54 protein-coding genes and 1 tRNA gene (1 of these 55 cut by a window edge) are annotated in these 55985 nt (G+C 63.2%); 20 read left to right on the plus strand and 35 right to left on the minus strand.

Annotated elements, in window-relative coordinates; genetic code table 11:
• The first annotated feature begins 29 nt into the window (after nucleotides 1–29).
• Nucleotides 30–422, plus strand: coding sequence for a Co2+/Mg2+ efflux protein ApaG (apaG, locus tag AC1RTB_RS04705; RefSeq protein WP_492875197.1), 393 nt, complete (start codon nucleotides 30–32; stop codon nucleotides 420–422).
• Between the two features lie 6 nt (nucleotides 423–428).
• Here the strand turns inward: apaG and AC1RTB_RS04710 are convergent, their stop codons facing one another.
• The 3 genes from AC1RTB_RS04710 to AC1RTB_RS04720 all read right to left on the minus strand — a co-directional run bounded on the left by AC1RTB_RS04710 (nucleotide 429) and on the right by AC1RTB_RS04720 (nucleotide 3669).
• Nucleotides 429–1421, minus strand: a complete 993-nt coding sequence (locus AC1RTB_RS04710; protein ID WP_492875199.1) for an Hsp33 family molecular chaperone — start codon at nucleotides 1419–1421, stop codon at nucleotides 429–431.
• Nucleotides 1422–1542: 121 nt separating this feature from the next.
• Nucleotides 1543–2460 carry an ornithine carbamoyltransferase gene (gene argF, locus AC1RTB_RS04715; RefSeq protein WP_492875201.1) on the minus strand — a complete coding sequence of 306 codons (918 nt, stop codon included), beginning with the start codon at nucleotides 2458–2460 and terminating at the stop codon, nucleotides 1543–1545.
• Between the two features lie 15 nt (nucleotides 2461–2475).
• The gene (locus AC1RTB_RS04720; protein ID WP_492875203.1) at nucleotides 2476–3669 is read right to left on the minus strand and encodes an aspartate aminotransferase family protein; all 1194 of its coding nucleotides are present in this window, start codon (nucleotides 3667–3669) and stop codon (nucleotides 2476–2478) included.
• 352 nt (nucleotides 3670–4021) lie between these two features.
• On the opposite strand from AC1RTB_RS04720, the gene AC1RTB_RS04725 reads away from it, so the two are divergent.
• Nucleotides 4022–4540, plus strand: coding sequence for a GcrA family cell cycle regulator (locus tag AC1RTB_RS04725; RefSeq protein WP_492875205.1), 519 nt, complete (start codon nucleotides 4022–4024; stop codon nucleotides 4538–4540).
• A 99-nt stretch (nucleotides 4541–4639) separates the two neighbouring features.
• On the opposite strand, the gene AC1RTB_RS04730 is transcribed toward AC1RTB_RS04725, so the two are convergent.
• From AC1RTB_RS04730 to AC1RTB_RS04740, 3 genes are all read right to left on the minus strand, one after another.
• Nucleotides 4640–5653, minus strand: coding sequence for a magnesium and cobalt transport protein CorA (locus AC1RTB_RS04730; protein WP_492875207.1), 1014 nt, complete (start codon nucleotides 5651–5653; stop codon nucleotides 4640–4642).
• Between the two features lie 89 nt (nucleotides 5654–5742).
• A complete protein-coding gene (phoU, locus tag AC1RTB_RS04735) occupies nucleotides 5743–6468 on the minus strand; it encodes a phosphate signaling complex protein PhoU (protein ID WP_476783001.1) in 726 nt (241 codons plus the stop codon).
• Nucleotides 6469–6613: 145 nt separating this feature from the next.
• Nucleotides 6614–7891: an ATP-binding protein gene (locus AC1RTB_RS04740; RefSeq protein WP_492875209.1), complete on the minus strand. Its 1278-nt coding sequence runs from the start codon at nucleotides 7889–7891 to the stop codon at nucleotides 6614–6616.
• 97 nt (nucleotides 7892–7988) lie between these two features.
• Between AC1RTB_RS04740 and ppk2 the strand changes: the two genes are divergently transcribed.
• Complete coding sequence (ppk2, locus tag AC1RTB_RS04745; protein ID WP_492875211.1) at nucleotides 7989–8927, plus strand: polyphosphate kinase 2; 939 nt, start codon at nucleotides 7989–7991, stop codon at nucleotides 8925–8927.
• A 54-nt stretch (nucleotides 8928–8981) separates the two neighbouring features.
• Here ppk2 and AC1RTB_RS04750 read toward each other — a convergent pair whose 3' ends face one another.
• Entirely contained in the window at nucleotides 8982–10937 is a 1956-nt protein-coding gene (locus AC1RTB_RS04750) for a glycosyltransferase (protein WP_492875213.1), read from the minus strand.
• A 385-nt stretch (nucleotides 10938–11322) separates the two neighbouring features.
• Between AC1RTB_RS04750 and AC1RTB_RS04755 the strand changes: the two genes are divergently transcribed.
• Nucleotides 11323–12165 (plus strand): ABC transporter substrate-binding protein, encoded by an 843-nt coding sequence (locus AC1RTB_RS04755; RefSeq protein ID WP_492875215.1) that lies wholly within the window; start codon nucleotides 11323–11325, stop codon nucleotides 12163–12165.
• On the opposite strand, the gene AC1RTB_RS04760 is transcribed toward AC1RTB_RS04755, so the two are convergent.
• A complete protein-coding gene (locus AC1RTB_RS04760; protein ID WP_492875217.1) occupies nucleotides 12162–12575 on the minus strand; it encodes a tellurite resistance TerB family protein in 414 nt (137 codons plus the stop codon). The genes AC1RTB_RS04755 and AC1RTB_RS04760 overlap by 4 nt on opposite strands.
• Before the next feature lie 154 nt (nucleotides 12576–12729).
• Here AC1RTB_RS04760 and AC1RTB_RS04765 point away from each other — a divergent pair, with 154 nt between their 5' ends.
• Nucleotides 12730–14379: a lysine--tRNA ligase gene (locus tag AC1RTB_RS04765; protein WP_492875219.1), complete on the plus strand. Its 1650-nt coding sequence runs from the start codon at nucleotides 12730–12732 to the stop codon at nucleotides 14377–14379.
• Nucleotides 14380–14382: 3 nt separating this feature from the next.
• Entirely contained in the window at nucleotides 14383–14847 is a 465-nt protein-coding gene (locus tag AC1RTB_RS04770) for a GNAT family N-acetyltransferase (protein WP_492875221.1), read from the plus strand.
• A 4-nt stretch (nucleotides 14848–14851) separates the two neighbouring features.
• On the opposite strand, the gene AC1RTB_RS04775 is transcribed toward AC1RTB_RS04770, so the two are convergent.
• The 9 genes from AC1RTB_RS04775 to AC1RTB_RS04815 form a co-directional block, all read right to left on the minus strand.
• A complete protein-coding gene (locus tag AC1RTB_RS04775) occupies nucleotides 14852–15628 on the minus strand; it encodes a thermonuclease family protein (protein WP_492875223.1) in 777 nt (258 codons plus the stop codon).
• Between the two features lie 3 nt (nucleotides 15629–15631).
• Nucleotides 15632–16282, minus strand: a complete 651-nt coding sequence (locus AC1RTB_RS04780; protein WP_492875225.1) for a S24 family peptidase — start codon at nucleotides 16280–16282, stop codon at nucleotides 15632–15634.
• A 131-nt stretch (nucleotides 16283–16413) separates the two neighbouring features.
• Nucleotides 16414–16713: a hypothetical protein gene (locus tag AC1RTB_RS04785; RefSeq protein ID WP_492875227.1), complete on the minus strand. Its 300-nt coding sequence runs from the start codon at nucleotides 16711–16713 to the stop codon at nucleotides 16414–16416.
• 105 nt (nucleotides 16714–16818) lie between these two features.
• Nucleotides 16819–17364 (minus strand): thioesterase family protein, encoded by a 546-nt coding sequence (locus AC1RTB_RS04790; protein WP_492875229.1) that lies wholly within the window; start codon nucleotides 17362–17364, stop codon nucleotides 16819–16821.
• Between the two features lie 6 nt (nucleotides 17365–17370).
• A complete protein-coding gene (locus AC1RTB_RS04795) occupies nucleotides 17371–19593 on the minus strand; it encodes a 3-hydroxyacyl-CoA dehydrogenase NAD-binding domain-containing protein (protein ID WP_492875231.1) in 2223 nt (740 codons plus the stop codon).
• A gap of 195 nt (nucleotides 19594–19788) precedes the next feature.
• Nucleotides 19789–20997, minus strand: coding sequence for an acetyl-CoA C-acetyltransferase (locus tag AC1RTB_RS04800; protein ID WP_492875233.1), 1209 nt, complete (start codon nucleotides 20995–20997; stop codon nucleotides 19789–19791).
• 225 nt (nucleotides 20998–21222) lie between these two features.
• A complete protein-coding gene (locus AC1RTB_RS04805; protein WP_492875235.1) occupies nucleotides 21223–22392 on the minus strand; it encodes an acyl-CoA dehydrogenase family protein in 1170 nt (389 codons plus the stop codon).
• Between the two features lie 213 nt (nucleotides 22393–22605).
• Entirely contained in the window at nucleotides 22606–24402 is a 1797-nt protein-coding gene (locus AC1RTB_RS04810; RefSeq protein ID WP_492875237.1) for an acyl-CoA dehydrogenase, read from the minus strand.
• A 633-nt stretch (nucleotides 24403–25035) separates the two neighbouring features.
• Nucleotides 25036–25488, minus strand: a complete 453-nt coding sequence (locus AC1RTB_RS04815; protein ID WP_492876316.1) for a MerR family transcriptional regulator — start codon at nucleotides 25486–25488, stop codon at nucleotides 25036–25038.
• Between the two features lie 441 nt (nucleotides 25489–25929).
• Between AC1RTB_RS04815 and AC1RTB_RS04820 the strand changes: the two genes are divergently transcribed.
• The 3 genes from AC1RTB_RS04820 (at nucleotide 25930) to AC1RTB_RS04830 (ending at nucleotide 31531) form a co-directional block, all read left to right on the plus strand.
• Complete coding sequence (locus AC1RTB_RS04820) at nucleotides 25930–29649, plus strand: peptidoglycan-binding protein (protein WP_492875239.1); 3720 nt, start codon at nucleotides 25930–25932, stop codon at nucleotides 29647–29649.
• 176 nt (nucleotides 29650–29825) lie between these two features.
• Nucleotides 29826–30752, plus strand: coding sequence for a sulfite exporter TauE/SafE family protein (locus AC1RTB_RS04825; RefSeq protein ID WP_492875241.1), 927 nt, complete (start codon nucleotides 29826–29828; stop codon nucleotides 30750–30752).
• Nucleotides 30749–31531 carry a TIGR02186 family protein gene (locus tag AC1RTB_RS04830; protein ID WP_492875243.1) on the plus strand — a complete coding sequence of 261 codons (783 nt, stop codon included), beginning with the start codon at nucleotides 30749–30751 and terminating at the stop codon, nucleotides 31529–31531. The genes AC1RTB_RS04825 and AC1RTB_RS04830 overlap by 4 nt, the downstream gene beginning before the upstream one ends.
• Before the next feature lie 437 nt (nucleotides 31532–31968).
• On the opposite strand, the gene pdeM is transcribed toward AC1RTB_RS04830, so the two are convergent.
• Complete coding sequence (gene pdeM, locus AC1RTB_RS04835) at nucleotides 31969–32682, minus strand: ligase-associated DNA damage response endonuclease PdeM (protein ID WP_492875245.1); 714 nt, start codon at nucleotides 32680–32682, stop codon at nucleotides 31969–31971.
• Nucleotides 32679–35180: a ligase-associated DNA damage response DEXH box helicase gene (locus tag AC1RTB_RS04840; RefSeq protein ID WP_492875247.1), complete on the minus strand. Its 2502-nt coding sequence runs from the start codon at nucleotides 35178–35180 to the stop codon at nucleotides 32679–32681. The genes pdeM and AC1RTB_RS04840 overlap by 4 nt, the downstream gene beginning before the upstream one ends.
• Before the next feature lie 430 nt (nucleotides 35181–35610).
• Here AC1RTB_RS04840 and AC1RTB_RS04845 point away from each other — a divergent pair, with 430 nt between their 5' ends.
• Nucleotides 35611–35781 carry a hypothetical protein gene (locus tag AC1RTB_RS04845; protein WP_492875249.1) on the plus strand — a complete coding sequence of 57 codons (171 nt, stop codon included), beginning with the start codon at nucleotides 35611–35613 and terminating at the stop codon, nucleotides 35779–35781.
• Here the strand turns inward: AC1RTB_RS04845 and AC1RTB_RS04850 are convergent.
• A complete protein-coding gene (locus tag AC1RTB_RS04850) occupies nucleotides 35778–36689 on the minus strand; it encodes a class I SAM-dependent methyltransferase (protein WP_492875251.1) in 912 nt (303 codons plus the stop codon). The genes AC1RTB_RS04845 and AC1RTB_RS04850 overlap by 4 nt on opposite strands.
• 84 nt (nucleotides 36690–36773) lie before the next feature.
• Here AC1RTB_RS04850 and AC1RTB_RS04855 point away from each other — a divergent pair, with 84 nt between their 5' ends.
• Both AC1RTB_RS04855 and AC1RTB_RS04860 read left to right on the plus strand, forming a co-directional pair.
• On the plus strand, nucleotides 36774–37784 hold the full coding sequence (locus AC1RTB_RS04855; protein ID WP_492875253.1) for a ligase-associated DNA damage response exonuclease: 1011 nt from the start codon (nucleotides 36774–36776) through the stop codon (nucleotides 37782–37784).
• Nucleotides 37785–38055: 271 nt separating this feature from the next.
• Entirely contained in the window at nucleotides 38056–39774 is a 1719-nt protein-coding gene (locus AC1RTB_RS04860; protein WP_492875255.1) for a cisplatin damage response ATP-dependent DNA ligase, read from the plus strand.
• 9 nt (nucleotides 39775–39783) lie between these two features.
• Here AC1RTB_RS04860 and AC1RTB_RS04865 read toward each other — a convergent pair whose 3' ends face one another.
• Nucleotides 39784–40884: a hypothetical protein gene (locus AC1RTB_RS04865; protein WP_492875257.1), complete on the minus strand. Its 1101-nt coding sequence runs from the start codon at nucleotides 40882–40884 to the stop codon at nucleotides 39784–39786.
• Between the two features lie 227 nt (nucleotides 40885–41111).
• On the opposite strand from AC1RTB_RS04865, the gene AC1RTB_RS04870 reads away from it, so the two are divergent.
• Nucleotides 41112–42068: an NAD(P)H-dependent flavin oxidoreductase gene (locus AC1RTB_RS04870; protein ID WP_492875259.1), complete on the plus strand. Its 957-nt coding sequence runs from the start codon at nucleotides 41112–41114 to the stop codon at nucleotides 42066–42068.
• Between the two features lie 148 nt (nucleotides 42069–42216).
• A tRNA-Thr gene (locus tag AC1RTB_RS04875) sits at nucleotides 42217–42292 on the plus strand.
• A gap of 72 nt (nucleotides 42293–42364) precedes the next feature.
• On the opposite strand, the gene AC1RTB_RS04880 is transcribed toward AC1RTB_RS04875, so the two are convergent.
• On the minus strand, nucleotides 42365–43132 hold the full coding sequence (locus AC1RTB_RS04880; protein WP_492875261.1) for a 2-keto-4-pentenoate hydratase: 768 nt from the start codon (nucleotides 43130–43132) through the stop codon (nucleotides 42365–42367).
• 123 nt (nucleotides 43133–43255) lie between these two features.
• On the opposite strand from AC1RTB_RS04880, the gene AC1RTB_RS04885 reads away from it, so the two are divergent.
• Complete coding sequence (locus AC1RTB_RS04885) at nucleotides 43256–43543, plus strand: DUF2218 domain-containing protein (protein WP_492875263.1); 288 nt, start codon at nucleotides 43256–43258, stop codon at nucleotides 43541–43543.
• A 104-nt stretch (nucleotides 43544–43647) separates the two neighbouring features.
• Here the strand turns inward: AC1RTB_RS04885 and AC1RTB_RS04890 are convergent, their stop codons facing one another.
• The 6 genes from AC1RTB_RS04890 to AC1RTB_RS04915 form a co-directional block, all read right to left on the minus strand.
• Nucleotides 43648–44214, minus strand: coding sequence for an OmpA family protein (locus AC1RTB_RS04890; protein WP_492943795.1), 567 nt, complete (start codon nucleotides 44212–44214; stop codon nucleotides 43648–43650).
• Nucleotides 44215–44233: 19 nt separating this feature from the next.
• Nucleotides 44234–44656 carry a cysteine rich repeat-containing protein gene (locus tag AC1RTB_RS04895; RefSeq protein WP_492875267.1) on the minus strand — a complete coding sequence of 141 codons (423 nt, stop codon included), beginning with the start codon at nucleotides 44654–44656 and terminating at the stop codon, nucleotides 44234–44236.
• A gap of 101 nt (nucleotides 44657–44757) precedes the next feature.
• The gene (locus AC1RTB_RS04900) at nucleotides 44758–45348 is read right to left on the minus strand and encodes a hypothetical protein (protein WP_492875269.1); all 591 of its coding nucleotides are present in this window, start codon (nucleotides 45346–45348) and stop codon (nucleotides 44758–44760) included.
• Nucleotides 45345–46112, minus strand: a complete 768-nt coding sequence (locus AC1RTB_RS04905; RefSeq protein WP_492875271.1) for a DUF2092 domain-containing protein — start codon at nucleotides 46110–46112, stop codon at nucleotides 45345–45347. Before AC1RTB_RS04905 ends, AC1RTB_RS04900 begins: the two co-directional genes overlap by 4 nt.
• Before the next feature lie 78 nt (nucleotides 46113–46190).
• Nucleotides 46191–46988 carry a hypothetical protein gene (locus AC1RTB_RS04910; protein ID WP_492875272.1) on the minus strand — a complete coding sequence of 266 codons (798 nt, stop codon included), beginning with the start codon at nucleotides 46986–46988 and terminating at the stop codon, nucleotides 46191–46193.
• Between the two features lie 276 nt (nucleotides 46989–47264).
• The gene (locus AC1RTB_RS04915) at nucleotides 47265–47519 is read right to left on the minus strand and encodes a DUF1344 domain-containing protein (protein WP_492875274.1); all 255 of its coding nucleotides are present in this window, start codon (nucleotides 47517–47519) and stop codon (nucleotides 47265–47267) included.
• Between the two features lie 246 nt (nucleotides 47520–47765).
• Between AC1RTB_RS04915 and AC1RTB_RS04920 the strand changes: the two genes are divergently transcribed.
• The 5 genes from AC1RTB_RS04920 to AC1RTB_RS04940 all read left to right on the plus strand — a co-directional run bounded on the left by AC1RTB_RS04920 (nucleotide 47766) and on the right by AC1RTB_RS04940 (nucleotide 51591).
• Complete coding sequence (locus AC1RTB_RS04920) at nucleotides 47766–48032, plus strand: hypothetical protein (protein WP_492875275.1); 267 nt, start codon at nucleotides 47766–47768, stop codon at nucleotides 48030–48032.
• Between the two features lie 54 nt (nucleotides 48033–48086).
• Nucleotides 48087–48884 (plus strand): COG4705 family protein, encoded by a 798-nt coding sequence (locus AC1RTB_RS04925; protein WP_492875277.1) that lies wholly within the window; start codon nucleotides 48087–48089, stop codon nucleotides 48882–48884.
• 77 nt (nucleotides 48885–48961) lie between these two features.
• On the plus strand, nucleotides 48962–49486 hold the full coding sequence (locus tag AC1RTB_RS04930) for a cytochrome b (protein WP_492875279.1): 525 nt from the start codon (nucleotides 48962–48964) through the stop codon (nucleotides 49484–49486).
• A 79-nt stretch (nucleotides 49487–49565) separates the two neighbouring features.
• On the plus strand, nucleotides 49566–50243 hold the full coding sequence (locus tag AC1RTB_RS04935) for a winged helix-turn-helix domain-containing protein (RefSeq protein ID WP_492875281.1): 678 nt from the start codon (nucleotides 49566–49568) through the stop codon (nucleotides 50241–50243).
• Nucleotides 50230–51591, plus strand: coding sequence for a sensor histidine kinase (locus AC1RTB_RS04940; protein WP_492875283.1), 1362 nt, complete (start codon nucleotides 50230–50232; stop codon nucleotides 51589–51591). The genes AC1RTB_RS04935 and AC1RTB_RS04940 overlap by 14 nt, the downstream gene beginning before the upstream one ends.
• A gap of 58 nt (nucleotides 51592–51649) precedes the next feature.
• Here AC1RTB_RS04940 and AC1RTB_RS04945 read toward each other — a convergent pair whose 3' ends face one another.
• The 7 genes from AC1RTB_RS04945 to AC1RTB_RS04975 form a co-directional block, all read right to left on the minus strand.
• On the minus strand, nucleotides 51650–51904 hold the full coding sequence (locus tag AC1RTB_RS04945; protein WP_492875285.1) for a GlsB/YeaQ/YmgE family stress response membrane protein: 255 nt from the start codon (nucleotides 51902–51904) through the stop codon (nucleotides 51650–51652).
• Between the two features lie 117 nt (nucleotides 51905–52021).
• The gene (locus AC1RTB_RS04950) at nucleotides 52022–52210 is read right to left on the minus strand and encodes a YegP family protein (RefSeq protein ID WP_492875287.1); all 189 of its coding nucleotides are present in this window, start codon (nucleotides 52208–52210) and stop codon (nucleotides 52022–52024) included.
• A gap of 89 nt (nucleotides 52211–52299) precedes the next feature.
• Nucleotides 52300–52803 (minus strand): L-2-amino-thiazoline-4-carboxylic acid hydrolase, encoded by a 504-nt coding sequence (locus AC1RTB_RS04955; protein ID WP_492875288.1) that lies wholly within the window; start codon nucleotides 52801–52803, stop codon nucleotides 52300–52302.
• Complete coding sequence (locus tag AC1RTB_RS04960; protein WP_492875290.1) at nucleotides 52800–53591, minus strand: ATP-binding cassette domain-containing protein; 792 nt, start codon at nucleotides 53589–53591, stop codon at nucleotides 52800–52802. The genes AC1RTB_RS04955 and AC1RTB_RS04960 overlap by 4 nt, the downstream gene beginning before the upstream one ends.
• Nucleotides 53588–54340 (minus strand): ABC transporter ATP-binding protein, encoded by a 753-nt coding sequence (locus AC1RTB_RS04965; protein ID WP_492875292.1) that lies wholly within the window; start codon nucleotides 54338–54340, stop codon nucleotides 53588–53590. Before AC1RTB_RS04965 ends, AC1RTB_RS04960 begins: the two co-directional genes overlap by 4 nt.
• Nucleotides 54340–55167, minus strand: coding sequence for an ABC transporter permease (locus AC1RTB_RS04970; protein ID WP_492875294.1), 828 nt, complete (start codon nucleotides 55165–55167; stop codon nucleotides 54340–54342). The genes AC1RTB_RS04965 and AC1RTB_RS04970 overlap by 1 nt, the downstream gene beginning before the upstream one ends.
• Nucleotides 55164–55985, minus strand: partial view of an ABC transporter permease gene (locus AC1RTB_RS04975; protein ID WP_492876318.1) — the 3' portion only. 180 nt of this gene lie beyond the right edge of the window; 822 of the gene's 1002 nt are visible here — the last part of the coding sequence; the start codon falls outside the window, past its right edge; the stop codon is at nucleotides 55164–55166. The genes AC1RTB_RS04970 and AC1RTB_RS04975 overlap by 4 nt, the downstream gene beginning before the upstream one ends.

Consider the following 55985-nt stretch of genomic DNA (forward strand, 5'->3'; position numbering starts at 1 on the left):
GTCATCGTGCAGGCCAAGGAGCGCAGCATATGTATCGCGCCGTCACCCGCAACATCGCGGTCGAGGTCGAGCCCTTCTACCTGGAGGATCGGTCCGAGCCTTCGGAAAACCGCTACGTCTGGGGCTATCGCGTGACGATCGCGAACAACTCGGATGAGTTCGTTCAGCTCTTGTGGCGCTACTGGCACATCACCGATGCCGCAGGCCGGGTCGAGGAGATTCGTGGCCCGGGCGTGGTCGGCGACCAGCCCGAGCTCAATCCCGGCGACAGCTACCAATATGCGTCGGGCTGCCCGCTTTCGACACCGTCAGGCATCATGGTCGGGCGCTACACCATGCGCAACGAGGCGGGCGAGATGTTCGACATCGCCATTCCCGCCTTCTCGCTCGACCTGCCCAACGCGCGCCACAGGCTGAATTAGACCGGATTACTGGACCGGCGCGAACTCGGCCGGGTCGAATTCGTAGGACTTCGAACAGAACTCGCAAGCGACCCGAATGACGCCGTCTTCGACGCTCTCGATGATCTCCTCGGCCGTGAAGCCCTGCAGGATGCCCTTGATCCTCTCGCCTGAGCAGGAGCATTCGTCGGCGACGCGCACGCCTTCGTAGACGCGCACCCCATGTTCGTGGAACAGCCGGTAGAGCAACTTTTCGGCGCCAACGGTCGGGTCGATCAATTCGGTCGGCTCGATGGTCGCGACCAGCGCCAGGAGTTCCTGCCACGAATTGTCATCGGGATGCCCAGTGACATCGCGTTCGTCGCCATCGCCGCCATGAATGTCGGGCACGCGCCGGCGCTCGGGTGAGTCCGGCAGGAACTGCGCCAGAAGGCCACCGGCGCGCCAATGCTCGCGCGGGCCGCCTTCGGCCGGCAGGACGAGCTTTGCCACAGACAGGCGCACATCGGTCGGGATCTGCTCCGACTGACGGAAATAGGCGCGCGCCGCCTCTTCGAGCGTGATGCCATCCAGTTCGACAATGCCCTGATAGCGCGTTGTGTGCTCGCCCTGGTCGACGGTCAGCGCCAAAACGCCGGTGCCAAGCAGGTCCTCGGGCGCGGTCATGCCGGCACCGATCGCTGCCTCGACGCGGTCGGCGTCGAAACGTGCATAAGCGCGCAGCGAATGCGGCGTGGTGAAGTCGGCGACCAGCATGTCCACCGGACCGTCGGTGCGGGTCTGCAGGATGAACTTGCCGTCGAACTTCAGCGAGGTGCCGAGCAGGACGGTGACCACACAGGCCTCGGCCAAAAGCCTGGCCACAGGTTCCGGATAATCGTGCCGTTCAAGAATCTGGTCGAGCAGCGGGCCGAGCTGGACTGTGCGGCCGCGCACGTCGAGCGGCTCCACCGCGAATGGAACAACATGGTCGTCGCCGGCGAACCCAAATTCGCCGAGCTTGCGTTCGGTCTCAGCCACTGGAACTTATCCCGTATGATTGGCTCTGCGACCCTCGGGCCAGCCGATGGTCGCAGAACAAGGCGTTAACGCCAATAGGTTGATTTGATCCCGCACCAGATAGGGGCGGCGCATCAAGCATTCAAGCGCCCAGGCACCAGGCAAGCACGGCCTTTTGGGCGTGGAGCCGGTTTTCCGCCTCGTCGAAGACCACCGAATTCGGACCGTCGATGACCTCGTCGGTGACTTCCTCGCCGCGATGGGCCGGCAGGCAGTGCATGAACAAGGCGTCGGGCTTGGCGAGCTTCATCAGATCGGCATTGACCTGGTAGGGCAAAAAGACGTTGTGGCCACGAGCACGGTGCTCCTGCCCCATCGACACCCAGCAATCGGTGACGATGGCATCGACGCCGCGCACCGCATCCTCGGCCGAACGGGTCATCATCACCTTGCCGCCATTGGCGCGGGCCCAGTCGATGTATTTCTGCTCCGGCTCGCTGCCTTCGGGCACTGCGATGTTGACGTTGAAGCTGAACCGGGCGGAAGCCTCGAGCAGCGAATGCAACACGTTGTTGCCGTCGCCGGTCCAGGCAATGGTCTTGCCGCGCACCGGTCCGCGATGTTCCTCGAAGGTCAGGATATCGGCCATCAGCTGGCACGGATGGGTGTCGTCGGTCAGGCCGTTGATGACAGGAATGGTGGCGCTTTCGGTCAGCTCGATCAACCGGTCATGGGCCGTGGTGCGGATCATGATCGCGTCGACATAACGCGACAGCACCTTGGCGGTGTCGGCGATCGACTCCGAGCGGCCGAGCTGCATCTCGGTGCCGGTCAGCATGATGGTCTCGCCGCCGAGCTGGCGCATGCCAACGTCAAACGAGATGCGCGTGCGGGTCGACGGCTTGTCGAAGATCATCGCCAGCACCTTGCCTTCGAGCGGCTTGGATCGTTCGCCGGCTTTCAGGCGCGCCTTGCGCACCGCCGCATCGTCCAGAATCCCGCGAAGGTCGCTCCCGGAAAGTGCCGAGAGGTCGGTGAAATGGCGAATCCCGCTGGTCATGTAACTTCCTTGGGTTCAGCCGCCGTTGGCGGCGGCCTTGGAGAGGCTGGCAGCTCCGGCGCGAATGCGCGCCAGCGCCTCTTGGATGTCGGCGTCGGTCGTCGTCAGCGGCGGCAACAGGCGCAGCACATTTTCGCCCGCAGGCACAGCAAGCAGCTTCTGGTCGCGCAGCGCCATGTTCACCTTGGTGTTGGGCATGGCGCATTTGATGCCGAGCAGCAGGCCGGTGCCGCGGATCTCCTCGATGACATCGGGGAACTCGTCGGCGATGGCGGCCAGGCCCTGCTTCATCAGCAGCGCCTTGCGGCTGACCTCTTCGAGGAAGCCGTCTTCGAGCACGACGTCGAGAACTGCATTGCCGACGGCCATGGCAAGCGGATTGCCGCCAAAGGTGGTGCCGTGGACGCCCGCCGTCATCGCCTTCGCTGCCTCTTCGGTGGCGAGGCAGGCACCGACCGGGAAGCCGCCGCCGATGCCCTTGGCGATTGCCATCAGGTCGGGCGCAACGCCCGCCCATTCATAAGCATACAGCCTGCCGGTCCGGCCGATGCCGCACTGGACTTCGTCGAAAATGAGCAGCAGGCCGTGCTTGTCGCATAGCTGGCGCAGGCGCTTCAGCGACTGCGTCGGGAACGGGCGGATGCCGCCCTCGCCCTGCACGGGTTCGAGCATGATCGCCGCCGTCTCGGGGCCGATAAGCTTTTCGGCAGCATCGATGTCGTCGAAGGCAACCTGGTCGAAACCATCGACCTTGGGGCCAAAACCTTCGAGATATTTCGCCTGGCCGCCGGCGGCGATGGTCGCCAGCGTGCGGCCGTGGAAGGCGCCTTCAAAGGTGATGACGCGGTAGCGCTCGGGATGGCCGTTGACATACTGGTAGCGGCGCGCGGTCTTGATCGCGCACTCGATCGCTTCCGCGCCCGAATTGGTGAAGAAGACGCGGTCGGCGAAGGAGTTTTCCGCCAGGCGTTCGCCCAGCCGGCTCTGGCCGGGGATCTGATAGAGGTTGGAGACGTGCCAGAGCTTGGCGGCCTGCTCGGTCAGCGCTTCGACGAGATGCGGATGGCTGTGGCCCAACGAATTGACGGCGATGCCACCAGCAAAATCGAGATATCGCTCGCCGTTCTCGGTGATCAGCCAAGAGCCCTCACCTCGCTCGAAAGCCAGGGGTGCACGAGCAAAGGTCTCGTAAAGCGCCGATCCGCTCATTATATGTCGCTCCGAACCCGGAAAATCAAAAAGCCGCCTCAAAGCGGCGGCCTGCGGCTATATCAGGTTTTTCTGCCATGAAGTCAACGAAAACGTCACATAGGCTGACGTGATCCACCCCACCCGTTGCCATGTGGCCACGCTACATCGGCAAGTTGGGGAAAACCGTAAAAACCGAATCGCAAAGACCCCCGCGACTCTTGTCACGGACTCCGCGCATCGATAATTGTAATTGAGAAATAACTAGATTTCGTGCGGCGGACATATTCACCTAATAGATGTGGTGTCCACCCGGCTTGCCGGGCCGGAAATGGATTCCGCTTTCCGCACGTTAAATCAGGAGCACGGTCTCATGAACTGGACTGACGAGCGGGTCGAACTTCTCAAGAAACTATGGTCGGAGGGTCTGAGCGCGAGCCAGATCGCAGCCCAACTGGGTGGCGTGAGCCGCAATGCCGTCATTGGCAAGGTTCACCGCCTGAAGCTGTCGAGCCGCGGGCGCGCCACGGCGGCACCGGCACGCCAGAAAAAGACGACGCAAGCTACCACCGTAACCAAGTCGGTGCAGCGCACGATGGCGACGACGCGCACTGTGACCGCAAGCATCGGCGCCACGGCATTGCAGGCGCAGTTCGACGTCGAGCCGGTTGCCCGCCACTACATCCGCCCGGTCGAGAATGTCGTCGTGCCGATCTCGCGCCGCCTGCAGCTGGTCCAGCTCAGCGAGCGCACCTGCAAGTGGCCGAACGGCGATCCGCTGAGCGAAGACTTCAACTTCTGCGGCAACGACGCCGCCGAGAGCGGGCCTTATTGCGGCTATCATTCGAAACTGGCTTTCCAGCCGGCCTCCGAGCGTCGCCGGTCGCGCTGAGCGAATAGCGAATAGCGAATAGCGGAGATTTTTAGGGTTTCGGATCGTCAAGGCGATCCGAAGCCTTTTTTCTATTCGCTACTCCCTACTCGCTTCCCTTCACAGCCAGCCGTTCTTCTTGAAGCGCCAGTAGAGCACCGAGCAGATGGTCACGATGGCCAAAAGCACGGTCGGGTAGCCGTAGGCGAAATGCAGCTCCGGCATGTCGGCGAAGTTCATGCCGTAGATGCCGGCAAGTGCCGTCGGCACCGCCAGTATCGCGGCCCACGAGGCGAGCTTCTTGGCGATAGCGGTCTCCTGGCTCTGGCCGACCAGCAGGCTCGCCTCAAAGGCGAAGGCCAGCACCTCGCGCAGATTGTCGACCTTTTCCAGCACGGTGCGGATGTGGTCGGTGACGTCGCGAAACAGCGGGTGCATGGCCGGGCGCAACTGCGGCAGGTCGGCACTCGTCAGGCGCCGACAGACCTCGACCAGTGGGCCAGCGGCATTGCGCAGCCGCAACAGATCGCGGCGCAGCATGTAAAGCCTCTCGATGTCTCTTGAGGTCATCGGTCGCGCCAGAACGCCATCTTCGATGACGTCGACCTCGTCTTCAATCTGCTCGAGCACCGGCATGTAGTTGTCGACGATGAAGTCGAGGATGGCATAGAGGATGAAGTCCTCGCCCTTGGCGAGCGCGGCGGGACAGGATTCCCAGTGCTGGCGCACGGCGGCATAGGACGTCGAAACGCCGTGACGAACGCTGACGATGTAGCCCTTGCCGACGAAGATATGGGTTTCGCCGAAATCCACCCTGCCCTGCACGAGCTGGGCCGTGCGCGCGACGATGAACAGCGCGTCGCCATATTGCTCGATCTTCGGCCGCTGGTGGGGATGCTCGGCATCCTCGATGGCGAGGTCGTGGAGGTGGAACTGCTGCTGGACCCGCAAGAGCAGTTCGCGGCTGGGTTCAAGCAGGCCGATCCAGACGACGTGGCCGTCCCTGGCCGCCCAATCGCCGGCCTCTTCGATGGCGATATCGGCGATGCGACGCCCGCCAAGATAGACGCTGGAAGCGACGACGCCGCTTTCCAGTTTGGGGTCCTTGTCGAACTTCCTGGCAAGTTCGGTCATGCTGCACCCCTGCGGAGCATGAGCCCCGCCGATCGAGCATCAGTCTAAACCTTTGCTACCCCGCACAGAAGAGCCTGTTTGCTCCGGGCTCAGCCCGGCTTGCCTTCGCCAGACAGGGTCACGCGATGGCTCTTGTCTTCCTTGGGGCGTTCGGGCGGCATCTGCTCGCCGGTGACGATGTAGTAGATCGTCTCGGCAATGTTGGTGGCGTGGTCGCCGATACGCTCGATGTTCTTGGCCACAAACAGCAGATGCGTGCAGGGCGTGATGTTGCGCGGATCTTCCATCATGTAGGTCAGAAGCTCGCGGAACAGCGAGGTGTACATGGCGTCGATCTGTTCGTCGCGGTCGCGCACGAAGCCGATGCGCTCGACCGAACGCGAGGCATAGACGTCGAGCACTTCCTTGAGCTGGGTCAGCGCCAGTTCGGCCAGCGCCTCCAGGCCGCGGAACAGGCTGTTGGGCTGGCGCCCCTCGGCCACCGCCGACACGCGCTTGGCGATGTTCTTGCCGAGGTCGCCGACCCGCTCGAGGTCGGCCGAAATGCGGATCGCACCGATGATTTCGCGCAGGTCGGTCGCCATCGGCTGGCGCCTGGCGATGATCAGGATCGCCTTGTCGTCGATCTCGCGCTGGGCCTCGTCGAGCAGAACGTCGTCCTGGATCACGCGTTGGCCAAGCGCCGGGTCGGCATTGACGAGTGCGGCGATCGCCTGGTCGACCATGCGCTCGGCCTGGCCGCCCATGGCCGCGATCTTGCGGGCGAGATATTTCAACTCTTCGTCATAGGCGCTGACGATATGAACGGACTGCATTTCTGCTCGGGCCTTCCTGCAAAGCGGATGAATCATGCCTTTGAATCCGCAACCCTAAGCTAGCTGCGTGACGGAATAAAGAAACCGCTGAAACAACCGGTTTTTGCGATAGCCGGCTGGTCAAGCCAAGACGGCAAATCGCCGTTCAGACCAAGGGGAAATGCACAGTGAAGGCAGCGCCCTCGCCCAGCTTCGAGCGGATCGACAGCCGCGCGCCGTGCCGCGTCAGGATATGCTTGACGATGGACAGGCCCAGCCCCGTGCCTTTCTGGGCGCGGCTGGTTTCGACATCGGCGCGATAAAAACGCTCGGTGATGCGCGGAATGTGCTCGGCGGGAATACCAGGGCCGAAGTCGCGGACGGTGACCTCGAACTCCGGCTCGCCGCCTTCGCTGGCGCGCTGCATCGTAACAAGCACACGCCCACCCGACTGGCCGTATTTGCAGGCGTTTTCGAGCAGGTTCTGAAACACCTGAAACAGCTCGTCGCGGTCGCCGTGGACCTCGAATGGCCCGTCGGCGAAATCGCGTTCGATGACCACGCCGGTCTCGCCGGCGAGTGGGGCGAGCGACGCAATGACAGCCTCGACGGTCTGGCGCAGATCGACGCGCACGCCGGGCTTGAGATAAGGCTTCATCTCCAGCCGCGACAGCGACAACAGATCGTCGATCAGCCTGGCCATGCGGCCGGTCTGGTTCTGCATGATCTGCAGGAACTGGTCGCGCGCATTGGGATCGTTGCGGGCAGGCCCACGCAGCGTCTCGACAAAACCGGCGATCGAGGCAAGCGGCGTGCGCAGTTCATGGCTGGCGTTGGCGATGAAGTCGGCGCGCATGCGGTCGATGCGGCGCGCCTCGCTCTGGTCCTTGAAGGCAAGCACAAACAGCCCGGTGCCGCGCCCCACCGCGGAGGCAGTAACGCGATAGACCCGTTCGAAGGGCACGCGCTCGACATAGTCCGTCGCCTGCCCATTACCTTCGCCGCGCAATACCGCTTCGATCAGTGCCTGCATTTCCGGCGCACGGAACTTCAGCAACAATGGCAGCTCGGGCCTGATCGCGCCGAAGGCGGTTTCGGCGGCAGCATTGGCGTGTACGACCGTGCCGTCGCGGTCGAAGATGATGAGCGGATCGGCAACCGCCGCCGCCAGCTTTTCGCCCGATAGCCTGTCGAGCGGCGAGCGTTCGACCCGCGCGCTTGCTTCGGCAAGCCGGCGTGCCGCCGGCGTGCGCGGCGCAGCGAGCGCGAACAAGACAAGGGCCGCGATGGTCAGCGCCGTGAAGGTCACTGAGGCCGCACCGAAGAAATGCACAGCAAGAACCGCGATGATCGCTGCCACGAGCATCCAGCGGTTCTGGTAGAGCCGGCCGGCCGTCAGCCTCGCCGTCCGCCTTGCCCTCGTCTGCGTGCTGGTCTCAGCCATACGAACTTTCCGCCGCGACAGCGCCTTCAAGAAGCCTCTGGACCGCTCCCAAGCCACCCAATAGCATGACTTGCCGAGCTGGAAAGGTGCCGAGGTCATGAAAAAAGACAAGGAAAGCAAGAAGGACAATGCCGCCGAAGCGGTGCTGAAGGTCGATGCCGTGCCAAAGGCCGGGCCGATCGAGGTCAAGATCGGCAAGGACGTCAGGTCCTTCGACGTTGACGACCCCATCTTGCCGGACTGGATCGACAAGAGGGCGCTGAAGTCGGGCAACTATCCCTATGACGACAAGCTGCCGCAGAAAGAATACGATCAGACCATCGAGCAGCTGCAGGTCGAACTGGTCAAACTGCAGGCCTGGCTGCAAGCCACCGGCAAGCGTGTTCTATCGGTGTTCGAAGGCCGCGACGCCGCCGGCAAGGGCGGCACGATCTTCGTATTGCGCCAATACATGAACCCTCGCACGGCGCGCAACGTGGCGCTGACCAAGCCGACCGAGACCGAACGCGGCCAATGGTACTTCCAGCGCTATGTCGCCGAATTCCCGACATCAGGCGAATTCGTCACCTTCGACCGCTCCTGGTACAACCGCGCCGGCGTCGAGCCCGTGATGGGCTTTTGCACGCCCGAGCAGCAGCGGCAATTCCTCGACGAGACGCCGCATTTCGAAAAGATGATCGTCAATGAGAACGTCCACTTCTTCAAGTTCTGGCTCGACATCAGCCAGGAGATGCAGCTCAAGCGCTTCCACGACCGGCGTCACAGCCCGCTGAAAAGCTGGAAGTTCTCGCCGATGGACATAGCCGGCATCAGCAAGTGGGACGACTACACCAAGGCGATCGAGCTGATGGTTGAAAAGACCCACACCCAGCACGCACCGTGGATCGTGGTCCAGGCCAACGACAAGCGCCGCAGCCGCGTCGCGGTGATCAGGCACATCCTGCGGGCGCTGCCTTATGAGGGGCGCGACCTCGACAAGGTCGGCCGACCCGACGGCAAGATCATCGCCGAGGGCATGAAGTTCCTGAAGGATTGACTCCAGCGCCGCGCGCCCAATTGGACGTGCAAAGGACGCTGCAGCACTTCCTTGCTAGGCAGTTGACCTTGCCGCGCGCCTGCGATGCGGTGTCTTCGCCCAATGGTGCGGACGCCGCCATAGCTCGTACACGGCGCACCATGCCGCAACCGACAACATCGTCCAGTAGACCGGCGTGAACAGGCAGATCTTCCAGAAACCGCGCTGTTCCCTGGGCTTGAGCGTGAGCCGGCCGAGCATCAGGAACGCGCTGTAGCCAAGCAGGATGGCGATCACATCCAGGGCGACAAGCGACGACTGCCACAGCCCCATCGGCACATCGAACACGATCTGCACCGCAAGTCCGACAAGCAGCGCTACCAGCACCAGATGCAGCAGCGACGACAGCACCATGCCGGCGAACAGGATCTGCGTGACGACGAAGGAGATCGCAGGCAATTCGGTGGCCAGCGCGCGCGGCTCGCGCATATGCACAAGCCATGTCTGCATCCAGCCCTTGAACCAGCGCACACGCTGGCGATGCCATGAGGCAAGATCTTCCGGCCCCTCCTCGCGGGTCGGACAGGTCAGCGTCTCGCAGCGATAGCCATGGCGGGCGAGACGCAAGCCCAGGTCGGCATCCTCGGTAACGTTGTAAGGATCCCAGCCACCGATCTCTTCCAGCACCTCGCGGCGGAAATGGTTGGAGGTGCCGCCAAGCGGAAGCGTGATCTGGTTGTGAGCTAGCCAAGGCAGCAGGCCACGGAAAAGTGCGGCGTATTCGAAGCCGAACATGTTGGCGATCATGTTCGAACCTCGGTTGGAAATCTCAAGCGGCGCCTGCAGGCAGACAAGATCGGGCGTCGAGCTTTGAAAGCGCTGCCATGCCTCGGCGAGTTGCATCGGGTGCGGGCGGTCCTCGGCATCGTAAAGCACGATCACATCGCCACGTGTCAGCGGCAAGGCATAGGCCAGAGCCTTGGGCTTGGTGCGCGGCAGCGACGGCGGCACCAGAACGACCTCGACATAAGAGCGCAGCGGATGGGCGGTAATCGCCGCGATCGTCTCGGTGTCGTCGGCCTCGCAGATCAGCTTGATCTCGAGCTTGCTGCGCGGCCACAGCAGCTTGCTGAGCCCGACCAGCAAGTCGGGCACCACCTCGGCCTCCTTATAGAGCGCCACCAGCACCGAATAGACCGGCAAGTGCGGTGAAAGCGGCAGCGAAACCTGCGGCGGCTTCATAGGCAGCAGCGAAACCGCCGCAACTGCGCGCAAAGCCGCGCATGCGATGAAGAAGGTCACCATGATCAGGTGGGCAACAAACAACGCCAGCATGGGCACCGTAGCGAAGGCTGCCGGCAGCAACACCGTCAGCATGCCGAGGCTGTAGCTCTGCCAGGGCCACAACACGTCGCGCGCCGAAAGCTCCGGCTGCTTGTCATGCAGATTGGTCACGGCATATCGCGTCAACATCGAACGCGCGTGCACCAGCAATGCCGCGCGAAGCACCGATGGGGCGACAACCTTGATGCGGCCCCTCAAATCGGGGCTGGCTTGGCAATGCCGCTTAAGCAGGCTCCAGCCTGCCTGGTCCGGCACCACGACCCAGGTGTAGCGCCCAGGCGCCTCACATAGCCTGGCGCACATCACACGGCTGTTGCGGTCGAACTGCGCCCAGCAGGTCTTGTCGTCCATCATCAGCCGGTGCGGATCAATCGATTTCAGGCACTCGACGCCTATCTCCCGAGCCATCGCCGAAAAGTAGGCGCGCTCGGACACTAGGTCCGAGACCAGCAGCTCGGCCTGGAACGTCGTGCCATGGAACGTTGCGCGCGCAGCCAAGCTGTGCCGGCTAGCCTCGGCAAGGCCGAGCCGGTCGAGTGCCGACCGCAATTCCGGCACGGAAACCAGCGCCAGGTCATAGGCACTGAGGCTGTTGTCGTTCGCTTCTTCGATTGAGCTTTGTTCTGGGGGCAGGCCTCCAGAAAAAGCGGCGCGGATGGTCACATGACTTGCGTCAAGCGCGACCATCACGCACCCACGGCCTGCGAGCCGTAAATTTGGATACTTCGACAGTGATCGAACCAAGCCACGCCAGCTGCATTAAACAGCTCGCACGCGTAGGTGCGTCCTCCCCAAGGCGACCGGTCCAGTTCCATTGCAACACCCCCATGCTGCAAATCCCCGCGACAATAATGCATGCCGGCCTCAGCGAGACCATGCCCCGAATGGGTGAGATATCGCGTATTTGATATAATTTGTTATATCTACCGGCGACTTGCGACGCCTTGTCGTGCACAGCCGCACAATCGCTTTGCCTGACAGCGATCGCGACGGTAAAGGTTTTGCAAGTTTGAACACGTGAATGCCCGTCGTCCCCGTTGGCGACGTGTTAGCCGAGGGCCGGAGCGCAGCCATGAACCCCGCACCGCTGATGCTTGCGATCGCAATGTCGCTTGCAGCACTGCTCGGCCCAGCCAAGGCTGCCGAACCGCAGGCGCCGGTGCTGTGGGACAGCAAGGAGCGCCTGCAGAAGCCCGATCTCTCGACACTGCCGCGCCTGCGTTTTTTGACGACGACCGATTTTCCGCCCTTCAACTTCATCGACAAAAGCGGCCGGCTGTCAGGTTTCCACATCGACCTCGCCCGCGCCATCTGCGCTGAACTGGGCATTGCCGAGAAATGCCAGATCCAGGCCCTGCCCTGGGCTGAGCTGGACAACGCGCTGAACTCGGGCGAAGGCGAAGCGCTGATCGCGGGAGTGCCGGCAACGGCGGATACGCGCGAAAAATACGCCTTCTCGCGGCCTTATCTACAATTCCCGGCACGCTTCATCATGAAAAAGGGGCAAGCCGTCACCGAGCCGCTTGTCGACAAGCTGATGGGCAAGCGTGTCGGCGTGCTGGCAGGCTCGGCGCATGAGCGCGTGCTCAGGGATTATTTCGGCAAAGTGAAGGTCGTCACTTATACCAAGCCGGATTGGCTCAACCTTGACCTCAAGGACGGCAAGCTCGACGCCGTCTTCGGCGACGGCATGCGCTTGTCCTTCTGGCTTGCCGGCACCGATGCCGCCGGGTGCTGCCGTTTTGCCGGCGGCCCTTATCTCGCGCCGGAATATCTCGGCACCGGACTTGCGATCGCCACCAAGCCGGACAATCCGGCTTTGGCCGCCGCCTTCGACTATGCGCTGCACGAGATCTCGGCCAAGGGCACCTTCGCCGAGCTTTATCTACGCTATTTCCCGGTCAGCTTTTTCTAGGTCAGCGTGCGGTGGCGCGCCTTGGTCGCACGTTCGATCGCGGCGACCGTCAGGGCGTCGACGCTCAGATTCTGCCGCAGGCGTTGCAGGATACGGACTTCCTCCATGCGCATTTCGAGATCGACCGACGCCACTTCGAAAGCCGCGGCATAGGCAGTTTCGTGCAGCCTCTCGGGGATCACCCTGCGGGCCGTGTCCAGAATATCGTCGAGGCCGTTTTCCGCATGCAGCAGTTCCTGGCAATCCTGGGCCACCGCAATCAGCCGCTTGGCATCGAAATCCATGAAGACCGGCCACGTCCTGACCACCTCGCCGATCCGCGCCAGCTCGACATCGGTCATGTCACGGTCGGAAGCAGACGTGACGACCATCAGATAGATCAGCGCCTCGTGGGCGGTCGGCAGGGGCATGGAGGTCTCCAGACAATTGATTTGCCGCCCGAACTTAAGAACGCGAGGGCACCGCTGCAATGAAAAATGGCCGGAATCGTTGACGCCCGCAGCATGCGCGCATAGAGCATGCCCTCTTTGGCGGACGTTCCGCCCAACGAAAAGGGCTCTCGACATGACGAGATCAAACATCATCGATCTCAACCCCGAAATCCTCACGGCAGCGGCTGAAAGCAAAGCCTGGCCGTTCGAGGAGGCCAAAAAGATTGTCGAGCGCTACAAAGGCAAGGATTTCCCCGAGACAGTGCTGTTTGAGACCGGCTACGGCCCCTCGGGCCTGCCGCATATCGGCACTTTCGGCGAAGTGGCGCGCACCACGATGGTACGCCACGCCTTCCGCGTACTGACCCAAGACAAGGTCAAGACCAAGCTTTTGTGCTTCTCCGACGACATGGACGGCATGCGCAAGATCCCCGACAATGTGCCGGACCGCGCCTTCCTCGAGCCGCACCTGCACAAGCCGCTGACCTCAGTGCCCAACCCGTTCGGCGGCGACTATTCGAGCTTCGGCGATCATAACAATGCGATGCTGCGCCGTTTCCTCGACACCTTCGGCTTCGACTACGAGTTCGCCAGCGCGACTGAATATTACAAGGCCGGCCGTTTCGACGCGATGTTGCTGCGTGCCGCCGAACGCTACGACAAGATCATGGCGGTGATGTTGCCGACGCTCGGCGAAGAGCGCCAGGCGACCTACAGCCCGTTCCTGCCGATTTCGCCGAAGAGCGGCCGCGTGCTCTACGTGCCGATGAAGCATGTCGATGCCAAGGCCGGCACCATCACCTTCGACGACGAGGGCACCGAGACCACGCTGTCCGTCACCGGCGGCAAGGTCAAGCTGCAGTGGAAGCCGGATTTCGGCATGCGCTGGGCTGCACTCGGCGTCGACTTCGAGATGTTCGGCAAGGACCACCAGACCAACGCGATCATCTACGACCGCATCTGCAATATCTTGGGCGGACGTGCCCCGGAGCATTTCGTCTACGAACTGTTCCTCGACGAGAACGGCCAGAAGATATCGAAGTCGAAGGGCAATGGTCTCACCATCGACGAGTGGCTGACCTACGCGCCGACCGAAAGCCTCGGCCTCTACATGTATCAGCGGCCGCGCCAGGCCAAGAAGCTCTATTTCGACGTTATCCCGCGGGCGGTGGACGAATATTATGCCTTCCTCGCCGCCTATCCCCGGCAGGAGTGGAAAGAGCGGCTCGGCAATCCCGTCTGGCACATGCATGATGGCAACCCACCTGTCGTCGACATGCCGGTGCCGTTCTCGATGCTGCTCAACCTGGTCAGCGCCTCCAACGCCCAGAACAAGGACGTCTTGTGGGGCTTCATCTCGCGCCATGCGCCTGGCATAACGCCCGCAACGCATCCTGAGCTCGACAGGCTGACGGGCTATGCGATCCGCTATTTCGACGATTTCGTGAAGCCGACGAAGACCTTCCGCGCGGCCGACGATGTCGAACGCCAGGCACTGGAAGCGCTCGAAAAGGCGCTCGGCGCCCTGCCTGCGGGCGCCGATGGCGAAGCGATCCAGAACGCCGTGCTCAACATCGCCCGCCAGATCGAGCGCTACCAGGATCATTCCAAGAAGAGCCCGGAAGGCGGCCCCGGCGTATCGGTCGCCTTCTTCCAGATGATCTACCAGATACTGATCGGCCAGGAACGCGGCCCGCGCTTCGGCTCGTTTGCAGCGCTCTACGGCATCGACGAAACGCGTGCGCTCATCCGCAACGCGCTTGAAGGCAAACTGGCGGCCTGACACATGGACGCCGGCTCGAGCGCCAATTTCGGCTTCGAGCCGGCCGAAGCCTCTGATTTCGAGCGCCTGCTCGACATCAGGCTGCGTGCGATGCGCGAAAGCCTCGGGCGCATCGGCCGCTTCGATCCTGAACGGGCGCGGAAGCGTTTTCGCGACACGTTCCGGCCCGAACATACGCGGCTGATCCTGAGCAATTCCGCGCGCCTCGTCGGCTGCGTCGCCTTCGGACCGCATGACGGTGCGTTGCTGCTCGAACATTTTTATCTGGTGCCAGACGCCCAGGGCCAAGGCACAGGCGGTGCCGTGCTGCGGCAGTTGCTGGATGAAGCCGATGCCGCAGGTCGCGCAGTCCGCCTCGATGTGCTGCGCCAGAGCGATGCCAAACGTTTCTACGAGCGCCATGGCTTTGTCGAAACGCATCGCGACGAGCTCGACATCTACATGGAGCGCCAGCCCGCTTGCGCCTGAACGCCTACTGGATCGGAGCCTCTGGCTCCGCGGGTGGTGCTTCGACCGCGGGCAGGTTCGTGCCGTCGGGCGACAGCGTCATTTCGATCCGCTCAGGCGGCGAACCGTAAATGCCCTTCTTCTCCGCCTCGGCCTTCTTGCCAATGTCGACATAGGGTCCGCCTGGATCGGCCTTCGCCCAGCCGTTTGCCACCAGCCATTCGCCGATATCCTGCTTGCCGATCCGGCATTTTGCGACGACCTCGCTTTGCGCAACATCGCCGGGCACGTCGCAGACGACCGCTCGGCTCCGCAAGAAGCTGCGAAATGCCGTCCGTGCGCGAGCACCGCAGTTCCAATCCTTGCCCTCGAAAGAGCAGCTTTCGTCGGCATCGACCTTCGCAACGCCTGATATCGTAACGCGCAGGCCCTTGGCTTCAATCAGCCCGGCAGCGGAAGCCACCGGCTGGAACAGCGTGGTGCCGTCCCATTCGTCGGTCATCTTCGGCTTCGGCGGCAGCGCCAGGCTGAGATCGCTCAGCGGCGCGCGCGGCGCCTCCCGCAACAAGCCGCCCTGCTCGGACGCGGGCGGTTCAGGAGCTGGCGTTGTGGTGTCAGGTGCCTGCGGCTCGGACGGCGATGGGTCCACCGCAGCGCTACCGTCCTCCGGAGGCAGGTCTTCCTCATCGATGACATCGACAGCCGGCGCTTCAATGGCCGCCAATCTGTGGCCGCCCAGAGTGACGAGCAAGGTCGCGATGCCGAAACCGGCGGCGGCGATGGCTATGGCTGCTGGACGCATCCCTTACTGGCTCGCCCAGACAATGCGCGCTATCCACTCGACCTCGCCGGTGTGGAAACGCCTGATGGGATGTTCGGGATTGAGCGACACCAGTTCGATGACGCCTTGTGTCTGGCGTTCGAGCACCTTGGCCATGACCTCGCCCGACATCGTCTTGACCACGACGCGGTCGCCCTTGCGCACCGCAGCGCCCGGTTCGACGATCAGCACATCGCCGTTGCGGTAGAGCGGCAGCATCGAGTCGCCCTGAACTTCAAGCGCATAGGAACTGTCGGTGGCGCGCGCCGGAAGCTCGATCAGCTCCCAGCCCTGCCCCGCCGGAAAACCGGCATCGTCGAAAAAGCCGCCTGCACCCGCCTGGGCGAAGCCGAGCAGCGGCACGCCCGTCTGCCTCTCCCTTGGCCTGGTCCTGACGGTTGTCTTCGCCGGTTCGACAAAACCCAGGAATTCCTCGAGCGAAGAATTGGTCGCATCGATGATCTTGGCGAGCGACTCGGTCGAGGGCCAGCGCGGCCGGCCGTCGACGGACTGGCGCTTGGATTTGTTGAACGCGGTCGAGTCGAGCCCGGCCTTCTTGGCGAGACCCGACGCCGAAAGCGAATAACGCTCGGCAAGAGCGTCGATCGCGGCCCAGACACGTTCATGCGAGAGCATGGCGCTCTCCTTGCGGACAGGAAAAAATACCTTTTTTAGTATTAACCACGCTGGCAGCGAATGTCCAGACGCGTCTCGCCCGCGCAGTCGCCTGCGCGGGCGATTTGACTTCCGATCCGCTCAGAGGAGGCTCACATCTTCTGCATCATCATCTTGAGGCCGGCCCTAAGGTCGTCGGCATTCATGACAGGCGTCATGTCGATCGCTGCATCGAAGCCGAAGAAAAACGGCTCGCAAATGCTGGGAATGGTGGTGACATCCTTGACGTCGACAAACACGAAGGCCGTGCGGTTGCCGTTGTCCAAGGTGAAGTAGGCAGCCTCCGGCTTGAGCTCGGAGAGCGATTTTTCCATGATGGCGGCCAGGCTGCCGTCCTTGATGGCGCGGTTTCCCTGGGTGGCGGGAATCGAGATCTTCAGCAGCATGCGCATGATAATCCTCCCGGTAAATGCCAACATTAGCACCTACTGATATTATCACTTGCACCTTGTCGGAGATAGCGAACAGGCGCTGCCCGTCGCGACTTCCCGCTGCATTCAGTCCTTCGTTTTCGCCAGTGTCCGCAGCCCCTTGTGCGAGGCGATGAAGATCTTCTCTTCAGCGCTCACCGGACGCGGCGTGGCATCGACGCCCAGTTCCCGCATGAGATCGCCGATCTCAACGAAACGCCTGTTGCCGCGATCATAGACACCGGCACTGGTCATGATCAGGGCTGCGGTCTCGCCATTGTCGAGCACGAAGCGATGCTTGCCGATCACCTCGGTGCCGTTCCAGGTCTCGATCGAGGACACCACCTCGAAGCGCTTCCACAGCCTGATCTCACGCACGAACACTGTCTGCAGTCCGCCCAGCATCGGCGCCCAGCCACGCTTGCGGGCAAGTTCGATCAGGCCCGAGCGCATGAAGATGTCGATGCGGCCGACATCGGCCAGCATCATGTAGCGCGCATTGTTGAGATGCATGTTGAAGTCGATGTCGGTCGGCAGGCAGCGGAACGACAGCCGGCCTTCATCGCCAAAGCGGTAAGGGCCGCGACGAGATTTCGTCGCGGCCATGCGAGCCAGTCTTGCCCAGACGTACATTCCCGATCAGGCCGCCTTCTTTTCCTCGACCTTGGCGTAAGGGTCGAAGCGCTGGTAGAAGGTCTCGCCCTTCTCGGCCATGTCAAGCAGCAGCTTGGGCGCCTTGAACTCGGCGCCGTATTTCTTCTGCAGGTCCTTGGCGATCTTGACGAATTTCTTGGCGCCGATGCCGTCGATGTAAGACAGCGCACCACCCGTGTAGGGCGCAAAGCCGAAGGCGAGGATCGAGCCGACATCCGCCTCGCGCGGGTCGGTGACGATGCCCTCTTCCATCACGCGCACCGCTTCGAGTGCGATGACCGACAGCAGGCGCTGCTTGATCTCCTCAACATCGACCCTCTCCGGAGCGAGCTGCGGATAGAGGTCCTTGAGGCCGGGCCACAGCTTCTTCTTGGCGGGCTTTGCCGGATAATCGTAGAAACCCTTGGTGTTCTTGCGGCCGAGGCGACCATGGGTGTCGACCATGGTGTTGATCAGCGCCATCTGGCGCGGATCGACGGCCTTTTCGCCGAGATCGCGGATCGTCTGCTTCATGATCTTCTGGGCGAGATCGACCGCAGTCTCGTCGGTCAGCGCCAGCGGGCCGACCGGCATGCCGGCAGCCTTGGCGGCGTTCTCGATCATCGCCGCCGGCACACCCTCGATCAGCATCTTGAAGGCTTCCGACATGTAGCGCAGCACGCAGCGGTTGACGTAGAAGCCGCGCGTGTCGTTGACGACGATCGGCGTCTTCTTGATCGCGCGGACGAAGTCCATCGCGGTGGCCAGCGCTTTGTCGCCTGTCTTCTTGCCCATGATGATCTCGACCAGCATCATCTTGTCGACGGGCGAGAAGAAGTGGATGCCGATGAAATTCTTCGGCCGCACCGAGTTCTTGGCAAGCGAGGTGATCGGAATGGTCGAGGTGTTGGAGGCAAACACGGCCGACGACTTCAGCACGGCCTCGGCCTTTTCGGTGGCGCTCTTCTTGACTTCGGAATCCTCGAACACGGCTTCGACGACGAGGTCACAGCCATTGAGATCGGCATAGTCGGCGGTCGGTGTGATCAGCGACAAAAGCTTGTCACGCTCTTCGGCCTTGGCGCGGCCCTTCTTGACCTGTTCGGAGATCAGGCTGTCGCAATGGGCCTTGCCCTTTTCGGCAGATTCCATGTCGCGGTCGAGCAGCACGACCGGAATGCCGGCCTTGGCTGTAACATAGGCAATGCCCGCGCCCATGAAGCCGGCACCCAGGATGCCGATCTTCTTGAACTTGGTATCAGCCACGCCGGCCGGGCGGCGCGCGCCCTTGTTCAGCTCCTGCAGCGACACGAACAGCGAGCGGATCATCGCCGCCGCTTCCCTGGTCTGCATGATCTCGGTGAAGTAGCGCTGCTCGATGCGAAGGCCGGTGTCGAACGGCACCAGCAGGCCCTCATAGACCGACTTCAGGATCGCGGTGGCAGCCGGATAGTTGCCATAGGTCTCGCGGCGCAGGATGGCGATTGCCGGTGGCCACAGATTGGCGCCCGCCGCCGAATAGACCGGACCGCCGGGCAGCTTGAAGCCTTTTTCATCCCACGGCTGAACCGGCTTCAGACCGCCGGCGATCATCCCCTTGGCCGCCTCGATCAGCTTGGCGGGTTCAACCACCGCGTGGATCAGGCCCATGCCCTTGGCCTTCTGCGGCGTCAGCGTCTGGCCCGAGGTCAGCATCTGCAAAGCCGACTGCGGATCGGTCAGCCTGGGCACGCGCTGGGTGCCGCCAGCGCCCGGGAAGATGCCGACCTTGACTTCCGGCAGGGCCATCTTGACCTTGTCGCTATCAGCAGCAACGCGGCCATGGCAGGCCAGCGACAGCTCAAACGCGCCGCCCATGCAGGTGCCGTTGATCGCCGAAACCCACGGTTTTCCCGAGGTCTCGAGCTTGCGCCACAAGGCGCCCATGCGGCCGGCATTGTCAAACAGGAGCTTCGCCGCCTTTTCCGGATCCTTGGCCTTTTCCTTGGCAAAGATCTTCAGCATCTTCTGCAGCATGGTGAGGTCAGCACCGCCGGAGAAGGTCTCCTTGCCCGAGGTGATGACAGCGCCCTTGATGCCGGCATCTGCCACCACCTGATCGATGATCTTGTCGAGCTCGTTCATCACCTCCTCGGTGAAAACATTCATCGAGCGGTCGGGCATGTTCCAGGTGACGAGTGCGATACCATCGGCATCAACGTCGACCGTGAAGTTGGTGTAATCAGCCATTGGAGAAGTTCCTCCTTGAAATCTGTTGCGTCAGCGGCAAGGCGCGACGGTGAAACTGCTGTCCTCTCCCCGTTTACGGGGAGAGGATGCCGGCAGGCAGGTGAGGGGCGGAATTGACCCTGCCAATCTTGGCGCTGCCCCTCATCCGGCCCTTCGGGCCACCTTCTCCCCGTAAACGGGGAGAAGGAAGAGGCGCTACACCCGTTCGATGATCGTTGCGGTGCCCATGCCCGCGCCGATGCACAGCGTTACAAGGGCGGTGTTGAGATCGCGGCGCTCCAGCTCGTCGAGCACGGTGCCCAGGATCATCGCCCCGGTCGCACCCAGCGGGTGGCCCATGGCAATCGCGCCGCCATTGACGTTGATCTTGTCGTGCGGGATCTCGAAGGCCTGCATGTAACGCAGCACCACCGAGGCGAAGGCCTCGTTGAGCTCGAACAGGTCGATGTCCGAGAGCTTCATCTTGGCGCGCTTGAGCAGCTTCTCGGTGACGTCCACGGGACCGGTCAGCATGATCGCCGGCTCGGAACCGATGTTGGAGAAGGCGCGGATACGCGCGCGCGGCTTGAGGCCCATGGTCTTGCCGGCCTTCTTGGAGCCGAGCAACACGGCCGCCGCGCCATCGACGATGCCGGACGAATTGCCGGCGTGGTGGACGTGATTGATCTCTTCGAGCTCGGGATAGCGCTGCACCGCGACCGCATCGAAGCCACCCATCTCGCCGGGAATGACAAAAGCCGGGTTGAGCTGGCCAAGCGACTGCATGTCGGTGGTCGGGCGCATGTGCTCGTCATGGTCGAGGATGGTCAGGCCGTTCTGGTCCTTGACCGGCACGACCGACTTCTTGAAGTAGCCCTTCTCCCACGCCTTGGCGGCGCGCTTCTGGCTCTCGACCGCATAGCCGTCGACGTCGTCGCGGGAGAAGCCATATTTGGTGGCGATCAGGTCGGCTGAGACGCCCTGCGGCATGAACCAGGCCGGCATGCCGACCGAGGGGTCCATGAACCAGGCTCCGCCCGACATGCCCATGCCGACGCGCGACATCGATTCCACGCCGCCGGCGATGACGATCTCGTCCGCACCTTGCGCGATCTTGGCAGCGCCAAAGTTGATGGCGTCGAGGCCGGAAGCGCAGAAGCGCGAGATCTGCATGCCCGGCGCCTTGTTATCATAGCCAGCCTCAAAGGCGGCCGAACGCGGGATCACCGAGCCTGCTTCGCCGACCGGATCGACACAGCCGAAGATGATATCGTCGACCTCGGCGGTATCGAGCCCGTTGCGGTCGCGCAGCGCTTCCAGCACCTTGGCGCCAAGGCGCACCGCCGGCACTTCGTGCAGCGATCCATCCTTCTTGCCCTTGCCGCGCGGCGTGCGCACGGCGTCATAGACAAAAGCGTCAGCCATTTTTCATCTCCTTTAAGGCCAAGTCAGGCGGGCTCATCCGCATGCTTCGCGTACATGGTCGACCCCCACTCCGTCTCGGCTTCGCCTCGACACCTCTCCCCCGTTCGACGGGGGAGAGGAAACGCTGCGGCTTGCGTCGACGCTACTCCAGCCTGGCCACCTCTCCCCCAGGCAGGGGGAGAGGTGGCCCGAAGGGCCGGAGTGGGGGTGGTTCAAACTTCCTGTCTACAAGCTCCTGGCAATGAGCAACTTCATGATCTCGTTGGTTCCGCCATAGATGCGCTGCACGCGCGCGTCGCGGTACATGCGGGCGATCGGGTATTCATTCATATAGCCATAGCCGCCAAACAATTGCAGGCATTCGTCGACGATCTTGCACTGCAGGTCCGACAGCCAATACTTGGCCATCGAAGCCGTTACCGGATCGAGCCCGCCGGAAATGTGACGGGCGACGCAGTCATTGTAGAAGACGCGCCCGATTGTCGCCTCGGTCTTGAGTTCGGCGAGCTTGAACTGGGTGTTCTGGAAGTCGAGGATCGCCTTGCCGAAGGCCTTGCGGTCCTTGACGTAGTCGATAGTTTCGGCCAGCGCGCGCTCGATCATGGCAATCGCGCCGGTGCCGATCTGCAGCCGTTCCTGCGGCAGCTGCTGCATCAGCTGGACGAAGCCCTGGCCTTCCTCGGAACCGAGCAGGTTCGAGGTCGGAACCCGCATGTCGTTGAAGAACAGCTCGGAAGTGTCGTTGGCTTTCAGGCCGATCTTGTCGAGGTTGCGCCCGCGTTCGAACCCTTCGACCTCGTCAGTCTCGACAACGATCAGCGACGTGCCCTTGGCGCCCTTCGACGGGTCGGTCTTGGTCACCACGATGATCAGATTGGCATGCTGCCCATTGGTGATGAAGGTCTTGGAACCGTTGATGCGGTAATGGTTGCCGTCCCGCTCGGCGCGCGTCTTGACGCCCTGAAGGTCGGAGCCCGCACCCGGCTCGGTCATGGCGATGGCGCCGATCAGCTCGCCGGTCGCCATCTTGGGCAACCACTTCTTCTTCTGCTCTTCCGAGCCGTAGTGGAGGATGTAGGGTGCTACGATCGAATTGTGGAGCGCGATGCCGAAGCCGTCGACGCCGACATGGCCGATCGCCTCGATGATGGCGCTCTCATGGGCGAAGGTGCCGCCCGAGCCGCCATACTCTTCCGGCATCGAGGCACAGAGCAGGCCGGCGGCACCGGCCTTTTCCCAGCTCGCGCGGTCGACCATCTCGTTCTTCTCGAACGCGTCGTAGTGCGGCAGGATTTCTTCCGACATGAAACGGTGCGCCATGTCGTAAAGCATCGCCACATCGTCCGCCGCCCAGGCGGGTTTGGGCAATGAAAGGACTTCGGCTGGGTTGATCATGCACTTCCTCCCAAAGACAACACCCGGTCACCCCCCTCTGCCCTGCCGGGCATCTCCCCCTCAAGGGGGGAGACTGGCAGCTTCAGCCACCGCGCCCGCCCTACAACTTTGCCGATTGGCGCAAGCCGTGATGACGGCCAATCTCCCCCCTTGAGGGGGAGATGCCCGGCAGGGCAGAGGGGGATGCCAAGCGCCAAATCAGCCTCCTTGGGCTCAGAACGCCTCCGCGGCGAGCGCCATCATCGTCGCCGAGCCGGTCGACAAGCGCGCCAGATGCGCCGAGGTCTCGGGCATGACGCGCTCCATGAAGTAGCGGCCGGTCACAAGCTTGGTCTCGTAGAACGAAGCCGAACCGTTGGCGCCGGTGGCAAGCTTGTCCTGCGCCGACTTGGCCATCCGGCCCCACATGTAGCCGAGCGCCACCAGGCCAAAGAGATGCATATAGTCGGTCGAAGCAGCACCGGCATTGTCCGGATTGGTCATGCCGTTCTGTACCAGCCACATGGTCGCTGCCTGCAAATCGTTGAGACCCTTTTTCAGCGACTTGGTGTAGGGCGCCATCTGCTCGTCGCCGCGATTGGCCTCGCAGAAGTCACCGACCTCCTTGAAGAAGGCCTGCACCGCGCGGCCGCCATTGAGGCCGAGTTTGCGGCCGACAAGGTCGAGCGCCTGCACGCCATTGGCGCCTTCGTAGATCATGGCGATGCGGGCATCGCGCACGAACTGGCTCATGCCATGCTCTTCGATGTAGCCGTGGCCGCCGAACACCTGCTGCGCCATCACGGCATGCTCGAAGCCCTTGTCGGTAAGCACGCCTTTGACGATCGGCGTCATCAGGCCCATGTGGTCGTCGGCCGACTGGCGTTCGCCAGCGTCCTCGGAGCGGTGAGCGATGTCGGAGTTGATCGCGGTCCACAGCAACAGCGCGCGACCGGCCTCGTTGAAGGCCTTCATCGTCATCAGCGCACGGCGGATGTCGGGGTGGACGATGATCGGATCGGCATTCTTGTCGGGCGCCTTCGCACCGGTCAGCGAACGGCCCTGGATGCGGTCCTTGGCGTAGGCGACGGCATTCTGGTAGGCGACCTCGGCAACGGCGAGCCCCTGCAGGCCGACGCCTAGACGCGCCTCGTTCATCATCGTGAACATCGCCTTCAGCCCGCCATTGGCCTCACCGAGCAGGAAGCCATGCGCCTCGTCATAATTCATGACGCAGGTCGAATTGCCATGGATGCCCATCTTCTCTTCGATCGAGCCGCAGGACACCGCGTTGCGTGTGCCGGGATTGCCCGAGGCGTCGAGATTGAATTTCGGCACGATGAACAGCGAGATGCCCTTCACGCCCTCCGGCGCGCCCTCGATGCGGGCCAGCACCAGATGGATGATGTTGTCCGACATGTCGTGTTCGCCGGCCGAGATGAAAATCTTCTGGCCGGAAATCTTGTAGGAGCCGTCGCCGTTCGGCACGGCCTTCGAGCGCAGCAGGCCAAGATCGGTGCCGCAATGCGGCTCGGTCAGGTTCATGGTGCCGGTCCAGGCACCCTCGACCATCCTGGGCAGCCATGTCGCCTTCTGCTCGTCGGAACCGTGGACGAGCACGGCGGCAATCGCGCCCTGGGTCAGGCCGGGATACATCATCAGCGCCATGTTGGCCGCCGACATATATTCGCCGACCGCCGAATGAACCGTATAGGGCAAGCCCTGGCCGCCATGTTCGGCAGGGACGGCCAAGCCCATCCAGCCGCCGTCGCGATACTGGTCGAACGCTTCCTTGAAGCCCTTCGGCGTGGTGACAGAGCCGTCGTCGTTGCGGACGCAGCCTTCCATGTCGCCGACGCGGTTGAGCGGATGCATGACGTTTTCGGCGAGCTTGGCGCCCTCGGCGAGGATCGCTTCGAGAACGTCGGGGCTGGCATCGGAGAAGCCGGCAAGATTGCTGTAGCGCTCATAGCCGAGCACATCGTTCAGCACAAAAAGCGTGTCTTGGACCGGCGCCCGGAATATCGGCATTGCTCTTCCTCCAGCAAATGTAAACCGGTTCCGGCCAGACGGTATGCGACGGGGAACCGCTTGTCGAATGGGCAGTAGCAAAAATTGACGTTTGCGTAAACGTCAATTTTTGTGAATCCGTCTTTCGTCGAAATTTTCGGTGTGTTCAAGGTGCTTTGGAGCACTTCGGAAGCGCAGGGTCTGCATCGACTCTACCCCGATACCTCACGGCATGGATTCCCGACACTCTCCGCTCGTTTCACTCGCTCACGAGGTCGGGAATGACGGATTGCAGGGTGTCGCCTCGGCAAACCTTCGACGTCAGGGTAGCAAGAACCGTACACGGTCATCGGTCATCATTGGCGGAAGCGGCCAACGGGACCCGTCATTCTCGACCTCGTGAGCGAGTGAAACGAGCGGAGAGTGTCGGGAATCCATGCCGTGACATCGGCGAGACCAAGGACGGTGGAGGAGCTGGCTCGCTGCGATCTTGGCCAAGCCTCCGCCGGAAGGCGGCAAGCCTACGTTCACTCTGCCGCACAGAAACGGACGTTGCGAGCGCACCCTGCGCCCAGCCCAATTCGCCCCCAAAACGCAAAACGACCCGGCGAAGTCTCCCTCGCCGGGTCGTTTTCAAAAGCAACAGCTTGATGCTCAGCTTGCGGCGCTGGCCTGCACGGTGGTGCGCTCGGCCAGCAACTGGCGGACAGTCGCCATGTGGTCGGTCAGCTCGCCGATCGCTTCGTCGAGCAGCTGGCGCTGCTTGTTGAGGCGGCCGAGCTGCTTGTCCGACTTGTCGAGCGTCAGGCGCAGCTGCTTGGCGTTGGTGCCTGTCGGATCGTAGAGGTCGATCATCTGCTTGACGTCGCGCAGCGAAAAGCCAACCTTCCTGCCCAGCAGGATCAGCTTCAGCCGCGCGCGGTCGCGACGGGTGTAAAGGCGCGTAGCACCCTCACGCTTGGGATTGAGCAACCCCTTGTCTTCGTAAAAGCGCAACGTCCGCAGCGTCACGCCATACTTCTTCGCCATCTCGCCAATGCGGACATAGTCCTCGCTGGAAAGATTGTTTTCATTGGCCGCAACGTCGGCGACCGACACAAGCTTCATCATCTTCTCTGCAATCCCCAATTGCGAGCACGGCGGCAGAGCCGGCCAGTGCTCTGATGGAAGCCGCAGGGGGCGGGGCTTCCGATCGTGGTTTCTATGTAAATGTTTCCCAAAGACGGCGATCTGCACACGTCTTACGTTTACGTAAATGCTATAACGATAGCGCCTACCCTACGCAAGGGAAATCTGGCCGATTTGGCCGCTGCGGCGGTTACACAACGTCGCAGTTTCTTAAGCTTGGTTAAGAGCTTGTTTACCACGTTGAGGGAAATGTACCCGTGTCGGTTCCCCCGTGGGCATCATGTATCGGATTGTTCACGGTTTCGGAAGGCGGCGAAAAGCCCAGGAAACCCAGTTCCGTGGCATCTCGCACCCTCCGTTCCCGGCAAGGATTTGAGACTTCTGGTTCTAGCACCAGCACTCTGACCAACGGGCGTTTCGATGAGCAACAAGCGGTCCTATCTCGACACCTTGAATGAAGGCAGGCAGCGCCGCCCGCATGCTTCGCTCGACCAGCTCAACCGTTCCCTGGAAAATCTCGAAGCGCGGCTCGAACGCACGCGCGAGGAAGCTGCCGAATCCTATCGCGCGCCGCAGCGCCAGGCGCCCCCGGCCGGCTACACGCCACGCGGCGAGTATGGCCGCAGCGCGCCCTACGAACGGCCCTATCAGACGATCGCGCGCGACATCGACCGCGCCCGCGGCCAGGAAGACGGCATCGCCGCAGCCGGCAAGATCGCCAACGAATTGCGCGCGCTGCGCGAAGAGATGCGCCACCAGATGACGTCTGGGCTGCAGCGCGAATTCGACCTGCTGCGCAAGGACATCGACCGCGCCAGCCAGGCCGGTGCCGCAGGCGCCCACGGTGTCGAACTCGGGCTTGAGCTGGAGCGGCTGTCGGGCGCCATCCACTCGCTCGTCGAACGCAGCGACGACAAGAGCGTCAACACGCTGCGCCTCGAACTCGAACAGGTCCGCCGCTCGCTCGGCGATCTGGCGCGCGAAGAGACAGTCCTTTCGGTCGACCGCCGCTGGGACGACTTCGACCGCCGCTGGACCGATTTTGCCGACCGCATGTCGACGGATGTGCGCCAGCGCCCGGCAGACCCGGCCCTTACGGCACTTGCCGGCCGTCTCGAACAGATCAACGACGCCGTCAACAACCTGCCCGAATCGCTGTCGCTGCGCTCTATCGAAGACAAGGTCCGCACCCTTGCCGGTGCCGTCGACCAGTTCGTGCGCCAGCGCGACAGCCATGGCGAGGAGATGTTCAGCCTCATCGACGAGCGCCTGGACGAGATCTCGCGCGCCATCGTCGCCTCGACGGTTGCCGCCCAGACACCGCATTTCAACCCCGAGCCGTTCGAGCGGCTTGAGGTGCGCATCGCAGCCCTTGCCCATCAGATCGAAGAGATCACCACCGAGCAGCCGACGGCCGAGATCATCGAGTGCCTCAACGTGCTCTCCAATCGTGTCGACGACATTGCCGCGCGCAGCGAGGTCCCCGAGCAGGCCGTCGAGCGCCTCGGCCGGCAGATCTCGCTGATCGCCGACAAGATCGAACGCACGCCCGCAGCACCTGATGCCGGTCTCATCTTCCAGGGTATCGAGCAGCGCTTCGACGCGCTCGCCCAGGTGTTCGAGCGACGCCAGGGCGACGCCTTCGAACATGGCAATGTGCTGTTTCGCGATCTCGAACGCCGTCTCGAAGATTTAGGCGAACGTCTCGACCGACAGGCGGCCCAGCCGGTCGCCGACCAGTCTGGCATCATGGAAGCCATCGACGCGCGCTTCACCGCTTTTGCCCAGCGGCTGGAGACCAACCGCACCGACCCTGCCAACGAGCTTGCGATGCGCGGGCTCGAAGCCCGCCTCGAAGACATTTCCGGGCGCCTCGAAATGTCGGCAGCGCAGGTGTCGAGCATCGACCCGGGCTTGATCCGCAGCCTGGAAGCCCAGGTCAGCGAATTGTCGGGCCATCTCGCGCGTCCCGGCGCGCCGCTGCCCGAGTTCGAAGACATCCGCCCGCGCATCGACGAGATCGAACGCGCGATCGCCGGCAACCACCACGCCCTTGTCGAAGCTGCCCGCCAGGCCGCCGAGAATGCGGTGCGTTCCTTCTCCGGTTCGACCACCGAAACCGCCGCCGTCGCGGGACTTGCGCAGGACCTCAAGGCGCTGGAAACGCTGACCCGCCGCTCCGACGAGCGCAACGGCAAGACCTTCGAGGCGATCCACGACACGCTGCTGAAGATCGTCGACCGGCTCGGTTCGCTTGAACCCAGCGAACCGGCACCTGTCGAGGCGCCTGCTTCCGTCGCCGAATTGTTGTCGACCACCATACTGTCGCCGGCGCCGAAACTGGCGCTCAGCGAAACGCCGGCGCTCGATTCGGAAGCACCAGCGCCGCTGCCCGAGGCCAACGCCACCTTTGGCCGCCGCTCCGATCATGCCGAGCATCCGGTCCAGGGCGATCGCCCGACCCGCAGCCCGGCCCAGGCAGCCGCAGAAGCGGCCGCTGCGGTGGCTGCCCTCGACGGCGTCCGCATGGACAAGAAAGAGCCGCCGGCCAGGACCTCGATGCTCGGCGGCCTTGCGCGCGCTTTCGCCAGCAAGAAGGCCAGGCAGGAGCCCGTCGCTTCAGAAGCTGCCGAGCCCGTCGTCGAGACGCCTTCGCCAAGCGTCATGCTCGATGCGCCGCTTGACCCCAAGATCGCCAACCGTCCGCTGGAGCCGGGCTCGGGCGCGCCCGACCTCAACGCCATCATGCGCCGTGTCCGCGACGAGCGTGGCGAAACCGTGCGTGCCAACGAGCCCGACGCGGCGAAGTCTGATTTCATCGCAGCTGCCCGACGCGCCGCTCAGGCAGCCGCCGCCGAGGCGGATTCGCTCAAGCGCAATTCCGACTTCAAGGGCCCGGTGCGCGCGCTGCGCATCGGTGATCTCATCAAGTCCCGCCGCAAGTCGGTGCTGATGGCCGTCGGCGCGGTGATGCTGGCGCTCGCCGGCATGCAGCTCGGCAAGGCATTCCTCAACGACCCTGTCGAGACGGCAAGCGTCACCGTTGCGCCCTCGTCGGCTCAGCCGGTCCAGGTCGCGGCAACGGCGCCCGCCAAGCCCATCGAGACAAATGCCGCTCCGGTTCGCAATGTCGACAAGCCCGAAGTCGCCCAGAGCCCGAATGTCGAGCCCGGCATGATGGCCGACGCGGCCATGGACATGCCACCCGCCGATACAGCGCTCGACCATGGCAGCACGCAGTCCATTCCAGCGCAGCCGATCGTGACCGAGGCGATCAAGCCAACGCCGACACCTGCTGGCCTCATGGCCGAAGCTGTCGGTCCGGCGCCACTGCGCGATGCGGCCAATGCCGGCGACGCCAAGGCGCTGTTTGAGATCGGTTCGCGCTACGCCGAAGCCCGCGGCACCAATGCGGATATGAAAGCCGCGGCCCAGTGGTACGAAAAATCGGCCGAACTCGGCTTCGCGCCGGCGCAGTACCGCATCGGCAACATGTACGAGAAGGGCCTCGGCGTCGAGCTCGACGCCGTCAAGGCCAAGACCTGGTACCAGCTCGCCGCTGCCCAGGGCAACGCCAGCGCCATGCACAATCTGGCGGTGCTGCTTGCCATGGGTGCCGACGGCACCGTCGACAACGACTCGGCCAACCGCTGGTTCGTCAGCGCCGCCGAACTCGGCGTCAAGGACAGCCAGTTCAATCTCGGCATCCTCGCCGCCAAGGGCGTCGGCATGAAGCAGGATCTCGAAGAATCCTACAAATGGTTCGCGCTGGTCGCCAAGCAGGGCGACAACGACGCGGCATCCAAGCGCGACGAAATCGCCAAGGCGCTCACCCCCGAGCAGCTCAAGCGGGCCAAGGAGACGACAGCACTGTGGCAGCCCAAGGCACTGGACCCCGCTTCCAACTCAGTTGCGGTTCCCGCCGCATGGCAAGACGCGCCGGTCAAGGTCGACATGAAGAAGGCCGTGCACAACATCCAGGCGATACTCAGCAAAAATGGCTACGAGGTCGGCAAACCCGACGGCATGATGGGCCAGAAGACCAAGGACGCCATTGCCGCCTTCCAGAAGGACAACGCCATGAAGCCGACCGGCGAGGTCGATGGCCCATTGGTCGAGGCTTTGCTGGCACGCAAATAATTCACCATCACCAGTTTTCTGCAGCCCGCCTTTACCGGCGGGTTAACTGATTGAGTTATTTTTCGTTTTGTGCTCGGCGAAGTTTGACTTCGCCGCAATGTCGGCGCAAGTACCCGGTAGCCAACAAGCTCCCAGGGATGGGCGTCGGCAACAATTCATTTTGCAGAGACTGACGGGTGGGCATCTATCTCCCGATTGCGGAAATGTCGGTCAATGTGTTCGTGCTCCTGGCAATGGGCGCGGCGGTCGGCTTCCTGTCGGGCATGTTCGGGGTCGGCGGCGGCTTCCTCATCACCCCGCTTCTGATCTTCTACAACATCCCCCCTGCCATCGCGGTTGCCACCGGCGCCAACCAGGTCATCGCCGCATCCTTTTCCGGCGCGCTCGCCCATCTCAAGCGCGGCACGCTCGACTTCAAGTTAGGCACCATACTGCTTATCGGCGGCATTGCCGGCTCGGCCGCCGGCGCCTTCGTCTTTGCGCTGCTGCGCGCCATCGGCCAGCTAGACCTGTTCATCTCGCTGCTTTACGTCGTCTTTTTGGGCACCGTCGGCGGACTGATGCTGATTGAAAGCGTCAACGCGCTGCGGCTGACCAAGGGCGGGGTGCCCCCGGCGCTGAAGAAATCGGGCCAGCACAACTGGATCCACCGCCTGCCCTTCAAGATGCGCTTCCGCACCTCGAAGCTGTTCGTCTCCGTCATCCCCGTGCTCGGCATCGGTGCCGGCATTGGTTTTCTGTCCGCCATCATGGGCGTCGGCGGCGGCTTCATCATGGTTCCGGCGCTGATCTACCTGCTCAAGGTGCCGACCAATGTCGTGGTCGGGACCTCGCTGTTCCAGATCGTCGTCGTTTCAGCCTTCACCACGCTGGTGCACTCGACCACCAACCAGACAGTCGACATCGTGCTCGCTTTGGTGCTGATGATCGGCGGCGTCGCCGGTGCGCAATACGGCGCCAAGGCAGGCCAGAAACTGCGCGGCGAACAGCTGCGCGCCTTGCTGGCACTGCTGGTTCTGGCGGTCGCCTTGCGGCTCGGCTTCGACCTGTTCGTCAGGCCCCAGAACCTCTATTCGCTGACCGGCGTGAGCGGGCTGATATGATGCGGGCGGCACTGCTTGCAGCCCTGCTCCTGACTGCCGCCCTTCCGGCGCGCGCCCAGGAAGCGGCGCACCCCGAAAGCATCCAGATCGGTCTATCGACCGACCGCGTCGCCATAACGGCCAATTTCGGCGGTGCCGATCTCACCATCTTCGGCGCACTCGAAAACACCGATCCGCTGATCAACCGCCAGGGCCGCTACGACGTCTATGTCGTGCTCGAAGGCCCGGCGCGACCGGTAGTCGTGCGCCGCAAGAGCCGCGTGCTCGGCATGTGGATCAACACCCAGTCCGAAACCTTCACCAATGTGCCGATGTCTTATTCGGTGGCGACAACGCGTCAGCCCCAGGACATCACCGATCCCAACAACTACCGGCAGCTGTCACTCGGCGCGACCAACATCTACATGGAACCCGAAGACAAGCGCGACAGCCCGCTGACCATCCAGGAATTCACCGACGCGCTGCGTGAACGCAAGCAGGCGATGGGGCTCTACAGCGACAACATCGGCGGCGTGCAGTTCCTATCGCAAAGCCTGTTCCGCGCCACGCTGCACCTCGCCCCCAACGTGCCGGTCGGCACCCACAAGGCGCGCGCCTTCCTGTTCCGCAACGGCCTGTTCATCAAGGAAACCTCGGCCCAGCTGGCCATCGTCAAGTCGGGCTTCGAGCAAACCATCTACCGCTTCGCCACCGACCACGGCTTCGGCTACGGCCTGTTCGCCATCGGCCTCGCCATGTTCACCGGCTGGCTCGGAAGGATCGTGTTCCGGAAGGATTGAGCGGCGGTGTGGACGGCTCCGGTTCTGGCGGCCTCGCCGTCACGGCTCTTGCCCTGATGTGTCCTGCGAGCAGCTTGACCTTCCACGCCACTGCTTGATCGCCTATGCGAAAGCCAATCCTGCACCGTAACCGGTGTCGTCACCGTTACGGCATAGGTTCCCGACACTCTCCGCTCGCTTTGCTCGCTCACGAGGTCGGGAATGACGGATCGTGGGGAGCGCTTCCGCCAATCTCCAATCTCTGTGACTGGCGGAAACGATGCGACTGACTGAAACAATGCCCCTGAGGCAAGGTTGAAGGTTGGCCGAGGCGACCGCTGTAATCCGTCATTCCCGACCTCGTGAGCGAGTGAAGCGAGCGGAGAGTGTCGGGAATCTATGCCGTGACGTCAAAGGACTTGGCGATAGCACAGGCGCGGCCAGCGAAAACCAGCTACTTAATCCGGCCGAAGCAACGCTCCAGCAATCGGATAAACCCTGCTCGTGCCGATCATGTAGGCGGTCGGCGCGCCGCTGCGGAACATGCCCTTGTAGGCACGGTCGAGCACATTGAGCGAACCGGTGAACGAGCCGAAGGCCGGCATCACCAGCCTGCAACCATCACCGGCAAAACAGCGCCGCCTGACCGATCGCCCGCGCTGGACGATGCGCGCGCAAGGATGAAGATGCCCCGCCACTTCGCCCTCGGCGTGGCCCTTCGACGGCTCATGGCGAAACACCAGTCCGCCGACGGCAAGTTCCTGCACGGTCTCGCCAGGCAGATCGTCGGGCGCGTCGGGGTCGTGGTTGCCGGCGACCCAGAACCAGTCGCGGCCCTTCATCATGCCGGTCAGGCTGTCGCGGAACGGGTCCGGCAGGCGCGCGGCACCTTCGCCATCATGAAAGCTGTCGCCGAGGCTTATGATGATCTTCGGCGCGTAATCCTCGACGACCGAGGCGAGGCGCAAAAGCGTTGCCGCCGTGTCGTAGGGCGGGATCAGCCGGCCACGACGGGCAAAGGACGAACCCTTTTCGAGATGCAGGTCCGAGACGACGAGAAGGTCGAGCTCTGGAAAGTGCAAGGCACCGCGCTGGTCGCAGACCGCGCGCACGCCAGATATGGCGATCGTCTCGCAACCAGCCCTACCCAAATCACGCGCGGCAATGTTCATGCGCTTCCCATCGCCTCTTCGATCAGGTCCGCCGCCTCGAGCAGCAGCGTGTCGTTGGCCTCGCCATTAACCGGTTCCCTGCCGATTTCCAGCATGATCGGCACCGCCAGCGGCGAGATCTGGTCGAGCATCTTATGGACGATTCGCCCGCGAATGCGCGAGAGCATCTCGGCCAGCCTCCTGACATCGAGCAGCCCGCTCGCCGCATCCGCACGCGTCGCCTTGAGCAGGATGTGGTCGGGCTCATGGCTGCGCAAGACGTCATAAATGAGGTCGGCCGACACAGTCACCTGCCGCCCGCTCTTTTCCTGACCGGGGAAACGTTTTTCGATCAAACCCGAAATGACCGCGCAATTGCGGAAGGTGCGCTTGAGCAGCCAGCTGTCGGCGAGCCAAGCTTCCAGGTCGTCGCCCAGCATGTCTTCGTCGAACAGCTCGGCAAGCGAGGGTTTTTTCGCCTTGAACATTTGGCCAAGATCGCCAAGCGCCCAAATGGCCAGCGAATAGTCGGTGGCGACAAAACCCAGCGGCCGCGCGCCTGCGCGCTCCAGCCGTCGGGTCAAAAGCATGCCCAGTGTCTGGTGCGCCAACCGGCCTTCGAAGGGATAGGCGACCATGTAGTGGCGCTCGCCACGCGGAAAGGTCTCGATCAAAAGGTCCTCGCGCTTCGGCAGGATCGATTTCATCTGCTGCATGCGCAGCCAGTCCGACACCTGATCGGGCAGCGCCTTCCAGCGCGCGGGGTCGGCCAGCATGCCGCGCACCTGTTCCGCAAGATAGGTCGACAGCGGAAACTTGCCGCCGGCATAAGACGGCACCAGCACATTGCCGCCGCCCCCTGTCGAGACGTAACACTCGTTTTCGCGGATGCCTTCGAAGCGCAGCACCTTGCCGGCGAAGATGAACATGTCGCCGATCGACAGTGTTTCGACGAAATACTCCTCGATCTTGCCGAGCACCGGTCCGCCGCGCAAGGCAAGCGACTGAGCGCTGCCGGCACCGGACTTGCCCTTGGCGCGGGTAAAGCGGACATTCAGCATCGGTGCTTCGATGATGGTGCCGACGTTGAGCCGATATTGCTGGGCGACGCGCGGATGCGACACCCGCCAGGTGCCGTCCTTGGTCAGGCGGATGCGGGCGTAGCGCTCATAGGTTCGCAGCGCATAGCCGCCGGTGGCGACAAAATCGACGACGCGGTCGAAGGTGTCGCGGTCAAGCGCTGAATAAGGTGCCGCCCCCGTCACCTCGTCAAACAGCTCGTCGGCGCGAAAAGGCGCGCCGCACGCGCAACCCAGCACATGCTGGGCCAAGACGTCGAGCGCGCCCTCGATCAGCGGCGGGGTGTCCTGCGCGCCGAGATAGTTGGCCTCCAATGCCGCACGGCACTCCAGCACCTCGAAGCGGTTGGCCGGCACCAGGATCGCCTTGCTCGGCTCGTCCATGCGGTGGTTGGCGCGGCCGATGCGCTGGGCAAGCCGGCTCGCGCCTTTCGGCGCGCCGACATGGACGACGAGATCGACATCGCCCCAGTCGATGCCGAGATCGAGCGTCGAGGTCGCCACCACAGCCCTCAGCGCATTGTCGGCCATCGCCTTTTCGACGCGGCGGCGCTGGCCGACGTCGAGCGAGCCGTGATGCAACGCGATCGGCAGATTGTGGTCGTTGATCCGCCACAGCTCCTGAAACAGCAATTCGGCCTGGCTGCGCGTGTTGACGAATAAAAGCGTCGTGCGGTGCTTGCGGATCGCCTCATAGACATCGGGAATGGCGTAACGCGCCGAATGGCCCGACCACGGCACGTGCTCCTCGGAATCGAGGATCGATATCTCCGGCTTGGCGCCACCCGACACCGTGATCAGCTCGGCCATCTCGCCTGCAGGGTTCTGGTTGACCAGCCAGCGCCGCAACTCGTCCGGCTCGGCTACCGTCGCCGACAGGCCGATCGCCTGGAGATCGGGCACGAAGGTCCGCAGCCGCGCCAACCCGAGCGACAGCAGGTGTCCGCGTTTGGAGGTCACCAGCGAATGCAGCTCGTCGAGCACGATGTAGCGCAGGTCGGAGAAGAAGCGCTCGGCGTCAGGCGAGGCGATCAGCAGCGCCAGTTGCTCGGGTGTTGTCAAAAGGATTTCGGGCGGCGACAGTTTTTGCCGCGTGCGCTTGTGCGCCGGCGTGTCGCCGGTACGCGTTTCCATCGTGATCGGCAGGCCGATCTCGCTCACCGGCTTGCCCAGATTGCGCTCGATGTCGACGGCAAGCGCCTTGAGCGGCGAGATGTAGAGCGTGTGCACGCCGCGCAGCATCTCACCTGGCCGGCGTTGCGGACGGGTGGCGAGGTCGGTCAGCGACGGCAGGAAACCGGCCAGCGTCTTGCCAGCGCCTGTGGGGGCGATCAGCAGCACCGAATTGCCCTGCTGGGCTGTGGCCAGCAAATCGAGCTGATGCGCACGCGGCGACCAGCCGCGCTCGGCGAACCATCGCAAGAATGGTTCCGGCAGCATGGCAGCAGTCGTACTCGGCTCCAGTCTCGCTTGGCTCGTCACGCCACAGACCTAACGCGGGCATGCGGCAACGCCAAGCGGAATCTGGAACAAAAAGGGATCATTTAAGGAGCGCCGTGGGACAATCTTGAAGATCGCATTCCGTCCCACCCCCCTCTGGCCTGCCGGCCATCTCCCCCACAAGGAGGGAGATCACGCCGTCATGGACGCCGGCCATAGCCACCAACCTTGCAAGAGGCCGACCACCTGCCCACAATCAAAATTGTCGCGACCTCCCAGGATGGGCACCGCCGTGGACGCGACTAATCTCCCTCCTTGTGGGGGAGATGGCCGGCAGGCCAGAGGGGGGTGCGAAGGATCACGACCTAACGGACTTGCAACCCCCGAGCCGCCGTATCAAATGCGACCAACCGAACCTAGAGCAGCCCGCATGACCGACATCGCCTCACACGAAGCCCGTATCGCTGAACTTGAAAAGCTCGTTCGCGAGCTTCAGGCCCAGTTGGAAGCCGTCCAGAAACAAATGGGCATCAGCGCCAAGCCGGCGGAAAAGCCGTTGCGCTCGCGCGGCATGTTCGGCAGCCCGAGCAGCAGCCGCTAGGCCACCCGCTCCGTCACCACGATCAGCCCCTCGACCGGCTCGCGGCGGTCCTGCCGGATCACGGCGCGCTCCAGCGACACCAGCCTCAGACCGGCGGCCGCAATCAGGCCGTGCACATAGGCTTCGGAATGGGCATAGCGGCGCGAGGCCTGCAACTCAAAGGCGCCCTCGCCCGTGAACCGCTCGACCGAAAAGGCAAACAGCCCACCCAGCGCCAGCATTTTCATGACGCTCGCAAACACCCTGTCGAGCCCGCCGAGATACATGAACACATCGGCGGCGGTGATCAGGTCGGCGCTGTCGCCGTCTGGCTGGAATTCCTGCAAGTCGGCCTTGCCAAGCCGGTCATAGACGCCCTTGTCGCGTGCCTTTCGCAGCATCTCGGTGGAGATATCATAGCCGTCGAGCCGCTTTGCCACCGGCCTCAGCTTCACGCCCATCAAGCCGGTGCCGCAGCCGAGATCGATGACATGGTCGAACGCCGTCCTCCCGGTCGCAGCTATCGCTGCCGTCAGCAGTTCCGGCACGCGATAATGCAAGGTCTCGACCAGCGCATGATCGAACTTGTCGGCATAATGATCGAACAAGGTTTCGACAAAGGCGCTCGGCGGGCTGTCGCAGACAGGTCCCGCCCCGATCAGCTGCAGCTTGAGCGCAGCCCCTGGCCTATCCGCCGGTTCGAGCTTCAGCGACATGCGCCAGGCTTCGGCTGCGGTGTCGAGCGCGCCGGCCGCTTCCTGCATCTCGCCGAGGCGAAACCAGCCCATCGCCCATTTCGGCGCGATCTCCAGCGCCCCCAGCATCAGCTCGGCTGCGGCGGCATGATCGCCCGAGCCAAACAGCATTTCGGCATAGTCCGCGCGCCGGTCGGCAAGCAGGTCGTTGGAAGAGAGCTGCAACAGCGTCAAGCGCGGCATCCACAATGAGGAGAGTGGCGCGCATTACTGCCAAAGCGGCCTTCCACGCAAGCGCCAAATGCCTATCTTGGAACAATGCGCGCCAGCGACCTGCTTCATCCCCGCCCCGAGGGGCTTTATTGCCCGCCCGGCGATTTCTACATCGACCCGGTGCGCGCGGTGGAGCGCGCGCTCATTACCCATGGCCATTCCGACCATGCCCGGCCCGGCCACGCCAAGGTGCTGGCGACGCAACAGACGCTCGACATCATGGCCATCCGCTGCGGACCGGGCTTTGCAGGTGCAACGCAGGCGATGGCGTTCGGCGAGAAAATCAAGCTCGGCGACGTCAGGGTCTCGTTTCATCCCGCCGGCCATGTGCTCGGCTCGGCTCAGATATCTGTCGAGCACAACGGCATGCGCATCGTCGCATCGGGCGACTACAAGCGCGCCAAGGATCCCACCTGCGCGCCGTTCGAGGTCGTACCTTGCGATGTCTTCATCTCGGAGGCGACCTTCGCGCTGCCGGTGTTCCGCCATCCCGACGCGTCGGACGAGATCGGCCGCTTGCTCAAATCGGTGCAGCAGTTTCCCGAGCGCGCGCATCTCGTCGGCGCCTATGCGCTGGGCAAGGCGCAACGCGTCATGCGCCTGCTGCGCGACCAGGGCTACGACAAGCCGATCTACATCCACGGCGCGATTGCTCGGCTCAGCGAATATTACGAGAGCCAGGGGATAGCGCTCGGCGACCTGCAGCCGGCAACCGTCGAGGATGGCGACAAGCGCGATTTCGCCGGTGCGATCATAGTCGCACCCTCATCGAGTTTCGCCGACCGCTGGGCGCGGCGCTTTCCCGACCCGCTCGCTTGTTTCGCCTCGGGCTGGATGCGCATCCGCCAGCGCGCCAAGCAAGGCGGCGTCGAGCTGCCGCTGATCATCTCCGACCATTCCGACTGGGACGAGCTGACCCAAACGATCAAGGATACCGGCGCCGGCGAGGTCTGGGTCACCCACGGCCGCGAGGAAGCGCTGGTGCGCTGGTGCGAACTCAACGGGATTTCAGCCCGGCCGCTGCATCTCGTCGGCTATGAGGATGAGGGGGATTGAGGATGATTGACATCGCACTCCTTCGCGCCCCCCTCTGTCCTACCCGGCGTGTCAGGACTGTGAGGTTTGCGGGACAGCGCCCCCCTCTGTCCTGCCGGACATCTCCCCCACAAGGGGGGAGATCAGCCGTCATCACGGCTTTCGCCAATCACCAACGTCGCTGGCCGAGCGCCGGCAGCGAAACTGCTAATCTCCCCCCTTGTGGGGGAGATGTCCGGCAGGACAGAGGGGGGCAACGTAGGGCACTCACCCGGCGGAGGTCCACCCTCCCATGAACCGCTTCGCCGAGCTCCTCGATCGCCTGGTGCTGACGCCGTCGCGCAACGGCAAGCTCAAGCTCATCACCGACTATTTCCGCGACGTCGAGGACCCAGACCGGGGGCTTGCGCTCGCCGCCCTCACCGGCGATCTCAACATCGCGTCGGTCAAACCCGCCATGCTGCGCCAGTTGGTGGCCGAGCGCATGGACCCGGTGCTTTTCGGCTATTCTTATGACTATGTCGGCGACCTCGCCGAAACGGTCTCGCTGGTCTGGCCGGAGCCAGGCGGAAATGTATCGCCTGTGACACCCCCACCCCTCACCCCTCCCCACAAGGGGGTGGGGGGCGTCATCGTCTCAGATTCCCCCTCCCCCTCGTGGGGAGGGGTGAGGGGTGGGGGTCTTCCAGCACACAAACCCAACCACGACATCACGCTTGCCGAAGTGGTCGAAAAGCTGCAATCGGCGAGCCGTTCCGACGGCCCGGCCGTGCTCGCCCGTCTGCTTGACCAATCGGGCGTGTCGGCCCGCTTCGCCATCATCAAACTCGTCACCGGCGGCTTGCGCATCGGCGTGTCGGCCAGGCTCGCCAAGCAGGCGCTGGCCGATCTCGGCACTGTCGACATATCTGAAATCGAGGAGCTTTGGCACGGCCTCACCCCGCCCTACGTCGCGCTGTTCGCCTGGCTGGTGGGCAAGGCGCCGAAACCGGAGAAAGCGGCAAAGGCGCTGTTTAGCCCGGTCATGCTGTCCAACCCTGTCGGCGACGGCGACCTCGAAAAACTCGTCCCTGCCGACTACGCCGCCGAGTGGAAATGGGATGGAATCCGCGTCCAGGCGGTTTGCGAAGGCGGTATCCGGCGGCTTTACTCCCGCACCGGCGACGACGTCTCCGGGGCCTTTCCCGACGTCGTGGCCGCCATGGATTTCGAGGCGGCACTTGACGGCGAACTTCTCGTCGGCGTGCCGACTGAAGCGACAGGCACTTTCTCCGACCTGCAGCAGCGGCTCAACCGCAAGACAGTCTCGCCCAAGATGCAGGCGCAATATCCGGCCTTCGTGCGCTGCTATGACCTGCTGCAGCTTAATGGCGAGGACCTGCGCGGCCTGCCCTTCACCACGCGCCGCGAACGGCTCGAAGCCTTCATCGCCACGCTCGATCCCACCCGCTTCGACCTGTCGCCGCTGGTGCAATTCGACGATTGGCCAGCACTCGAAGCGATGCGGCGCAACCCGCCGCACCCGATCATCGAAGGCGTGATGCTGAAGCGGCTCGATTCTCCCTATCTCGCCGGTCGCCCCAAGGGGCCCTGGTTCAAGTGGAAACGCGATCCGCACACTGTCGATGCGGTGCTGATGTATGCCCAGCGCGGCCACGGCAAGCGCTCGAGCTTTTATTCCGACTACACCTTCGGGGTCTGGTCGGGCGCCGAAGGTGCCGAGGAGCTGGTGCCGGTCGGCAAGGCCTATTTCGGCTTCACCGACGAGGAGCTGAAGCTGATCGACAAATATGTCCGCGACAACACCACCGAGCGCTTCGGCCCGGTGCGCTCGGTGCGGGCCGACAGGAAAAACGGGTTGGTGCTGGAAGTCGCCTTCGAAGGTCTCAACCGCTCGACGCGCCACAAATCGGGCGTCGCCATGCGCTTTCCCAGGATCTCGCGGCTGCGCTGGGACAAGCCGCCAGCCGAAGCCGACCGCATCGAAACGCTGCGGGCGCTGCTGGACTGAGCCCAGAACCTATTCGGTTACCGAAACCCTGATCTCGTAGATGTCGACCGCCTTGCCTTCCTTGGCGAAGTCCGAGTTGATGGCGATGGTGCCGGCGGCACCCGGCTTCTTGTCGGGCACGTCCATCTCGAACAGATATTCGCCGCGCTGGTAGCCGACGATGTAGCGTTTGCGGCCGCAATCGCCGAGTTCGCCGAAATTGCAATCGACGGCCATCTGCGTTTCCTGGCCGTCCTCGGCGCGGGCGACGATGTCGAAGACCGCATGCTTGCCGGCGATCTGCTCGAGCACCCCCTTGCCGACGTCGAAGCTGACGGCCGAACCCGACGTGCCCGAGCGTATCCGCAAATAGCTGCCGGTGTCGTCCTTGGCGATTTCGGCGCTCGTGCCGCTCGGCGCGCTGACAGCGGCCGGATCGGTCGGCGCGAACACGCTGATCCATTTGCGCGCCTGATCGACCTCGCCTGGGCGGGCCGGGCCTGCATTGGTGCCGCCAGGCGAAAAATCCTCGCTCTCGAGCTGCTTTGGCGGATTGTGCACCGAGGTGTCGATTTCGGCGGCCGATTTGAACAGATCGGTCTGCACCGCCCACCACAGGCCGATGCCACCCATGGCGAGCAGCGTTGCCGCAAAAAATATCGCCGCGAATGGGCGCCGCTTTTCTTCCCGCGCGCTGGCGCGGTCGGCCGCGCGCCGTTCGGCGCGGCTGCGCTTTTCGGAAATCTCGATCGGCGGGCCGCCGGGCAAGGTCGCATCGGGCATGATGTCGGGCACGACAGGCGTGACACCGCTTGCCGGTTTTCCGATCGAGACCGACGGCGCCTTGGCCGCGCCATTGCCGTTGAGCGACACTTCCGGAGCCGAGGTCGCGCCGTTCGAGCCGACGGAGACCGCGGGGGCTGCCGGCATGAACTCCGATTCGATCTCGGTGATCGTGGCTTGCAGCGCCTTGCGCCGGTTGATCGCCACCTCCACCGTCATTGCGGAATTGGCTTTCAGCGCACGGTCAAGCGCGGCGAAAGCCGCGCGATAGACCTTTTCGCGAAACTCGCGATTCTCGGGTTCGCCTTTTTCGAAAGCGTTCCGGATCGCCTTTTCGATCGAATCCAATCGATGTTCCTCGTAACGGCGCCTGTGTTGCCAGATGGTTAGCGGCAGAGAAGGCATCAATCAACGGCGCTGTTAGCGTTTTGTCGGCCAAAACAGGGTCCAATGTGCCATAAGGTCGGCAAAATAGGTGAAGCAGGCGCTCAAGCCTGTGCATTGTCGACAGCGTTCGATCTGCTATATGAAATGACGTTTACGGAAACGTCAAAATCGAGAGCCGGGAGAGAAGCGTGGCGCTGCCTGACATCCTCAAGAAAAATTTGCGCATTCCCGTCGTCGGTGCGCCGCTGTTCATCATCTCGCATCCGCCGCTGGTGCTGGCCCAGTGCAAGGCCGGAATCGTCGGCTCGTTCCCGGCGCTGAACGCCCGGCCCGAGGCACAGCTCGACGAGTGGCTGGCCATGGTCACCGAGGACCTCGCCGCCCATGACGCCGCCAACCCCGATCGCCCGGCAGCCCCCTTCGCCGTCAACCAGATCGTCCACAAGTCCAACAAGCGCCTCGAACACGACCTGCGCCTGTGCGTGAAGTACAAGGTGCCGATCGTCATCTCCTCGCTCGGCGCGGTCGAAGAGGTCAACCAGGCCGTCCATTCTTATGGCGGCATCGTTTTGCACGACATCATCCACGACCGCCACGCCCGCAAGGCGATCAAGATGGGCGCAGACGGGCTGATCGCGGTTGCCGCGGGTGCCGGCGGCCATGCCGGCACGCTGTCGCCCTTCGCGCTGATCCAGGAAATCCGTCAGTGGTTCGACGGCCCGCTGCTGTTGTCGGGCGCCATCGCCAATGGCAGTGCGGTGCTGGCTGCCCAGGCCATGGGGGCTGATCTCGCTTATATCGGCTCGCCCTTCATCGCCACCGAGGAGGCCCGCGCGGCCGACGCCTACAAGCAGATGATCGTCGAATCCAAGGCCGCCGACATCGTCTACTCCAACCTGTTCACCGGCATCCACGGCAACTACCTCAAGGGCTCTGTGCGCGCCGCCGGCATGGACCCCGACCACCTTGCGGTCTCCGATCCGACGCAGATGGATTTCGAAGGCGACAACAAATACAAGGCCTGGAAGGACATCTGGGGCTGCGGCCAGGGCATCGGTGCCGTCGACAAGGTCGTGCCGGTTGCCGAACTGGTCGAGCGCCTGGCCAGCGAGTACGCCGCCGCCAAGGCCCGCCTCGCCGGCTGACACAGGCCCTCGTGGGCTGAACCGATCATCTTGGGACCGCGGGTTTTCGCCACGGCTCAAAACCGTCAGAAGGTGTCTTGAAATCCGCGCGCAATGAAGTTATCACGCGCTCACTGTCTCGCGCCCCTACCGGTTGCGAAACTTGGAAGCCGCTTTAGCTCAGTTGGTAGAGCATCGCATTCGTAATGCGGGGGTCAGGTGTTCGAGTCACCTAAGCGGCACCAGTTTATCCTCTCCAATCAACGCCATTCCTTAACGAGACGGGCGGATATCGCGCGCGCCGATCCGGACAGCGCTCACTGGAATGTGCAAGAAACCGTGCCGAGGCCAGAAAACTCGACTGTCAAAGCCTGGCCGGGCAATATCTGAAGAACCGGCGTACACGACCCGGTCGTGACGATATCGCCGGCATTCAGCGTCTTGTGCGACCGGGATAGCTGCCTGGCCAGCCATATGACAGCCTCCAGCGGATGCCCATCGATGGAATCCGCCCGCGCCTTTGCAACGACATTGCCATCAATCCGTGCGGTCACGTCGATGGCGTCGCTTTCGATGGGGTTGATGTGGCGAGCCGATGCGCCGCAGATGGTCGCGACATGGAAAGCGAAATCGGCGATGGCAACCAGGCGGTTGTCCCCCACGGGTCTGGTGCGGCGTCCGAGCAAGCCTATCGTTGGCTGGCATGCCACCACCGCCTCCGCTGCCGAGTCCTTGTCGATTTCTTCGCCCTGGGAAGGGAACGTCCGGCCAATGGTGAACGCCAGTTCGCACTGCGCCCCGATCATAGCCAAGGGCAGTGTCAGCCTTGCTGGCTTTTCGTGGAAATCCTTGCTGGGGATGGCCGAAAATATCGGTTCTCGCAGCGCAAATGTACGCCGCGTTGCCGGGCTGGTGCCCGTGAGAGCATAACCCTTGAAATCGGTGTCATAGGCAAGGAGCGCTGTCCTTTGCACCGCTAGCGCTTCACGCTCCGATCCGATTATTGTCACGGGCAGGTCGGTGGCCGTTCCGTGAGTCCGGTTCGCCGCCAGTCCTTCCGCGAGTTTGTCGAGCAGGTTTTCCATCTCGGTACGATGAGAATAGAGCCCGGCCGCATAAAAAATCGAGATGGGAAACTGCCCGGAAAAATTACAAATTTGACCGTCGGGCCGGAAATTCGAAGCAGGCGAACCAAGGAACCAAAAATCATGCCCAAGTCAAAGGCCGTCGTCACCACGGAACATGCGAGCCGCTACCTTCAGCAGCTCTGCAAGCACTGGGGTCACAAATTCACTGTCGAGTTCTCGCCTGTCCAAGGACGCATCGATCTTGGCGAAGGGAGATTGGTCGATCTGAGCGCGAGCGATTCAGCCCTGACTGTCGAGCTGGAGGCAGCCGACGTGCCGCGGCTGGAGCAGGTCGTGGCCGACCATATCGTGCGCTTCGCGTTCCGCGAGGAACTGCATTTCGACTGGAAGCCAGTCGACCCGAGCTAGGCGGTTGCGCCAGCGCACGGCCGCTGACAGGCGGCCGCGCTCGATCTTGCTGCGCAAGCTTCGGTGTGATTTGGGATCACACCGAAGCCTTACCCTTGCGGCCCTTAAGGCCTGAATGTTCCGAGATTGAAAAGCTGCACGCGCCTGTTGTCGGCAGCAGCCGACTTCGTCGCATCTATCGGAAAGTATTCTCCGACGCCAACCGCATACAGACGTTCCGGAGCGACCGCGAATGTCGTCGACAGGGCCTCTCTGATCGCATCGGCGCGCTTTGCGCTGAGGTCGAGATTGTGCTGGGCACTGCCGGCTGCACTGGAGTGGCCAACAACAAGGAACTTGTAGGCCCACAGATTCGGATGATGCAGCGCGTCAGCGATCAGTCCCAATGTTCGATAGGACGCGGGTTCGATCGCGACCGAATCGTTCTGGAAATCGATTTCCACCAGCATCTGCGGCAGGCGCGCCACCTTGCTCCAGTTTGGCAGTGCGGTCATGTCCTGGCCCGCGCCGCGCTCGATCTCCTGCCTGAGAAGCTCGATGTCGACGAGCGGTGCCGCGCCCGTCAACTTGCCGAGGCTTGAGGTTATTCGCTGCTCGGTCACTTCCTGGGCATGGGATGGAAGAGCAATCGTGCTCATCGCCAGCGCTGCCAGAACGGCAAGCCTTTTCAAAGCGGTTTTCCGGACCATGTTATCGCCATCCTGCGTCGGTGATTGCCTGATTGCACTGTTTGCCGATGTGACTTTCCGCCTTGATCAGGCAGGAAAGGATGTATCCGTCTCCCTTCACACCGGAGCAGTGCTGGGCCATGTCATGCTGGCAGGCCTTCGCATAGCCGGATTGCGCTGCCTCACGCTGGCTGAGGGACGAGACGACAGTCGCAAGGGTCGTTGTGCAGCCCGGCGATACCTTAGCAGAATTTGACATCAGGCAATCGGCAATGCGGCCATTCCCAAGGTTCAGCCCCTTGCAGAGTTTCTTTATGTCTGCGCCGCAGTCTTTCGCAAGAACGGTGACGGCGTCGGCATAGCTTATCGTCTCAGCTCGACTTCCGGTCGCAAAAGCGACGCAGGCAAGCATCGCCGCCGCTATTAGTTTCTGCGTTCGAAACATATCAGTCTCCTGTGACGCTGCACCGGTTCGAGCGGTGCCCTCGGAACTCTGCCTCATTTCTGCGCGCAGGACGCAGCGCAGCCGACGGACGAACGGCTCGCCTATTGCGGCGAGCCGACGACAACGTAGACGATCTGGTGGCCCTGATAGCGGGGCTCATACCAGGTGTCGCCGCAATGCTTGTAGGTCGTGCCCTTGATCTCGATGTTCTCGCAGGCCGGTGGCAATGACGCGACAACCGAACCGATCGCCAGCACGGTGGCTGCGCCCAAGAACGCGTCGCCTGGCCCGTACCAGTATCCCGGCCAATAAGGTGCCGGCGGCGGCAGCGGGCGCGGGTATGGGCCAGGACCAGGGTATGGTCCGGGGTGTGGGCCTGGCCCTGGTCCGGGATGTGGCCCTGGGCCAGGATGTGGGCCCGGGTGCGGACCAGGCTCGGGATGCGGGCCAGGACCTGGACGCGGTGGTGGGCCCGGCAAAGGCCTGGGCATGCCGCCGCCATCGAAGCGTCCGGAAAAATGTCCCGGTGCGTTGAAGCCGCCGGCCGGAGCGTGGAAACCGCCACCGCCAAAGCCCATCCGCCCCATGCGCATGCCGCCGAAGCCGCCGCGCGCCTCAGCGAGTGCTGGAACCAGCACAAGGGTCGCCGCGAGCGCGCCGAGCGAAAATCTTGCCAGAATGGAGCCGTTCATTGCGCTGCTCCTTCGCCGAGGAACTTGATCTGGCTCGCCCCTGCCGGCGGCTTGTAGGTGAACAGGTCGTCGGCGAAGGTCGCCTCTTCCTTCCAGGTGAGCACGGCCGAGAAACGCGGACGCGCCAGGTCTTCCTTGTCGACCAGCGACAGTTTCAGCGGCACAGGCGTTCCCTCGGAGCGGATCCAGACCTCCCAATCCTGATCGGCGCCCCGGAAGGCCCAATGGTCCGTGCGCTCGCCATTGATGTAGGCCGCGCCGACGTGGAAGCCTTCGAGGATCTTGTCGATGGGCGCGTCTTTGGTTCCCCAGGCGAACAGATCGGCAGCGGGAAACGTGATCGCGTATTTCTGCGCCGCAAGCTCCAGCGTCTCCTTGATCGTCGCCGGCGCATCGAAGCGGGCATAGGTCGCCGCGTCGGGCGAAACGAAGCTGACTTCCTTGCCGTTGTAGAAAAGCTCACTGTGCACCACGTCGGTCACCAGGTCGACATAGAGCCGATCCGGGCGCCGCGCCTTGTAATAGGCGGTGCCCTCGATGCTGAGCTTCTGGTCGGTGTCGAGCACGACCTCCATCGAGGTCGATGCCTTGACCTCGAACGACTTCAACGACGCCAGGTGATCGCCCATACGGGTGAGCGCCGCTATGGCCTCGGGCTCGATCAGCGACTCCTGACTATGGGCAGAGGGCGCGGCGGACAGGAAAGCAGCCACGGCCAACGCCGCGGCACCCCCGGTTTTCCAGCTGGAAGACATCACATTCATCAATTTCTCCAACGCTCCAAGGAAACGAGCGGCTGGATGGGACCACCAGCCGCCACCCCGCATGTCTTGAATTCGCGGCTACTTGCCGATGGCGAACTGGAAATTGACGCCGGCGAAAATCTGCCATTCCGGCTGGCCCGCCCCATGGCTGAAGACTGTGTATTGCGGTTCGATGAAGGCGTTCGCCGTCACCTTGTCATTGATCGGAATGACCTTGCCGATACCGAAGCCGACGGGGATGGCATAGTCGCCGCTTTCAAGGTCGAAGTTCCAGATCGCCGTCGAGCGAAGATAGAACCCGTCCTTGAGATTGATGTTGACGATCGGCTGAACCGTGGCGAGCGACACATCCTCGCGGTCGCTCGGGCCGGCGAAGGACGCCTGGTAAGTGACAAGACCGCCAAGCAGGCCCCAGCTTGTCGGGGCAATCGCCATGGCGACAGCACCGGCCTGCCATTTGCCGGCGCCAAGCGCGTCATCGGTCGCCGTCGGCAAGACCACCAGCGGTCCAGCGCCGAACGAGACCTCCTTGCCCGGAAAGACAAAGATATCCATCAAGGTCAGATCGCCGAGGCCGGTCACATAGCCGTTCGGAAACTCCGGTGCTGTGGCAACCGGCAAGGTAAAGCGCACCAGCTGCGGCAGCCCGCCGAGATCGGACGGTATCAGGCCGCGAATCAGGAACTGATTGGCGTATTTGTCCGGCAGATCAGTGAGCTTGGGCACGTAATAGTCGTGGAAGTTGATCGTGATCTTCGGCGTCAGCGGGTTGTTGGCTTCGTTGACGGCGTCATGCTCTTGCGCCGCCGCACCTGCGACATGGCCTAGCGCCAAGGTTGCGACAGCGGCCGCAAATCGAGTGGAAAACCTAGCCATTTTGACGGACCTTTCGAAGGAGCACGAGCGGTTTGCCAAATATTAGAGTAGTCTTAAAAAGCAAGTACTTGGCGTTACGAGAGGCAGGGTGTTGGAGTTGATGTTACCTGTCAAGGCATCGGAGCATTGGCCCCATGGGTGATTTTGATCGCCACCAGGTTTCGATTGCGCCAGCCTGCCACGCTACGAGGCCGATCCAGCCTCGGTGAGCCTGAATGCCGGAGACAAAAAGGCCCGCCGACCGAAGCCGGCGGGCCCTGAGCCAAGTAGTTTTCGCTACATCGCCGAGCCGACAGTGACAGCGGTAACCTTCGTCGCATCGTCATCAGCAACAGTGATGGATATCTTCTTGCCCGCAGTCAGATCTGGCGGCAGCGCGATATCCTTGGGCACGGTGTAAGACTTGCCATCCTCCATGGTGATGACACGGGTGTCCTGCTTGAACTCCTTGACGACACCGTCCACCGTGGCGGCCCAGGCCGCGCCACTCATGAGTGCTACTGTTCCGAGGGCAATGATGAGTTTCCTCATGATTTTTCTCCTTGGTCCAGTCCCTTCGCTTCGCAAACGCCCGACGCGAAACAAGGTTGCAATCTCCCGACGCGATTCGGCGGCGCTCGTGAGCCTCAGATCGCCAAATACGTTTCTTACAAAACCGTATGGCGTCAGACAGGACCAGTAGACCTCGGCACCTTAGACATCTCCCTGCCGGCCAAACACTTGCGCCGGAAATTGTCAAAACCGCCGGACCTTCCGGCTTCCAACGGGATGATGGATATGACGAAATCTATTGCTGTCGCCGCCTTTGCACTCGCCGCGGCTCTCGGCTCGCTTCCCTCTCTCGCCCTGGCTGCCACCGCTCCGGTGCCGTGCGAACAGATGCTGAGCGACGTCAATGCCGCGATGAAGGCGACGAAAGCAGCCGACACCGAAAAGGCCAAGGCCGTCGACCTCAAGGGCAAGGGCCTCGAACGCTGCAAGGCCGACGACGATGCCGGTGCCGACGCATTCTTCCAACAAGCGCTGCAGGTGCTCGGCAAATAGCGCCAGCACCTCCCCGCACCCTCCCCAACAGTCCCTGCAACGAGGAACAACGTCATGACGACGCGAACTAACCGTGCGCAGATGCTCAACAAGGTTCCGGCAGTCACATTCGACTTCTGGCTGATCAAGCTGCTGGCGGTCACCGTCGGCGAAACAGCCGCCGACTATATGAACCTCGACCTCGATCTGGGGTTGGCGACGACGTCGTGGATCCTGAGCGGTCTTTTGATCGTGGCCCTTGCCCTGCAGTTCGTGCAGGTCCGCTACGTCCCGTGGATCTACTGGGTGACAGTGGTGCTGATCAGCGTCGTCGGCACGCTGGTGACCGACAATCTTGTCGACAATTTCGGCGTCAGCCTGCAAACGACGACGCTGCTCTTCAGTGTCTTGCTGGCAGCCACCTTCACGCTTTGGTACGTGTCGGAAAGGACGCTGTCGATCCACAGCATCACCACCACCAGGCGCGAAACCTTCTACTGGCTCGCGGTCTTGTTCACCTTCGCGCTCGGAACCGCCGCCGGCGATCTGACCGCCGAAGGGCTGGGCCTCGGCTACCTGCAGACCGGTGTCATCTTCGGCTCGATCATCGCCGCGATCGCCTTTGCCTACTACGCGCTCAATCTGAACGGCATCCTGGCTTTCTGGCTCGCCTATATCCTGACCAGGCCGCTAGGCGCGTCGTTCGGCGACCTGTTTGCGCAGCCGGCGGACCATGGCGGCCTCGGCTTCGGCACGACGGTGACCAGCTTCATCTTCCTTGTCGGCATCGCGGCACTGATCCTGTTCATGACCCTGACACAGGCAGGCAGGAGCGGTATGGTGGCCACGGCAGGCGAAGCCGCGCCTGAATGACGGGCTTTGCGTTGTGCGCTTTGAAAATCCCGGTGGGGGCATCCGCTCCTACCGGGCCTCGGCATAAGGATGGTTGAATGACCCCTTCGGCATCAGGCTATTCCCGTTTCCAGATCATGCTTCATTGGCTTGTGGCGGCACTGGTGGTGTTTCAATTGCTGTTTGGCGACAGCATGAAAGCCGCAGCCAGAGCCACCGCCAGAGGCGGTCAGGCCTCAGCTACCGACCTGAGCCTTGCATCGGCGCACTATTGGGTCGGCCTCGCGATCCTTGCACTCGTCATCTTGCGGCTTGGCCTGCGCGCAACGGTTGGTGCCCCGCCCGTCGAGCCGGCGACGCCCGCCTGGATGAACTTTGCCGCCAAGGCCACCCACCTGGCCTTCTACTGCCTGCTGTTCGCCACGCCCGTCACAGGCCTGCTTGCCTACTACACCTGGCCCTGGATGGGCGAAGTACATACCATCGCCAAGCCGGCATTCATCGTGCTGATCGGCGTTCACGCAGCTGCCGCTTTGTTCCATCATTTCGTGCTCAGGGACGGCACGCTGCGCCGGATGCTGGTGCCTGGCACTTCGCCTGCCTCGCCGGCCTCCACGGAATGACCACGAAGTGCTATTACAGCACCCTACGGCCGGTCCCACGAGGCTGACGGCCAGGCGACACGGAGCGGGGCAGGACAGCATGCGCATACTTGTCGTTGAAGACGACAGGAAGACCGCCGACTACACCGCCAGAGGGTTTTCCGAGGCCGGGCATCTCTGCGATGTCATCGGCGATGGCCAGGATGCGTTGTTCCAGGCGATGCGAACCGCCTACGACGTGCTGGTCATGGATCGGATGATCCCCAATCTCGACGGGCTTTCCGTCGTCAAGGCGCTGCGTGCGGCCAATGTGAAAACGCCGGTGCTGTTCCTCACCTCGATCGGCGGCGTCGACGACCGCGTCGAAGGGCTCGAAGCCGGCGGCGACGACTATCTGGTCAAGCCGTTTGCCTTTTCCGAGCTGCTGGCGCGGGTCAACGCGCTGTCGCGCCGGCCGCCGGTCCAGGATCAGAAGACGGTGCTCGCCGTCGGAGATCTCGAACTTGACGTGATCAAGCGGCGGGTCACAAGGCGCGGGCAGCCGATCGAACTGCAGCCCCGCGAGTTCAAGCTGCTCGAAATCCTGATGCGCAACGAAGGCCGGGTGCTCACCCGCACGATGCTGCTCGAACGTGTCTGGGATCTGCATTTCGATCCCAAGACCAGTGTCGTCGAAACCCATATGAGCCGGCTTCGCGCCAAGATCGACCGTCCCTTCGACACGCCCTTGCTGCATACCGTGCGCAACACAGGCTACAGCCTGCATGCTCCGATCTAACCTGTTTCGCAGCACGCCGTTTCGTCTGGCGCTGGGTTTCGGAACGCTGTTCGTCAGTGCCTTCCTGGCGATGGGCTTCATTGCCTACCAGTTGATGAGAACCGAATTGTCGACCGGGCTCGACAATTCGGCGCGCGAAATCTGGGCGGTCGTCGCCGCCACGGATGCCGACGGAGACCTCGAAGACATTGTCGGCGCCGTCGATATCTATGCGCGCCTCAGCAACCCCGAAGACCGGATCTTTGTCCTGCTCGACCCCGCCGGCAAACGCCTTGCCGGCAATTTCTCCAAGCCCCCCACCGCAAGCGGCCTTTCGATCCTTTCGGCGGAAGAAGCCGGGCTGAGCGGCGACGGCAATTACCGTGTCGTCTCAGGCAAGGTCGGCAACAACTGGCTGTCGGTCGGACTCAGCCTGGCCGAAACGGATCGGCTGGCACTGATCGCGCTGAAAAGCATGGGCTGGGCGCTTGCCATCATCACGATCACGGCCTTCGCGCTCAGCGCGTTCCTGGCCGCCCGCATCCGCAGCCGTCTCGACAACATCGCCAGCACCATGGACGACGTCTCCAATGGCAAGCTCGGTTCACGCATCCCGCTGACCGGCAATGGCGACGACATCGACGCCGTTTCAAGCCAGATCAACACCGCCCTGGAAAGGCTCGCAGCGCTTGTGGAGGGCATGAAGCAGGTCAGCACCGACATCGCCCATGACCTCAAGACGCCACTCAACCGTCTCAAGATGACCATCGACACCGCCATCAGCAATAATGAGCGCGGCAAACCGGTCAGCGATGAGCTGAGCGAGGCGCGCGTCGAAAGCGACCGCATCAACGAAACCTTCGACGCACTGCTGCGCATTGCCCAGATCGAGGCAGGTTCCCGCAAAGCCCGGTTCGCGACCATCGATCTCGACGAGATCATGAGCTTCATCGCCGAAATCTACGCCGATGTCGCCGAAGACGACGGCAAGGTCCTGGCCATTTCAGGCGATTTTAGAGGCCTTCACCCGATTTCGGGCGACCATGAATTGCTCGTTCAGATGTTCGCCAATCTCGTCGAGAACGCCATCCGCCATTGCCCCGCGGGAACGCGCATAACCATGTCGGCCAAAAATCTCGGCGACATGGTGGTCACCGAGATCTGCGACAACGGTCCCGGCATTGCGTCGGTCGAACGCGAAAAGGTGTTCCAGCGTCTTTATCGCACCGAAAAGAGCCGCACGACGCCGGGAAGCGGGCTTGGCCTCAGCCTGGTTCGGGCCATCGCCGACCTGCATGGCGCGACGCTGAAGCTCGACGACAACCACCCCGGCCTCAAGGTCAGGATCGCGTTTCCCAGGCGGGCTTAGAAAAAAGCGGCCCGCGAAGTGTCGGGACCGCCTTTTGCGTTGTTGCTGGTGACTGTCGCTAGGCTTGTTTGACCAGCCTCAGCAACACCAGGAGGATCACCGCACCTATGGTGGCGTGGATGATCGCAGCGACAATGCCGGAGCCGAGGCTGATGCCGATGGCCGGAAACAGCCAGCCGGCGATCAGCGCGCCGACGATGCCGACGACGATGTTGCCGATGAGGCCGAAGCCATAGCCCTTGACGAGTTGCCCCGCGAGCCAGCCGGCGACCGCACCGACGATGAGGAAGATAAGAAGGCTTTCGATACCCATTTGATCTCTCCTGGTTTCGCGCGTCGGCCCGAATACCGGCATGGGTTTCGGAAGAATACGATGCGCAGGTTCAACAACGTCCTTTATGCGCCCAGATGGACGCGCAGCGCTCTAAAATCAGGCGACGGCAGTGGTCTGGTCTTCGACGGCAGCGCCGGGTGCGTTTTTCTTGATCGACTCGATTGCCTTCAGCGCCGATGCCTTGGCCGCATAGCCTTCCGAACCGAACATTACCTCGCCGTTGGACGCCCGGAAGCGGAACCGGAACTCGCCGCCCTTGTCCTTGTAGACCTCGAATTTATACATCGCCTTGCCTCATGTTGCCGGCCCACGACTCACGCCGGTGAAGAATCGTCGCATGATCGGGCGGCCCAAGTCCATCTGCCTTGGCTTGTTCAGCCGTCCCGGTCGGTCAGGCAGATATGGCAGCAGCCCGAGCCGTGGCCCGGCGTCCAGGTGACATTGTCGAAGCGAACGCCTGTCGCCTCGAACAGGCCACGGTCGAAGGCACCGGCGATCCGGCACAGCACAGCCAACCTGTCGTCTCCGACACCAGCACCCACCCAGGCATCCTTGAGCGGGCAGCGCTTGACCTTGAAGGCGATGTGGCTGTCGCTGCGCTCGACATCGGTCGGATACATGCGCCCGCCATCGGGGCTGACCGCCAGAAAGGCCTCACCGATGGCGCGCGCGTCGTTGGGCCCGAACTCGGCGAAGGCCACCTCGGCGACCTCGCGGCCGCGCTTTTCGATCGCCCGCACCAGGATCTCCTCGGCCTTGTCGTCGCCGAACTCGGCGGCGAGTTCGTCCAGCATCAGCCGGTAGAGGTCGGCGCGGTTGCGAAAGGCCGCGTCGAGTTCGGCGGCGAGCTTTTCGGCCCTGACAGCGGGATCGGTCACGATGCATTCTCCTTGGCACGCGGCAGTTCGGGCGTGGCCGCAACCAGCGCCTTGCCGGTCGCGGAAACGGGGCTTTGGAACACTGCCCGCGCCTCGCCCTGTTCGACGATCTTGCCGCCATCCATGATGGCGATGCGATGGGCGATGGCACGCACCGCGCCGAGATCGTGCGAGATGAAAAGATAGGCGATGCCTTCGTCTTTTTGCAGATCGGCGAGCAGGCGCAGGATATCGGCACGCACCAGAACGTCGAGCGCCGACACCGCCTCGTCGAGCACGATCAGCGACGGTTTTGTCGCAAGCGCCCGCGCGATGGCAACGCGCTGGCGCTGGCCGCCCGAAATCTCGTGCACGGCGCGGCCGGCGAGTTCCGCTGGCAGCCCGACGCGTTCGAGCAGTGCGGCAATCGCCTTTGACCGTTCGCCGCTTGGAACGATACCGTGGATGCGCAGCGGATCGTCGAGCAAGCGCGCAACGGTTGCGCGCGGATTGAAGGCCGCTTGCGGGTCTTGGAACACCATCTGCAACTTTGCCCTGACAGCGCGCAATCGGGCGCCTTTCAGCGCCAGCAGATCCTGCCCCTGGAAATGAACGTTGCCCGCATCGGCCTCGACGAGCCGCAGCAGGATGCGCGCCACCGTCGACTTGCCGCTGCCGGAGGGACCGACAAGCGCCAGTGTTTCCCCCGCCGCAATGGAAAAGCCGACACCATCAAGTGCGGCAAATCCCTTGCCGCCGCGTGCAAAGCGCTTCGACAGGCCCTCGACCTCAAGCAGCGCCCCGGTCATGCCTCGAGCCCCAGATGGGCGTCGAGCAGCGCGCGCGTGTAGTCGCTCGCCGGTGCCGCGATCAGCGATGCGGCTGCGCCTGTCTCGACCAGCCGGCCATGGCGGAACACGGCGATGCGGTCGGCGAGGTTCGCCGCCAAAGCGATGTCGTGGCTGACGAACAAAAGCGCCATGCCGTCCTCGTCGACCAGTCCCCGGATCAGCGAAACGATCTCAGCCTGCACGATGGTGTCAAGCGCGCTCGTCGCCTCGTCGGCGATCAGTAGCCTCGGCCCGGCGGCAATGGCCGCGGCAATCGCCACGCGCTGTTTCTGGCCGCCCGAAAGCTGGTGCGGATAGGCTTTCGCGGTTGCGGGCGGCTCCGGCAGCTTGACCCTGTCGAGCAGTTCGACCGCCAGCCGCCGCGCCGCAGACCATGGCATGTCGACATTGACATGGGCCACCTCGGCGACCTGGTCGCCGACATTCATGACGGGATCAAGGCTCGATGCCGGATCCTGGAAAATGAAACCGATGTCGCGTCCGTTTCGCGCCACCCGCCCAAGCTCCGGCCAAGCGATGCTGCCCTCGACCTTGGCAGCGGGCGGCAAAAGCCCGGCGATGGCGCGTGCGAGCGTGCTCTTGCCCGAACCGCTCTCGCCGATGACCGCCAGCCGCTCGCCAGCGGCGAGGTCGAGGTCAACGCCTTCAAGGGCCAGGACATCATTGCCGTAGCAGACGCCAAGCCCGCGCACATCGAGCAGAGCCATCACGCGTTCCCCCGCCTGGTGGCTGCGCTTTCGACGATGCCTTCGCCGGCGAGGTAGACGCCGAGCACGGCGAGCACCAGGGCGATGCCGGGGATGATCGAGAGGAAAGGTGCCGAGCGCAGCACCGCCCTGCCCTCCGCGATCATGCCGCCCCAGGTCACGCGGTTGGGATCGCCAAGGCCGAGGAACGACAGCGCCGCCTCGGTCAGGATCGCCGCCGCCACGATCACCGACGACAGCGCCAGCACCGGTGGCAGCGCGTTGGGCAGCACCTCGCGGAAGGCGATCTCGAGCGGATGCATGCCGATCACCCGGGCACTCGCGACATAATCGCGCTCGCGGATCGACAGCACTTCGGCACGCGCGATGCGCGCCGGCCCGGTCCAGGCGCTGAGCGCGATCGCCACCACGACGACGCCGAGCGAAGGCCCAACGACGCTGACCAGCGACAGCGACAGCAGGAAACCGGGCACGGTCTGGAACGCGTCGGTGATGCGCATCAGCACCTCGTCGACAAGCCCGCCGGCAAAGCCGGCAACGGTGCCGACGACACTGCCGACAAGGATCGAAGCGGCGGCAGCCGCAAGACCGACGGCCAGCGATGTGCGGGCGCCATGAAACAACCCGGCCAGCACGTCGCGGCCGAGCCTGTCGGTGCCGAGCGGCAGCGCCCAATCCTGGAACGGCCGCAGCAAAGCGGGGCCGGCAATCGACATCGGGTCGCGGGGAAACAGTATCGGTGCCGCCAGCGCCATCGCCACCAGGCAGCCAAGAATGACAAAGCCGGCGACGGACTCGGGCGAGCGGGTCAGGCGGGACAGCGTCATGCGCCAACCTCACCCGAATGGGCCTCGCTAGCGCCGACACGCGGGTCGAGCACGGCATAAAGCAGATCGACGACGAGGTTGATGAAGATCACCAGCACCGCACTGACGAGGATGATGCCGATCAGCAGCGGCGTGTCGCGCGCGCCGACCGCTTCCTGCGCCAGCCGGCCAAGGCCGGGAATGGAAAACACGCTTTCGATGACGACGCTGCCGCCGAGCATCGCCGCCGATTGCAGGCCAAGCATGGTGACCAGCGGCAACAGCGCGTTACGCGCGACGTGACGCCAGACGATGCGGCTCCTGCCGATGCCACGGGCACGCGCGGCAAGGGTAAAATCCATGCGCCAGACCTCGGCCATGCCGGTCCGCATCATCCTGAGATAAAGCGCGAGATAGATGATGCCGAGGCTCGTCACCGGCAGCACGAGATGCCGGGCGATATCCAGCGCGCGCGAAAACCCGGTCTTGCCAGAGGCGATGGTTTCCATGCCGCTCAGCGGCAGCCAGCGCAGTTGAACCGAAAAGACGATTGTCAACACCAGCGCCAGCCAGAAGCCGGGCACGGCATAAAGCGCCAGCGAGCCAATGGAAAGAAATCGGTCGCGAAAGCTTCCGGGTCGCGAGCCGGCGACGATGCCAAGTGTCGTGCCCAGGAAGAACGAAAGCGCTGTAGCACTGCCCATCAGCAACAGCGTGTTGGGCAGCCGCTCCAGCACGACATCGAGCACCGGCCGCGACAGGGCGACCGAATGGCCGAGGTCAAGATGCAGCAGCGACCAGAGATAGGCGGCAAGCCGGGTCGCCGGCGAAGCATCGAG

This window comes from Aminobacter sp. GW821-FHT11F06 (assembly GCF_058808215.1).

Coding starts and splice junctions, on each gene's coding strand:
- apaG (WP_492875197.1), top strand. CDS start 30: ATGTATCGCGCCGTCACCCGCAACATCGCGGTCGAGGTCGAGCCCTTC.
- argF (WP_492875201.1), bottom strand. CDS start 2,460: ATGACCAGCGGGATTCGCCATTTCACCGACCTCTCGGCACTTTCCGGG.
- AC1RTB_RS04720 (WP_492875203.1), bottom strand. CDS start 3,669: ATGAGCGGATCGGCGCTTTACGAGACCTTTGCTCGTGCACCCCTGGCT.
- AC1RTB_RS04725 (WP_492875205.1), top strand. CDS start 4,022: ATGAACTGGACTGACGAGCGGGTCGAACTTCTCAAGAAACTATGGTCG.
- AC1RTB_RS04730 (WP_492875207.1), bottom strand. CDS start 5,653: ATGACCGAACTTGCCAGGAAGTTCGACAAGGACCCCAAACTGGAAAGC.
- phoU (WP_476783001.1), bottom strand. CDS start 6,468: ATGCAGTCCGTTCATATCGTCAGCGCCTATGACGAAGAGTTGAAATAT.
- AC1RTB_RS04740 (WP_492875209.1), bottom strand. CDS start 7,891: ATGGCTGAGACCAGCACGCAGACGAGGGCAAGGCGGACGGCGAGGCTG.
- ppk2 (WP_492875211.1), top strand. CDS start 7,989: ATGAAAAAAGACAAGGAAAGCAAGAAGGACAATGCCGCCGAAGCGGTG.
- AC1RTB_RS04750 (WP_492875213.1), bottom strand. CDS start 10,937: ATGGTCGCGCTTGACGCAAGTCATGTGACCATCCGCGCCGCTTTTTCT.
- AC1RTB_RS04755 (WP_492875215.1), top strand. CDS start 11,323: ATGAACCCCGCACCGCTGATGCTTGCGATCGCAATGTCGCTTGCAGCA.
- AC1RTB_RS04760 (WP_492875217.1), bottom strand. CDS start 12,575: ATGCCCCTGCCGACCGCCCACGAGGCGCTGATCTATCTGATGGTCGTC.
- AC1RTB_RS04765 (WP_492875219.1), top strand. CDS start 12,730: ATGACGAGATCAAACATCATCGATCTCAACCCCGAAATCCTCACGGCA.
- AC1RTB_RS04770 (WP_492875221.1), top strand. CDS start 14,383: ATGGACGCCGGCTCGAGCGCCAATTTCGGCTTCGAGCCGGCCGAAGCC.
- AC1RTB_RS04775 (WP_492875223.1), bottom strand. CDS start 15,628: ATGCGTCCAGCAGCCATAGCCATCGCCGCCGCCGGTTTCGGCATCGCG.
- AC1RTB_RS04780 (WP_492875225.1), bottom strand. CDS start 16,282: ATGCTCTCGCATGAACGTGTCTGGGCCGCGATCGACGCTCTTGCCGAG.
- AC1RTB_RS04785 (WP_492875227.1), bottom strand. CDS start 16,713: ATGCGCATGCTGCTGAAGATCTCGATTCCCGCCACCCAGGGAAACCGC.
- AC1RTB_RS04790 (WP_492875229.1), bottom strand. CDS start 17,364: ATGTACGTCTGGGCAAGACTGGCTCGCATGGCCGCGACGAAATCTCGT.
- AC1RTB_RS04795 (WP_492875231.1), bottom strand. CDS start 19,593: ATGGCTGATTACACCAACTTCACGGTCGACGTTGATGCCGATGGTATC.
- AC1RTB_RS04800 (WP_492875233.1), bottom strand. CDS start 20,997: ATGGCTGACGCTTTTGTCTATGACGCCGTGCGCACGCCGCGCGGCAAG.
- AC1RTB_RS04805 (WP_492875235.1), bottom strand. CDS start 22,392: ATGATCAACCCAGCCGAAGTCCTTTCATTGCCCAAACCCGCCTGGGCG.
- AC1RTB_RS04810 (WP_492875237.1), bottom strand. CDS start 24,402: ATGCCGATATTCCGGGCGCCGGTCCAAGACACGCTTTTTGTGCTGAAC.
- AC1RTB_RS04815 (WP_492876316.1), bottom strand. CDS start 25,488: ATGAAGCTTGTGTCGGTCGCCGACGTTGCGGCCAATGAAAACAATCTT.
- AC1RTB_RS04820 (WP_492875239.1), top strand. CDS start 25,930: ATGAGCAACAAGCGGTCCTATCTCGACACCTTGAATGAAGGCAGGCAG.
- AC1RTB_RS04830 (WP_492875243.1), top strand. CDS start 30,749: ATGATGCGGGCGGCACTGCTTGCAGCCCTGCTCCTGACTGCCGCCCTT.
- pdeM (WP_492875245.1), bottom strand. CDS start 32,682: ATGAACATTGCCGCGCGTGATTTGGGTAGGGCTGGTTGCGAGACGATC.
- AC1RTB_RS04840 (WP_492875247.1), bottom strand. CDS start 35,180: ATGCTGCCGGAACCATTCTTGCGATGGTTCGCCGAGCGCGGCTGGTCG.
- AC1RTB_RS04845 (WP_492875249.1), top strand. CDS start 35,611: ATGACCGACATCGCCTCACACGAAGCCCGTATCGCTGAACTTGAAAAG.
- AC1RTB_RS04855 (WP_492875253.1), top strand. CDS start 36,774: ATGCGCGCCAGCGACCTGCTTCATCCCCGCCCCGAGGGGCTTTATTGC.
- AC1RTB_RS04860 (WP_492875255.1), top strand. CDS start 38,056: ATGAACCGCTTCGCCGAGCTCCTCGATCGCCTGGTGCTGACGCCGTCG.
- AC1RTB_RS04880 (WP_492875261.1), bottom strand. CDS start 43,132: ATGGAAAACCTGCTCGACAAACTCGCGGAAGGACTGGCGGCGAACCGG.
- AC1RTB_RS04885 (WP_492875263.1), top strand. CDS start 43,256: ATGCCCAAGTCAAAGGCCGTCGTCACCACGGAACATGCGAGCCGCTAC.
- AC1RTB_RS04895 (WP_492875267.1), bottom strand. CDS start 44,656: ATGTTTCGAACGCAGAAACTAATAGCGGCGGCGATGCTTGCCTGCGTC.
- AC1RTB_RS04900 (WP_492875269.1), bottom strand. CDS start 45,348: ATGAACGGCTCCATTCTGGCAAGATTTTCGCTCGGCGCGCTCGCGGCG.
- AC1RTB_RS04905 (WP_492875271.1), bottom strand. CDS start 46,112: ATGAATGTGATGTCTTCCAGCTGGAAAACCGGGGGTGCCGCGGCGTTG.
- AC1RTB_RS04910 (WP_492875272.1), bottom strand. CDS start 46,988: ATGGCTAGGTTTTCCACTCGATTTGCGGCCGCTGTCGCAACCTTGGCG.
- AC1RTB_RS04915 (WP_492875274.1), bottom strand. CDS start 47,519: ATGAGGAAACTCATCATTGCCCTCGGAACAGTAGCACTCATGAGTGGC.
- AC1RTB_RS04920 (WP_492875275.1), top strand. CDS start 47,766: ATGACGAAATCTATTGCTGTCGCCGCCTTTGCACTCGCCGCGGCTCTC.
- AC1RTB_RS04925 (WP_492875277.1), top strand. CDS start 48,087: ATGACGACGCGAACTAACCGTGCGCAGATGCTCAACAAGGTTCCGGCA.
- AC1RTB_RS04930 (WP_492875279.1), top strand. CDS start 48,962: ATGACCCCTTCGGCATCAGGCTATTCCCGTTTCCAGATCATGCTTCAT.
- AC1RTB_RS04935 (WP_492875281.1), top strand. CDS start 49,566: ATGCGCATACTTGTCGTTGAAGACGACAGGAAGACCGCCGACTACACC.
- AC1RTB_RS04940 (WP_492875283.1), top strand. CDS start 50,230: ATGCTCCGATCTAACCTGTTTCGCAGCACGCCGTTTCGTCTGGCGCTG.
- AC1RTB_RS04945 (WP_492875285.1), bottom strand. CDS start 51,904: ATGGGTATCGAAAGCCTTCTTATCTTCCTCATCGTCGGTGCGGTCGCC.
- AC1RTB_RS04950 (WP_492875287.1), bottom strand. CDS start 52,210: ATGTATAAATTCGAGGTCTACAAGGACAAGGGCGGCGAGTTCCGGTTC.
- AC1RTB_RS04960 (WP_492875290.1), bottom strand. CDS start 53,591: ATGACCGGGGCGCTGCTTGAGGTCGAGGGCCTGTCGAAGCGCTTTGCA.
- AC1RTB_RS04965 (WP_492875292.1), bottom strand. CDS start 54,340: ATGGCTCTGCTCGATGTGCGCGGGCTTGGCGTCTGCTACGGCAATGAT.
- AC1RTB_RS04970 (WP_492875294.1), bottom strand. CDS start 55,167: ATGACGCTGTCCCGCCTGACCCGCTCGCCCGAGTCCGTCGCCGGCTTT.